This is a genomic window from Pseudomonas sp. LP_7_YM (assembly GCF_004364435.1).
Taxonomy (GTDB): domain Bacteria; phylum Pseudomonadota; class Gammaproteobacteria; order Pseudomonadales; family Pseudomonadaceae; genus Aquipseudomonas.
In genome coordinates, this window is sequence record NZ_SOCT01000002.1 from 283,344 (window position 1) to 341,014 (window position 57,671).

Below are 57,671 nucleotides of genomic sequence, written 5' to 3' on the forward strand. Positions count from 1 at the left end.
TCCAGAATCGGGATGCAGGTCATGAGCCGGGATTTCACCCTTGATATCAGCCGCGCCCAGTATCATCTGGATTACCAGCCAAAGGTCAGCATCTGGACCGCGCTGGACGAATTCTGCACCTGGTGGAAAGCGCAGCCCGGCGCCGGCTTGTAACGCGGTCCGCGATTCGGACGATCCTGACGTCCGCCGGTATACTCCCCGCCATCAAGATCCATTGGATTTCAAGGTACCCCCATGCACAAAGACCCTTATGACGACGTTGACAACATCCCCAGCCTCAGCGCCAAAGATGATGACGACGACTTCATCCCGACTGCCGGTGCCCGTGAGCGCACCATGGTGTATTCGCGGACCACGCCGGTGGTCAAGGTCAAAGCGCACGGCACCGGCGCGTTGTGGGCGTTTATCGGTGCGCTGTCCATCGCACTCTGTGGCTTGGGTTGGTGGAGTTTTCAGCAGGTAACGTTGATGGAGCAGCAACTGGTCGCCACTCAGGAAAGCTTCGCGCGCATCAGCGAGGAAGCGGCGGGGCGCCTGCAGGCTATATCCGGCAAGGTTGTCGCCACCGAGTCTGTCGCCAATAGCGGCGGCGAAGCGTTGAGGGCGCAGCTCAAGGAGCTGCAGGATCAACTGGCTGATCAGGGCAGGCAGCAGCAAGGCGTGGCCGGTGTGCAGGGCGGCCTGGACAAACGACTGGAGCAGATTGCCACGCAGGCGACGCAGCAGCAGGCGACGAATCAGCAGCTGCAGGATCAGCTCAAGGCTGTGACGGCAGAGTTGGCGACGTTGAAAGCGGCGATGCCGGATGGCAAGTCGGCGCAGGATCGTCTGGATTCGCAGCTCAAGAGTCTGAGTGCGGATGTTGCAAATCTGAAGAAGAACGACAGCAGTCAGGCCATCGAGCGGCTCGAGCAGGACATGATTGTGCTCAAGAGCGAGCAGGACAACCGTCCGGCGGCTGCATCTTCTGCGGCCAGTACACAGGAGTTTGATGCGTTTCGGGGGCAGATGACTCGCAATCTGAATACGTTGCAGAGTCAGATTCAGACGTTGTCGCAGCAGATCAATTTGCGTACGCAGTGAGGGTTGTCTGAGTCTGGTTGGCGCGGGGGGGGTGTGTTCATTTCCGCCGGCTTGGAGGCTCGAAATACGGTGGATTCGCACCCAAGTCGCGACGTGTAACGTCTGAGCCGTCGCGAGAGAAAAAGCCAAGGTAAGGCGCCCTGAGACTCAAGCGTGACACAGGGGATTGGCTGCAGGCGCAAATCCCCGGGCGTCGCAGAACCTTGTGGGAGGAGTCGGGGGCTACGGCCGCGAACGCGGTGGGTCCATGACAGGTAAGTTGCCTGATACCCCGCGTTCATCCGAGTGCGGCCCGCGCTGCTGCGTGTGTGCTCTTGCTGGCCAACACCCCAACCGTTAATTACAACGCCGGATAATCCACATACCCCACCGGCCCTTTCCCATAGAAAGTCTGCGGATTTGCGTCGTTCAACGGCGCATCTTTCGCCAGCCGCGCAGGCAGATCCGGATTGGCAATGAACGGCACGCCAAACGCAACGGCATCAGCCTTACCGCTGGCCAACCACGCATTAGCGCTGTCCTTGGTGAATTTTTCGTTAGCGATGAACACCCCGCCGAACGCCTCTTTCAACCGCGGCGCCAGGCTGTCGTCCAGCTCGCGTTCACGGGCGCAGATGAATGCGATGCCGCGCTGGCCCAGCGCTTTAGCCACGTAGGTAAAGGTTGCAGCAAGGCAGTCGTCACCCATGTCGTGAGCATCGGCGCGGGGTGCCAGGTGCACGCCGACGCGACCTGCGCCCCAAACCTCAACGACTGCGTCAGTCACCTCCAGCAGCAGACGCGCGCGGTTTTCAAGCGAGCCCCCATAGGCGTCGTTGCGCTGATTGGTACTGCTCTGCAAAAACTGATCGAGCAGGTAACCGTTGGCGCCATGAATCTCCACGCCGTCGAAACCGGCAGCCTTGGCGTTTTCGGCACCCACCCGGAAAGCCTCGATGACCTCTTCGATTTCAGCCAGCTCCAGCGCTCGGGGCGTCGGGTAGTCGGACAGCGGGCGCACGAGACTGACGTGACCTGCGGGACGAATGGCGCTCGGGGCCACCGGCGCTTCGCCATTGAGGTAGCTGGAGTGCGAGATACGGCCAACGTGCCACAGTTGCAGAACGATCTTGCCACCGGCTGCGTGCACAGCCCTGGTCACGTTGCTCCAGCCACGCACCTGATCGTTGGACCAGATGCCGGGGGTGTCTGGATAACCGACACCCATCGCAGTCACCGAGGTGGCTTCGGTGATGATCAGGCCAGCCGAGGCACGCTGCACGTAATACTCGGCCATCATCGCGTTGGGCACCCGGCCTTCGTCGGCGCGGCAGCGTGTCAGCGGGGCCATGATGATGCGATTGGCCAGGTCGAGTTCGCCGACCCTGATCGGGTCAAAAAGGGTAGTCATCGGGGGTGTCCTCAGTGCAGTCATAAATAAGTGAATTCGCAGGGTTTCAGCACTCGTTGAAACGCTGATGCTGAACGATCAGTTTGCAACGGCAGCCAGCCCGGCATCGCCGCGCTGACGAAAGTTGATCAAGGTCACCAGCAAAGCCAGCAGCGCCAGGCCACCGGCCGCCAACGGCACGCTGGTCAGGCCGAATCCGTGAGCGATGACGCTCCCGCCGACCCAGGCGCCAAGAGCGTTTCCGACGTTGAAGGCACCGATGTTCAGGGTCGAAACCAGGTTGGGTGCGTCCTTGCCGAAGGTCACCACGTTGATCTGCAAGGCAGGCACGGCGGCGAAGGCGGCGGTGGCCCAGAGAAACAACGTCACTTCAGCCGGGATCAGCGCAACGCTGGTCCATCTCAGGACGGTGGAGATCACGGCCATGGCGATGAACACGCCGATCAGCGTGGCGGCCAGCCGTCGATCAGCCAGTTTGCCGCCGATGATATTGCCGACGGTCAACCCCAGGCCGATCAACAGCAGCGTCCAGGTCACGCCCAGTGGCGACACGCCGGTAACGTCACCCAGCAGCGGAGCGACGTAGGTAAACAGGGCGAACATCGAGGCTGCGAACAGCGCAGTCATGCTCAGCGACAGCCATATGCCGATGCCTTTGAGTGCACGCAGCTCGGCGCGCATGTCGAGTTTTTCCTCATCGCGTCTGGCCGGCAGATAGCGGATCAGACCGATAAACGCGATCACACCAATGACCGTGACGGCGTAGAAGGTCGAGCGCCAGCCCGCCTGTTGTCCCAGGGCGGTACCCAGCGGCACGCCCAGCACATTGGCCAGGGTCAGGCCGGTGAACATCAGAGCCACCGCCGAGGCGCGACGGTTGGCCGGCACCAGGCCTGCAGCCACCACCGAACCGATACCGAAGAATGCGCCATGGCACAGGGCAGTGACCACGCGAGCGAACATCAAGATGTTGTAGTCGGCAGCGATGGCGCAGAGCAGATTGCCGACGATGAAGATGCCCATCAGCGTCACCAGTGCGCCCTTGCGCGGCAGCCTGGCGGTGGCCAGGGCCATGAACGGCGCGCCGATGGCGACACCCAGGGCATAGCCGGTGACCAGCCAACCGGCGCCGGGGATGCTGACGCCCAGATCGGTAGCGACATCGGGCAACAAGCCCATGATGACAAATTCGGTGGTGCCGATAGCGAAGGCGCTCAGGGCCAGAATGAGTAACGACAGAGGCACGGGGCATCTCCTGTGGATGGGGGTTAGATCTGTTGGGTCAGCGCCTGCAAAAACGCTTGAATGGCGTCTTCATTGCGTTTGAAAAAATGCCACTGGCCATATTTCTTGCTGGTGATCAGACCCGCGCGTTGCAGAGTGGCCAGATGTGCCGAAACGGTGGACTGCGACAGACCGGCGCGTTGGTCGATCTGACCTGCGCATACTCCGTTCTCCAGCGAGTGATCCTGATCGGGGAAGCAGGTGTAAGGGTCCTTGAGCCAGACCAGAATCTGGCGACGAACCGGGTGGGCCAGGGCTTTTATTATGTCGTCGAGGTCGATAGGCATGTCGTTCTCAATCTGCGAGCAGCGGTATATCGGAAGGGGTGAACTTTATATCGATAAATCGCGATATACAAATATAAATAGGTGCTAAGCATGGCCTAAATGGATATAACGAGTTGTATCAATAGATAGCGCGGACCCTGTGGGACGGATTTCTCCGCGATGGTGGCTTTACAGGCGCCACCAATGTGGTGAATGTACTGACGTCTCGCGGATAAATCCGCTCCCACAGGTTGCGCCATACGCTGATGAATTACCTTGCACACCTCCATCTGGGCGGTCAGACATCCGCGCAACTGCTGGGCAGCCTGTACGGCGATTTCGTCAAAGGGCTGTTGCCGGGGCGCTTTCCTGCGGACATTGAAGACGCCATCCGCCTGCATCGACGCATTGATGCGTTCACGGATGCTCATCCCCTCATCAAGCAGGCCGTGGCCCGCTTTCCAACCGAGCGTCGGCGTTACGCCGGCATCGTGATCGACGTGTTCTTCGATCACTGCCTGGCGCGGGATTGGGCGCGATACTCCGATATGCCGCTGCAGGCTTTCACTCAGAAGGTCTACCGAGTTCTGGCTCACGAACCGGCCTTGCCTGAACGCCTGGCGATGATCGCCCCGCGCATGGCCGCGCAGGACTGGCTGGGTTCGTATGTGGATTTCGACTCGGTGGGCGAGGCGCTTGCGGGTATTTCCCGACGCCTGTCACGCCCCGAGGGACTGGCAGGCGCCATGCAGGAATTGCGTGGGCTGTATCAGCCATTGAGCAAAGACTTTCGCGAGTTCTATCCACAGCTGCAGGCATTCGCCGTTGGCGAACAGCCGACGCAAGTGTGAGAGCAGGTCGTCGTCACCGCCCTTAAGCGTTGGTGATGCTTGCGTGACAGGGCGCTTAGATTCGTGCCGAACGTACTCATTTGCCCGCGGTCTGACAGCCGGACAGGTTGCCTATTCGCGCCGCTGGAGTTCTCATGCCCTCTTTCATCCGTCTATTGCTGGCTTCGCTCGCCGTCCTGGCATTGCCTGCTCAGGCGAATTGGTATCTGGATAATGAGTCGTCACGCCTGTCGTTCATCTCCACCAAAAATGCGGACGTCTGCGAGGTGCATCGCTTCCTCACCATGCACGGCAAGGTCGACCCCAAGGGCGTGGCCGAGGTAGCGGTCGAGCTGGATTCAGTGAGCACAGGCATCCCGCTGCGTGATGAGCGTTTGCGCAGGCAGCTGTTCGATATCAAGCAATTTCCCGAGGCGCGGATCACGGCGCAACTGGACATGCGTCCGATCAATGCCCTGGCACCGGGAGCGCAGCTGGAACTGCGTCTGCCGCTGAAAGTGCAACTGCACGGCCAGTCGCAGAGCTACAGCGCCGAGTTGTTGGCGACGCGGCTGGACGACAAACGCTTTCAGGTTGTCACGCTTGAGCCATTGGTGCTGCACGCCGAAGACTTCGGCCTGCTCCCGGGGCTTGAAGGTTTACGTCAGATGGCCGGTCTTAGCGCAATCAGTTTTTCAGTGCCTGTTGGCGCCGTGCTGATTTTCACGGCGCGCTGAGCATGAGAGGCGCGATCTTTCCGTGGCGTGGAGACAACCATTTCAATTTGCTGATCGACGGGCCGGCGTTCTTCCCGCGCATGATTGCCGCCATCGAGGCGGCGCAGCAGCAGGTGGAACTGGAGCTGTATCTGGTCGAGGCGGGCACTTGCGCCGAAGCGGTGGTGCAGGCGTTGGTGAATGCGGCCAGGCGCGGAATCATCGTGCGCTGCCTGTTCGATGATTTCGGCTCGCTGGCGTTCACCTTGAACCTGCGCACACGCTTGACGGAGGCGGGGGTGATTTTACGCTTCTACAACCGCGTGCATTGGCGGCGAGGCATCCGCAACTTCTATCGCGATCACCGCAAGCTGTTGTTGGTGGACAAACAGTTGGCGGTGGTCGGCGGCACGGGTGTGACCGACGAATTCTGGCAACCGGAACAAGAGCGCAGCCAATGGCACGAAGTTATGGTGGAAATTCGCGGCCCGCTGGTGCTCGACTGGCAAGCACTGTTCGACCGCCAGTTTCACGCCAACCCTCGCCGCCGTGCATGGCGCCCTGCGGAAAACTTCGGCCTGCCGCGATTACCGAGAACGCCGGTCAGCGGCAATGGACTGGGCCGGGTCGCCTACGCAGACTCACGCCAGCATCGCGACATCCTGCAATCGCTGGTGCGTTCCCTGAACACGGGCAGCAAGCGCATCTGGCTGGCGACCCCTTATTTTCTGCCGACCTGGAAAATTCGCCGCGCCTTGCGCAGGGCAGCCTCACGCGGGGTCGACGTGCGCCTGCTGTTGACCGGTCCGCGCACCGATCACCCTTCCGTGCGCTACGCCGGCCATCGGTATTACCCACGCCTGCTCAAGGCCGGGGTGAAAATCTTCGAATACCAGCCGTGTTTTCTGCATCTGAAGATGGTGCTGGTGGACGATTGGGTCAGCGTTGGCTCGTGCAACTTCGATCACTGGAACCTGCGCTTCAATCTCGAAGCGAACCTTGAAGCGATGGACCCTGCGTTGACCCTGGCCGTGCGCGACAGCTTCGAGCGCGACTTTCTGGTCAGCAGCGAGGTCAGCCTCGACAACTGGCGTTCGCGTCCGCTGTGGCGAAGGGTTCAGCAGCGCCTGTGGGGTTGGGTAGACCGGTTGGTGGTCAATCTGCTGGATCGTCGGGGCTGATTGTTACACTGCGGATCCGTAGCCCCAAGCCTGCAGGCCCCCGCATCGGTGAATCTTGATCTGCTGCGCGCTATGGATAGATGATCGGCCATCGAACGCGGACAATAAAAAGCCCGGCACGCGGGCCGGGCTTCGGTAACTGACAAGGAATGCTTACTGCACTTCCACCGCCAGGCTGTCACTGATCTTCTTCTGCCAGATGGCAGGACCGGTAATGTGAACCGACTCGCCTTTGCTGTCCACGGCGACGGTAACCGGCATGTCCTTGACTTCGAACTCGTAGATCGCTTCCATGCCCAATTCAGGGAATGCCAGGACCTGTGATTTCTTGATCGCTTGCGCCACGAGGTAAGCCGCGCCGCCGACGGCCATCAGGTAAACAGCCTTGCAGTCCTTGATCGCCTCTATGGCGGTAGGACCGCGCTCCGATTTGCCGATCATGCCCAACAGGCCGGTCTGCTCGAGGATCTGGCGGGTGAATTTGTCCATGCGGGTGGCGGTGGTCGGACCGGCAGGGCCTACCACTTCGTCACCGACCGGATCGACCGGGCCGACGTAATAAATGAAGCGACCTTTCAGATCGACAGGCAGGGTCTCGCCCTTGTTCAGCATCTCGACCATGCGCTTGTGCGCGGCGTCGCGGCCGGTGAGCATCTTGCCGTTGAGCAGGACGGTTTCGCCCGGCTTCCAGCTTTGCACGTCTTCCGGGGTCAGGGTGTCGAGGTTGACACGGCGAGCCGACGGACCTGCTTCCCAGACGATTTCCGGGTAGGCGTCCAGCGGCGGCGCTTCCAGCGAAGCCGGGCCGGAACCGTCGAGCACGAAATGCGCGTGACGGGTCGCGGCGCAATTGGGGATCATGCACACCGGCAGCGAGGCGGCGTGGGTCGGGTAATCCATGATCTTCACGTCGAGCACAGTGGTCAGGCCGCCCAGGCCCTGAGCACCGATGCCCAGCTGGTTGACCTTTTCGAACAGCTCCAGACGCATTTCTTCCAGACGGTTCGACGGGCCGCGCGCCTTGAGCTCGTGGATGTCGATGGAATCCATCAGGACTTCCTTGGCCATCACCGCAGCCTTCTCGGCGGTACCACCGATACCGATGCCGAGCATCCCTGGCGGGCACCAGCCAGCGCCCATGGTCGGAACGGTTTTCAGCACCCAGTCGACGATCGAATCGGACGGGTTGAGCATCGCCATCTTCGATTTGTTTTCCGAGCCGCCGCCTTTGGCCGCCACGTCCACCTCTACGGTATTACCCGGCACGATGGAGTAGTGGATGACCGCCGGGGTGTTGTCCTTGGTGTTTTTGCGAGCGCCCGCCGGGTCGGCGAGGATCGAGGCACGCAGAACGTTTTCCGGCAGATTGTAGGCGCGACGCACGCCTTCGTTGATCATGTCGTCCAGGCCCATGGTCGCACCATCCCAGCGTACGTCCATGCCCACGCGAACGAAAACGGTGACGATGCCGGTGTCCTGGCAGATCGGACGATGACCGGTGGCGCACATGCGCGAGTTGATGAGGATCTGAGCCATCGAGTCGCGCGCGGCGGGCGATTCTTCGCGCAGGTAGGCCTCGTGCATTGCCTGAATGAAATCGACGGGGTGGTAATAGGAGATGAACTGCAGGGCGTCGGCGACGCTCTGTATCAGGTCATCCTGCTTGATCACGGTCATGGACGTTCTCCTCTATCAGGCGGGAACATTTATAGGGCGGTTTGCGCAACAAGCGTCGGGCCTGGACGCAAACGGCCATCGGCTCGGCCACCGCTCAGGCGCAGCGGCAGGAAAAAGGCGCGGCAGTATACCGCGTGGTTGACGGCGCGACACCCTGGCGCGGGTAAACATTGGTCCAGGCGTGCCGAGCCGACCTCCAGTACGCGAGTGGTGCAAGGGTTTGTCCTGCACATTGGCGTCAGGCGGCCTCAAAAGTGTCCGAGGGACGGTTGTCGAGCCGATTTCTTTACCCCCACCATTGACACCACATGCGTTGGCGAATGGTCCCGTTTCCACTACATTGGGCACCTTGCCAGATGATTGAAGTGCTTCTCGTCGATATGTACGGGATGCAAGACCGGCCAGCGATGCGACGCAGATCCACCCCGCCGGACAGGACGACCTTTACCCGATGATGAACCAACTCCATATAGACGGATCTATCCAGCGCCTGCGGTTCAAGCGCTTCGCGCTGGCAGCGGGTACGTACATGCTGCTGATCGCCCTGGTCTGGGTGACTTACTGCGCCGGTTACTACTACACCAATTTTTTCGGATTGTGGCTGACCACCGTGCTGGTGCTGCTGTCTCAGGGCGTGCTGAGCCTGGTGTTCTTCGGCGAGCACAACAAGCGCTTCAAGGACCCGAGCCTCACCGAGTTCCAGGTGCTCCTGGGCCTTGGCTGGCAAACCTTTGTGCTCGCTCATCTGGAGTCGGCCAGAGGCATTTTCATGGTGCTGTATGTGCTGGTGCTGCTATTTGGACTGTTTCATCTGCCGCCGAAGGTGTTCACCCGCTGCGCCGGCCTCGCGTTGCTCGGTTTCACCGGGCTAAACCTGTGGGATGCATTTGAGGATCAACTGGCCGATCCAGGCCTGGCTGCCCTGCAGACGTGCGCGCTGTTTATCGTGCTGGGCTGGCTGTGCCTGTACGCACGCTTCGTGCAAAGTTCGCGTCAGCGCATGCACCAGCATCGCATCACCTTGCAGGCGCATCAGGAGACCTTGCGCGGGATGATGTTTCAGCTTGAAGAACTGGCTTCCACCGACGAGCTGACCAACCTCTATAACCGTCGTCACTTTTTGCGTCTGGCCACCCGCGAACTGGAAACCATGGACGGCTCTTACACCGAGGGCCTGGCCTTGATCGACATGGACCATTTCAAGCGGGTCAATGACCTGCTGGGGCATGCCGCGGGTGACCGGGTGTTGCAAGTGTTCGCCGCGACTGCGACCGAGTGCCTGCGCTCGGACGACATTCTTGCGCGTTATGGCGGCGAGGAGTTTGTCCTGCTGATCCCTCGCTGCACGCGAAGCCAGTTGATCGATTGCTGCGAACGTGTGCGGCTTGCCTTTGAGCAGGTGACGATTCCCGAGTTGCCAGGGCTGGCGCTGAGTCTGTCGGTTGGCATGACGCTTATCGAGCGCGGTGACGACATGGACCGTGCGCTGCAGCGGGCCGATCTGGCGCTGTACCGTGCCAAGCATCATGGGCGCAATTGCTGTCACGGGGCATGGGATTACGCCGATGCCTGACCTGCGCGCGGGCGAGCGGCAATGGTCCGTAACCCCCGGCTGCAATCTGCTCGATGCTTTAAACGACGCAGGACTGTCGGTGCCCTACAGTTGCAGGGCCGGCAGTTGCCATGCCTGTCTGGTGCGATGCACGCACGGCGAGCCCTTGGACCTGTTGCCTGAGGCGCTGAACGCCGTTCAGCGCGAGCAGGGCTGGCGCTTGGCTTGCCAGTGCCGGGTGATGGACAACTTGAGCGTGGAAGTCTTCGATCCACTGCGCGACGGTACTCCAGCCCGCGTCAGTGGTTGCGACTGGCTGAGCCCTTCGGTGTTGCGACTGCGTCTGGAGCCACAGCGTGGGCTGCGTTATCGCGCCGGGCAGCATCTGGTGCTGTGGACTGCAAATGGCGTGGCGCGTCCTTACTCATTGGCGAGTCTGCCGGGCGAGGACGGATTTCTGGAGTTTCACATCGACTGCATCAGGCCCGGCGCTTTCGCAGACGTGGCCCGCACCTTGAAGCCCGGTGACGCGATTGGCTTGGGAGAATTGCGTGGCGGCGCTCTTTACTACGATCCCGACTGGCAGGATCGACCGCTCTGGCTGTTTGCTTCTGGCACGGGTTTGGGACCTCTGTGGGGCGTGCTGCGTGAGGCCTTGCGGCAAGGGCACCAAGCGCCGATACGATTGATACACCTGGCCCGCGAGCATTACCTGGCCGCGCCCTTGCAGGCGCTGGCTGCCCGGCATGCACAGCTTCAAGTCGAGTTGATGGACCCTCAGGCCTTTCAAACCGCGCTTAGCGGCCTGCGTCTCACCTCTCGCCAGACCATCGCCCTCGTCTGTGGGGCTCCCGAGGCGGTCGAGGGCTTCTCCAGGCGGCTATTCATCGCCGGTTTGCCCCGTGGCCAGTTGCTGGCGGATGTGTTTCTGGAGAAAGCCTGAGCAACACACTGGCAGATACAAAAAAGCCCCGAACGCTTACGAGCCGGGGCTTTTTAATCGCTGCTAGGTGTTAAACGATCGGGTCGCCAACGTGCAGGATTTTCATGCCATTGGTGCCACCGATGGTGTGGTAGCTGTCGCCCTTGGTCAGAATGACCCAGTCACCTTGCTCGACCAGGCCGCGCTTGACCAATTCGTCCACAGCCGATTGGCTGACCTGACCCGCAGGCAAGGAAGCCGGATCGAACGGAATGGTGTAGACGCCACGGAACATGGCCGCGCGCGCTTGGGTCCCGCGGTGCGGAGAGAACGCGTAAATCGGCACCGAGGAGCGAATGCGCGACATGATCAGCGGGGTGTAACCGCTTTCGGTCAGTGCAATGATCGCTTTCACGCCAGGGAAGTGGTTGGCGGTGTACATGGCCGCCAAAGCGATGCTCTCGTCACAACGGGTGAACGAGTGGCCGATACGGTGGCTAGACGTCTTGCCGGTTGGATGACGTTCGGCACCGACGCAAATACGCGCCATGGCTTCGACCGCTTCAACCGGGTAGGAGCCGGCAGCACTTTCTGCAGACAGCATCACGGCGTCGGTGTAGTCGAGCACGGCGTTGGCCACGTCGGACACTTCGGCGCGGGTCGGCATTGGGCTTGAAATCATCGACTCCATCATCTGTGTGGCGACGATTACCGCTTTGTTGTGACGACGTGCGTGCAGGATGATTTTCTTCTGGATGCCCACCAGTTCAGCGTCGCCGATCTCCACACCCAAGTCACCACGGGCAACCATGACCGCGTCGCTGGCGCGAATCAGGGCGTCCAGCGTTTCATCGTTGGCAACGGCTTCGGCGCGTTCGATTTTCGCCACCAGCCATGCAGTGCTGCCTGCTTCGTCACGCAGTTGGCGAGCGTATTCCATGTCGGCAGCGTCGCGCGGGAAGGAAACGGCGAGGTAATCCAGGTCCATTTCGGCAGCGAGCTTGATGTCTTGCTTGTCTTTCTCGGTCAGGGCTGGCGCAGTCAGGCCACCACCGCGACGGTTGATGCCTTTGTGGTCCGAGAGCGGGCCACCGATGGTGACGGTGCAGTGCAGGGCGTCGGCGGTCTGCGTGTCTACGCGCATGACCACACGTCCGTCGTCGAGCAGCAGTTCGTCGCCTACGCCACAATCCTTGACCAGATCGGGATAGTCGATCCCGACGATTTCCTGGGTGCCTTCCGTCAGAGGATGACTGGTAGAGAAAGTGAACTTGTCACCGACTTTCAGTTCGATCTTCTTGTTGACGAACTTGGCAATACGAATTTTCGGGCCTTGCAGGTCACCCAGTAACGCAACGAAGCGGCCGTTTCTGGCAGCGATATCGCGGATCAGCTTCGCTCGAGCCTTGTGCTCGTCAGGCGTGCCGTGGGAGAAATTCAGGCGGGCAACGTCCAGGCCGGCAAGAATCAGCTTCTCGATGACTTCTGGCGAATTACTTGCTGGGCCTAGTGTGGCTACGATTTTGGTGCGGCGAACGGACATGCACAAACTCCTTAAATGAAGCGCAGCGAGAGGCTACTACTGTATTGCTCTGTAGTCATTGTTCCTTTGCACTACGTGTGGGCTCCCAAACCGGCAATCGGCCCGGTACAGGCGGACGGACGGCACCTCAATCGCGCTTGAAGAAATCCTGAAAACCGCCGATACAGAGCAGAGCACAGGAGACTCTCATGCGAATCGTGATGATATTAGTGGCGCTGGCAGCCTTGGGTGGCTGCACCCGCTGGGCAATGAACAGCCATCTGGACAATGCCAACCGCGCCTACGCCAAAGGCGACTGCGATGCGGTGATGTACAACCTGTCGAAAGTCGATCGCGAAAGCCGTGCGCGCCGCTATGTACAACCGGAAGTTTCGATGCTGCGTGGGCAGTGCCTCGAACGCCAGAAATTATATGTCGATGCCGCGCAGACCTACCAATTCATCATTTCCCAGTATCCGTACAGTGAATACGCATTCAGGGCACAGGCGCGCCTGGACACATTGCGTCAGTTGGGTCATGACAATGTTGCGCGTCCGGCGGTAACCAGGCCTGCCCCGCTTTGACTACCCTCGCTTGGATAGACGGTCTCTTTTTTGAGTGGTCTTTGTAAATGGTTGAGCTAATCTGCAATCGGTAGGGACCTAAATGTTTCCTCACAGACGTGGCGAAGGGTGCTCCGGTTTTCGAACGCAGTGATCATCGAGTTCGGATGATTAACCTGAGATCGAAACCGATTAGGTGACTTCGATTATGGATGGTGAGTCAGATGAGGGCCCTGTTGTAACCAACAAGCGGATTCGATCGTTCGGCGACTGTGTCTCACGCATCGAACCCCTTTGCATTAGCAAGGCCATGCTCAATGGTCATTCGAGGACCCATGTCCAATGCTCAACGAAAGACGAATCGAGCGTCATCAGCTCCCGTATTACCTTCAGGTATTCAACCGGTACACCGACAAGCCGCTGGCTTGCCTTGGAAATGTTTCCGAGCAGGGACTCATGTTGATCAGCAATTTGCCGATTTTGGTCGGCGCGGATTTTCAGCTCAGGCTCAAGGTGCCGGACGATAAGAACGGGCTCTATAACATCGACATCAATGCCAGTTGCCTGTGGTGCCAGGAAGATGAAACGCCGGGCGTATACGATTCTGGCTTCAAGCTACAAGCGGCACCGGCCGAGTACTTCCATCTGATTCAGGCGTTGCAGCGTTATTTCAGCTTCTATTCATTGGAGGCTTCTGCGTAAGCACGGCACCTTTTACAAGGTGCCCGCTTTTTTCCAGCTCAGATAACGGCTCACCAATTGAGGTCCCAACTCGGCAGGCCGAACATCCAGCACCGGTATGCCGTGCGCAGTAAGGCGCTCATGCAGACTGGCGCGGGCATTGAGAAAATCTACGGTGCCGCAGTAATCCAGCGCTTGCTGCCAGGTCTGTACAGGCGCTTGCCGCACCTCATCCAGCACTTCTTCACGAAGGCTGGCGACCAGCACCCTGTGGTGACGGCTCAAGCGTTTGACGGCGCCGAGCAGGTCTTCATCATCTTCGTCGCGAAGGTTGGTCACCAGCACGACCAGTGCCCGACGCTTTTGCCGGATCAGCAATTGACGGATTGCCCCGCTATAGTCGGCGGGCCGTTGCGTGCTGTTGAGGTCGTAGACGTGATTGAGCAACACATTGAGCTGGGCGGCGCCTTTGACCGGAGCGAGATGCCGGTCCTTTTGCGCAGCGAAAGTCGATACACCCACTGCGTCGCCTTGCCGAAGCGCGACGTAGCCCAGCAGCAGGCAGGCATTGAGGGCATGATCGAAGTGGGTCAGTTCGCCATCCTGACTGCGCATCCGGCGCCCGCAGTCGAGTGCGAACACGATCTGCTGATCACGTTCGTCCTGATACTCCCTGGCAATTGGCGTACGCTGGCGAGCGGTGGCTTTCCAGTCGATCTGTCGCAGGCTGTCGCCTTCTCGAAATTCACGCAGCTGGTTGAATTCCAGACCGAGACCGCGTCGCTGGCGCTGACGGATACCGATCCGACTGAGCCAGTTATCCACCGCAAGCAGTTGCCCATTGTGCAGCCTTGCGAAGTCCGGGTAGACCCTTGCTGAGCTGAACACGGGTAAGTACCGTCGCGACAGCCACAAGCGCAGCGGGCTGCGCAGCTGGATTTCGATCCGCTCGAACGTAAAGAGCCCTCGGCTTGTCGGACGCAGGCGGTAAGTCAACTGAGCATTGCGCTGGGGGCGCAGGACCGTGTCCTGAGTCAGGTATTCAACGTCGCAATGGTTGCCTGGGCCTTGAGGGCCATGATCGATGAGAGCCAGCGCCACACTGCGGCGCAAATCGTGTTCAAGCGTTAGGCGGACTTCGCACCAGCGTCCCAGGGCCAGGCTGCCGGGCAAGTGACGCTGCACACGAGGCGAGCGCAGGCGCCACAACCATAATGCGTCCAACAGGCCCAGAGCGCCGATCACGCAAACCAACGCCCAGAATACGCCGTCGAGTCTGGCGATTGGCCCGCGGTTCAGCGCCTGGAATATGCCAAGCACTGTGGCAAAGGCTGTCAGGGTAGCGAGCCACCATAGCAATCGTTTTGACGGCTTGAGCAGTTGTTTCATTGGCGTGGCGCCGGAACCTGATCAAGCAGTTGTTTGAGGACCTGGTCCACCGACCTGCCTTCGATATCAAGTTCCGGCGATAGCCTGACCCGATGGCGTAATACGGCCAGCGCACAATTTTTGATGTCGTCGGGGAGGACGAACTCGCCACCGCGCAGCAGAGCCCGGGCGCGACCGCCACGTACCAGGGCGATCGAAGCACGAGGCCCGGCGCCCAAGGTCAAACCTGGCCAGGTACGAGTGGCGCGAGACAGCCTCACGGCATAGTCAAGCACCTGTCCATCCACCGGCAGGTCGCTGGCAATGCGTTGCAGCGCCTGAACATCCTTGGCCTGCATCAGCGTGCGCAATGGGTGAACCTCGAGCATGTCCGAACGTGTGGAGCGGGTCACCTGACGCACCATCTCCAGCTCTTGCTCGGCGTCCGGATAATCCATGCGCAGCTTGAGCATGAAGCGATCCAGTTCAGCTTCAGGCAGCGGGTAGGTGCCTTCCTGTTCGATAGGGTTCTGCGTCGCCAGCACCATGAAGGGCTGCGGGACGGGCAGGGCGCGACCCTCGAGGGTGACTTGTCGCTCCTGCATGGCTTCCAGCAACGCCGCCTGGGTTTTTGCGGGCGCTCGGTTGATCTCGTCGGCCAGCAGGAGGTTGGTGAACAAGGGGCCTTTGCGCAGCTTGAACTGCTCGCTCTGCATGTCGTAGACGGCATGACCGGTGACATCGCTGGGCATCAGATCGGGGGTGAACTGGATGCGCGCGAACTCTCCGCCAAAGCAACGTGCCAGCGCCCGCACCAGCAATGTCTTGCCCAGACCTGGTACCCCTTCGAGAAGAACATGCCCGCCGCCGATCAAGGCCGTCAGCACATCGTCGATCACCGCATTCTGGCCGATCACTGCTTTTTGCAGTTCATGACGCACGGCCTGGGCCAAATGAATTGCGCGCTGCCGTTGCTGGGCCGGATTGTTGGCAGGGGCTGCAGCGGTATTGCTGATTTTAGGCTTGGTCTGGTCTGGTAGACCGGGCTGCCCGGTGTGCTCCTGATCATGATCCGAGCTGCTCGACTGTGGGGTCGGATGATCGCTCATAAGGCATTCCTGAGGGTTTGCAGGTAGGCAACCTGACGGGTGAATTCGGTACTGGACAGGCGCTCTTCAACACGCGGACGCAGTGCTTGCCCGATATGGGTGGTGGATTGGCGGGTGATACGTGCCAGTGTCTGCCATTGTTCGGCCACCGGCAGCGCATCGAAGCCCGGGTGACGCTGCCGGGCGCGCCGCAAAATGTCTTGCTGCAGCGCCCGCAGTAATGCGTGTTGCCCGCTGCGCCGCAGCATGAAATCCGCACTGGCACGCAGGTGTTCGCGCAACTGGCGTCGAGCACGCGTAGCCTCCGGCTGCAGCGGACCCTGCCGCATGCCGTGATGCCAGAGTCCGGCAGCGGTACACAGTGCAAGCGTCAGCAAGGCCTGAGGGAAATACTTCCACAGCCGGCTGAACAGATCGGTGTGATCGGTTCGCAGCTGCATGGTCACTACGCTGCCCTGGCTCAGGTACCACAGCAGCCACGCATTGTCGTACTTGTCGATGGCGTGTGTTTTCCACAGGTCGGCGTCGGTCACTATCGTCACCAAACCCTCACCGTAAACCATCTGCAGCAGGTGGGTGGCGTCGGCGCTGTTGGCCCATGACAGCGCATGGTCCTGCGGGTCGTCCAAGTGAAAATCCGTATCGAAGCTCATGTAGGCCGGATCGTTTTCGTTCTGCACGTAAAGGCGGGTCAGTTCCGGCCAGCGCGTTTGAGCCGCCTCGATCTCCGGCGCATTCATGGGAATGACTGGCTTGGTCTGCTCGCGCTCGCGCCGCCGGTCCTGTTCGCGCAGGTCGTGAGCCATGAACTGGTGGATCTGCAATTGATCGAGCAGCAGGTCGCCACTTTGCCCTTTTGTCTCATCCCACACCTGTTCTGCCACAAACAGGAGTCGCCCACCCTTACGGACCCAGCTCAACAGCTGCGACACTTCAGCTGGCGTCATGCGCTTGCGGGTGTCCAGCAGCATCAGAGTCTGGGTTTGCTGACTCGTGTCGGGCAGGGTGTCGAGCGCTTGAATAACCCTGACTGAGACCCCGCGCTGGCGCAGAAACGTCTCGGCTGCCAAATAAGGGTTGGCCCGCACTTCGGGAGACGGACCTTGATCGACCCTCTCTTCGTAACGCTCCAGATGCTTGATCAACGGCACGCCAGCCCCTGCGATGCCGAGCAATACCAGGGCGACAACCACGATCCAGACCCGGCGACTCAAGTCGACGCCCCGCTTGCGAGCAGCTGTCGCCAGCCTTCACACAGGTTTTTCTGCACGTCCCGGGCAGGCAGCTCATGACCGTAGGCCAGCCTCTGCCAGTGACGGGTGAGTTCCTGGGCGAAGTCATGCAGTGGTGGCTGGTTCAGCGCGGCAACCCGCTCCAGTACCTGTCCTTCGGTGTCAGCATTCCTCAGAGGCAACTGGTAGTCCGTGAGCAGGCGATTGAGCAATGCGCGATAGAGCAGGCTCAGCGCCTCTCGTGGTGATTCTGACCAAAGCCTTTCTGCTGCACTGGCGACGTCGTCCGGCAGACTCTTTGCGTCCACTTGCAGGCCGAAAAGCTGCCGGGGAGCGTCGTGCAGGGCCTGTGGCTTGTGTTTATCCCTGCTGACGAAGGTGCTGAACCAGGTCCGATAGCGGCAGGCGATCCAGCCCACAGCCAGGGTGATCAATCCCCAGAGGAAGGCTTCGAAGACCGTTGCCAGGGTCTTGCCGGTGTTCAGCAGACTGACCATCACTCTGGCGAGCCACTGAGGTGTAACGCCTGTTTTGTCCGTTTTCTTGTTTGCTTCGGGGGTCTGATCGGGCAAGCGCCATCCGGAAACGGCCTTGGGATTCTTGAACGGGGGGCTGGCCAGTACAGCCTTGATTGTGCTTCGCGAGGCCTCACTGGTTAGTGGTTGGGTCAGCAGCCGCGCAGCGTCAGGCGCTGCCAGGTGTTCTTCTGTCTGTGGCAAGTCCAGCGGCGGTAGGGGACAACTGTGATTCGACTCGTCAGCAGCAGTATCGTCGGCCATGACGGTCTGCGGCGCGAAGCCGAAAATAAGCGAAGTGCCTAGCAGCAGAGCATAAGCGCTGCCGATCACCCGCTGGCGAAGGCGCCGGAACGTCAGTTCGATGTCCCAGGCCTCAAGGGTCGTGCGACGGTTGAGGTACAGCGCGAACCCGCATGACACGTAGATCGGTCCCCACAGAATGAGGACCAGCGCGTAAAAGGCATTGTTCAGATGCTCCAGCCACTTCCAGCCGCCTCTGGTTTGCAGCAGGCTGCGCCACGACCAGTCGAGCTCGACCTGTTGCGGAATGAACGCATAGAACAGCAGTACAAGACTCATTCCGAAACATATCTCGAGGGTACTGCCCAACGAGGTCAGGCAGCGCGCCACCCTCAGGTTGTCCTGACCAAGATGCGCAATACGTTGCGCTCTGAGCGGTCCGTCCAGTCGCTCAAGTTGCTGGACAGGCAGAATGAAACTGCGGCTGAGGCTAAACCGACGCCAGGTGAGGCTGGCGAGCAATTGCGGTTTGAGGATACGAGGCCAGGCTTTCAACGCCCCCTTGAGCGAGGGTGGAGCACCGAATAGCGCCTGGGACAGGATCAAGAGCGGCAGTCTCTCGTAGGCCGGCTTCAGCCACCAGAACAGCAGGACTGCCAGGGGCGGGTGATCCCATAACACTACCGTGAGCAGTAGAAAAACAGGCAGCGTGACGAGCGCCCAGCTGGTCATCAGCAGGCGTCGATGCTGACGTGCCAGCAGAACGCCGAGGTCAACCGCCTCCCAGGGGTTGCGCGGGCGGATCTCTACTTGGGCTTCAGTCAGGCGCATGAGCGATACGTCCGGCGAAGATCAGGTAAGCGGCGACCAGCGCCCAGAGTGCGGCACCGACCAGGTATTTGGTGGTCGCGTGCGGCCAGGTCATGGACGACCAATAGGCTTCTATAAAGGCAGCGATCAGCAGAAACATCGTCACGCCGCCAACCAGACGCACGCTGGTTCTGGCAGCCACCCGCAGCGCTTCGCCGCGGCGTTGCGAGCCGGGCTTCAACAATGCCCAGCCAAGTTTCAGGCCAGCGGCGCCCGCCAGGTCGATGGCGGTCAGTTCGAAAGCACCATGGCCGACTACGAACGGCCAGAAGGTCTTGCCGAAGCCGATATCAGTCAAGTGGCCTGCCACGGCGCCGATCATCAGACCGTTGAACAGCAGGAAGAACAGGCTGCCCAGACCGTACAGCAGCCCGCTGGCGAAGGTCTGAAAGGCGATGCCGATGTTGTGCATGATGTAGTAGCCGAACATGAGCCAGTCGGTGCTCGCTCCACGTTCGGCCGCCTGGCCGATGCGGCTCGCAGCGGGGTCGTACATGCTTTCCATTTCGGCCACTTGAGCGGGGCTGACAATGCTGTAGATCAGGTCGGGATAGACATAGACCAGAAGTCCCATGACGATCAGGCTGCCGAAGAACAGCAGGCCCGCAAGCGCCACAAGACGCCACTCGGCGCGCACCAGCCGTGGAAAGTCCGCCAGCACGAAGCTGAGCAGTTGTGCCGCGAACGGGCTGCGATGGCGATACAACTGCTGATGACCGCGCATGGCCAACTGATGCAACGGTTCGATCAGGTAGCTGCTGTAGCCGCGCTCTTGTGCCAGCGCCAGGTGCTGGCAGATCTGCCGGTATGTCTGGGTAAAGCCTTCGCCCGCTTCATTCTTGCGTCGACTTCGTTCCAGCGTTTCCAGGCGCTCGGCGAATCGTTCCCACTCATCCTGATGGTGGAGTTCGAACTGGCTCTGCTTCATATGGACCACCGCTTCATGCCGAATCCGCCAATCCACAGGCGATGCCGTTCAGTTGACCCACCGCCTGTTCGGGCCGCGAGTGTGCCGACATCTGCAAAGGGGCGACAAGGATGCCTGCCAGTTCCTGCGCGCGTTCCGCTGAGAGCCTGCCCTGCCGCTCGGCGAAGGACAGTACTGCGTGCTGTTCCTCCAGCGTCAGCGCCAGCGCCACGGTCAGGGCAGGCACTTTTGGCAACACCGGGCGCGACGCCGGCTCATGGCGGTAGATCACCAGTGTACCGGCCGCCAGGTCTCCCAGTCGTTTGAATGATGGATGCTGAAGACAGGCGAATGCACCTGTGCTGTATCCGAAAGGCAACATGTCGACGAATCGCAGCAGGTTGCGCAGCAGCGACGCGGACCAGCCAACCGGCGTGCCATCGTCGTGGACCACGCGCAGTCCCATGATCTGCTTGCCTGGGGTGCGCCCTTGATGGAGCACCTCAAACAACACCGCGTACCACCAATTGATGAGAAACAGCGCCAACGCGAACAGGCCACTGCCGAATTCGCCAAGCGCATTGAGCAGGAAGGACAGCGCTAACAGCAATGCGCCGCGAATCATCAGGTCGATGGCGAACGCCAATGATCGTGACAGCAATCCCGCCGGGCGAAGCATCAAATTGATGCCTTCCGGGGTTTCCATACGGATGCGGGTGTCCAGGGGAGCAGGCTGCATAGCATTCCTTGGCCAGGCTTGCGAAGAGGACATTGTCGGGAGGGGACGCCGGAAAATAAAGCCTGATGCTAGCCACCGCAGCAATGCTAAGCAACCGGATGATTGAGATGGTTGATGTGGGAAACGTCTTGACACAGTTTTACAGCGCGAGCGAGCAATCGGGGCCGGGCATCCCATCTGTTAGACTGCGCCGGTCTTTTGTTCAGGATCAGCCCGTGACTTCCAGCATCTTCTGGTACGACTACGAAACCACCGGGATCAATCCGCGAAACGACCGACCGCTACAGGTGGCCGGGATTCGTACTGACGATCAGCTCAATGAGATCGCCGCCCCGGTCAATCTGTATTGCCAACCCAGCGATGACATACTGCCGCATCCCGCAGCGTGCCTCGTCACCGGGATCACGCCCGAGCGGCTGGCAGAAAAAGGCTTGTGTGAAGCGGACTTCATGACGCGTGTGCATGCCGAGCTGTCACAGCCCGGCACCTGCGGCGCTGGCTACAATACGCTGCGATTCGATGACGAGTTGACTCGCTACAGCCTTTATCGCAACTTTTTCGATCCATACGCAAGAGAATGGCAGGGAGGCAATAGCCGCTGGGATTTGATCGATGTCGTGCGTACCGCCTATGCGCTGCGGCCCGAAGGGATAGTCTGGCCCGAGGAGGAAGGGCGTGTCACGCTGAAACTCGAACGACTGACCGCCGCCAACGGTATTGATCACGGTCAGGCTCACGATGCGCTTTGCGATGTACGTGCAACCATTGCACTGGCACGTCTGGTCCGTGACAAACAACCCAAGCTTTACGACTATCTTTTTCAGCTACGCACTAAGCAGAAGGTCCAGGACCAGATTCGTCTACTGCAGCCACTGGTGCATATATCCGGTCGCTTTTCTGCCGCGCGTAGTTATTTGAGCGTTGTACTGCCACTGGCCTGGCATCCAACGAATCGCAATGCGCTGATTGTATACGACCTGTTTCACGATCACAGCCCGTTACTGGATGAGGATGCAGAGACCCTTCGACAGCGTTTATATACCCGACGTGAGGATTTGCTCGACGGCCAGTTGCCGATTCCGCTCAAACTCCTCCATATAAATAAATGTCCGGTGGTCGCGCCGTTGAGCGTATTGCGCGAGGAAGATTGTCAACGGCTGCAGTTGGACCTGCCGGTCTACAAAGAGCGCGTCATGCGTATGAATGAAGGACAGGCGATCTGGCAGGAGAAGTTGAAAAAGGTTTATACCAGCGATGCATTTGCTGCCAGCGAGGACCCGGAGCAACAGTTGTATGACGGGTTTATTAATGACCGGGATCGTGGTCTTTGTGAGCAGGTTCGAACTCTGGAGCCGCAACAATTAGCCAGCGGAGCGTGGGTATTCGATGATTCACGGCTTCCGGAACTGTTGTTTCGCTACCGGGCGCGTAACTTTGCCGAGACCCTTAGCGTCACCGAACAGCAGCGCTGGTTAAGTTTCTGTCAGCAACGGCTGACTGATCCGCAGATGGGCGCGCCCAACACGCTCAAATCCTTCACCACAGCGTTGATAGCTCTCTCCCTGAACGCTACGCCGGAGCAGCTCAAGGTGCTTTCCCAGTGGCAGGATTATTCGCAGTTACTGCAACAGCGACTTGGCTTGTGAGTGCAATCTTTGAGCAAGAGATGTCAATAAAAAACGCCAGCATCTGCTGGCGTTTTTTAGGTCGCACATCACTGTACAACGGCCGTGGCACTTACCGGGCTATTAGCCCAGCAGAGTTGCCCAGCTCTCAACGTCGTTGCTGCCCCACTTGGCTTTCCACTCTTTCAGAGTTTTGTGGTTGCCGCCTTTGGTTTCGATGATTTCACCGTTGTGCGGGTTTTTGTACTGCTTAACCTTGCGCGCACGTTTGGTGACAGCAGGTTTGGCTGCAACGCCGCCACGGGGGGGCTTTACTTTGGAATCCGGATCCAGCAATGCGATGATGTCGCGCAGGGATTTCTGGTACTCGCCCATCAAGGTGCGCAGTTTGCCTTCGAACTCAAGTTCCTTTTGCAGTTTGTCGTCTTGTTGCAGATTCTGCAGACGGGCTTGCAGTTCTTTGATGGCTTCTTCTGTAGCGCGGTATTCGTTGATCAGGGACATGAGGGATACCTGTGTCGTGATGGGCAGGGTGTAATGACGCAATAATAGTCACAGCGTTAGCGCAAGTAAACATTTAAGAAATGTTTTATTTGTAGCATTTCGAAATAGCGTGACCGACAGTCGCAGGTCATCAAACAACTGTCTTGGCTGTGACGCTTAAAAACACCGCACCTATTTAGTCCTTTTATCGGGGCCGTGTTTTTCGAAAGGTCGCGGCGCGAGCAACAACGAAGCGATGGCGGTGAACGGGTCCGTTTTTTTCACCTCGTCGAATCAGTGCGAACGCGATACTGCACAGTCGCCGGGTAATCGCTAGAATAGCCGCCTTTGCGAAGTTCTGGAGTTTCCCCTCATGCGCACTTTTCGTCTGGTGATAGCTTGCCCGGACCGTGTAGGTATCGTTGCTAAAGTCAGTAACTTTCTGGCGTCCTACAATGGCTGGATTACCGAAGCGAGTCATCACTCTGACAATCTCAGCGGCTGGTTTTTCATGCGTCATGAAATGCGCGCCGACACCTTGCCTTTCGATCTGGAGGGCTTTCGCGAGGCATTCGCACCGATCGCCGAAGAGTTTTCGATGGATTGGCGTGTCACTGACTCCGATCAGAAGAAGCGGGTGGTGCTCATGGCCAGCCGTGAATCGCATTGTCTGGCGGATCTGTTGCACCGCTGGCACAGCGATGAACTGGATTGCGAAATTGCCTGTGTGATTTCCAATCATCAGGACCTGCGCAGCATGGTCGAATGGCACAACATCCCTTATTACCATGTTCCGGTAGACCCCAAGGACAAGGAACCTGCATTCGCCGAGGTGTCGCGTCTGGTCAAACACCATGAGGCCGATGTCGTGGTGCTGGCGCGCTACATGCAAATCCTGCCACCGCAGCTGTGCCGCGAGTATGCGCATCAGGTCATCAACATCCACCACAGCTTTCTGCCATCGTTCGTCGGCGCCAAGCCTTATCACCAAGCATCACTGCGCGGTGTGAAACTGATCGGAGCGACGTGCCATTACGTGACGGAAGAACTGGATGCCGGTCCGATCATCGAGCAGGACGTGGTGCGCGTCAGCCATCGCGACAGCATCGAGAACATGGTGCGTTTCGGTCGTGACGTCGAAAAGATGGTCCTGGCCCGAGGCTTGCGCGCGCATCTGGAAGACCGTGTGCTGGTGCACGATAACAAGACGGTAGTGTTTGACTAAGTTGCTTTACACCTTCTTGAGGGGAGTTGCTCATGATGCTAAGCCGCAGCACGCTGGCGCATGCACAGGCCTGTTCTTGAGCAAGCTTCCTCTCCCAGGAGGGTGTGAGCCCATGATTGCTGACTCGGGCCTTATCGGATGCGAAGCACTCACATGACCGACCCCCTCGACAAAGCCACTTCCAGCCCCCCGCCAACTTTGGGTGAAGGTTGCCTCAGCCGCTACGACCCCGATGCGCTGTCTGCGGACGACGGCACTGAATTCGAGGGCGCCGCGCAGTTGTGGGAGCAGATGAAGCTCGAAGGTGAGCAAGGGTCAGACGGTCTTGATCCGCAGTAGTTTGATCAACAGCGGTTTGCCGACCATCATCAGGAACACTGGCCCACCCGCGACCAGATAGAAGTAGTAAGTCACGATTCGCCAGATCAGAATCGCCGCAGCAGCGGTCGATTTGCCAACCATCGGCGCCAGCAAGGCCGCGGAGGTCAATTCTGCAGCACCTGCGCCACCCGGCGACAGGCTGAACTGCCCGGCGCTCAGCGAAAGCATCTGCACCAGAAACGTCCAGGCCCATTCAATGTCCACGCCCAGTCCCAGCAACGCCAGATACAGCACGCTGTAGCGCAAACTCCAATGGATGCACGTCAAAACAAATACCTTGAACAGAATGCGATGGGGCATCTTCCAGGTTTCAGCCAGCGCATCTCTAAAGTGCAGCAGCTTGCGCGCCCAACGGATTCGCGTGCTGTTCTTGCGCTTCAGGCGCTTAAGCAACTTGCCGTTGAACAGGATGATACGGCGGTGGTACCGGGCAAATCCCGCGCAGGCGCACAGTCCCGCGCTGATCAGCAACGCACTGGCAGTCAGCATCCACTCAAGGTTTTCACTGAGTTTGTGGAACACCGCGTAAATCAGAATGCCGATCAGCGCGAGCAGAAAGAACACCAGGTCATTGAGCTGATCGGTGGCGAACGCTGCGGTGCTTTTCGCCGGACCGATGCCGTAACGTGACAGCAGAGCCACCAGCGTTAAAGGTGCACCGCCGCCGCCCGGAGTAGCGCTGTACGCGAACTCGGTTGCCATCACAACGCCAAGACTCTTGCGCATTTCCAGGCCATTGGCGCTCTCACCCAGCAGCAGGCGCAGGCGCATGGTGTTAGCGCACCAGCCCACCAGTACCATTGCGAACATGGACAGAAACAGCGACGGCGGGAAGTTGCGCAAACGATGAAACATATCCGTGCCGCCCATGAATAACGGGATCATCAGGGCGAGCAATAAAACGGCCGCCAACCATACGAGTCGCTTCACACGGCAATCCGTCCGGTATTCTTTCCCGGGCTGTATGCCTTTAAGCTGGCGCAGCGAAGGATGTGAACGGGGGCGATAGTCACCTGGATTGTGTCCTCAATTTTTTCGTCCTCGATTGACCGCTCTCAAGGGCAAATGTTCGGCCAGGGGCGGGAGTGCGCGTGGGCAGTACACGGGCTGCGCTAGAGTGAAGGGGTCAACCCCGGTTGGCAATATCGATGCAGGCAATGCGGGTTTATCGCGCTGGTCTTCCTGCAAACAATCAATGCGATCGGTAGGTGAGAAACATGCCGGACTCTCAACAAATTCTTATCGGCGCGGACCTGAACGGACAGTCGGTCAGGCGTTGCGTCTGGGTAATCGTCACGACCTGATTGCAGGTGCGACGGGAACCGGCAAGACCGTAACGCTGCAGCGCCTGGCCGAGGCTTTCAGCGATGCCGGTGTGGCGGTTTTCGCAGCGGACATCAAGGGTGATTTTTGTGGCCTTCGCGGCGGGAAATCCGCAAGGCAAGATTGCCGCATCCATTTGCTCGACGCCAGCACGGCTGGTGCACGAGGCGCCGACAGTCTACGCGACGTTTTTACTGTGGTTGCTGGCCGAGTTGTTCGAGCAGCTGCCGGAGCGTGGCGATGCCGACAAGCCGCTGTTGGCGCTGTTTTTCGACGAGGCACACCTGCTATTTGCCGATACGCCCAAAGCGTTGCAGGACAGAGGCACGCCTGAGAAGGTCCAGCGTGTGCTGGTGGCACCTCCGCAATCGAGAATCGGCCCATTGAGCGAGTCGGAGCGGGCGGCATTGATCGCGCAGTCACCGCTTGCAGGGCGCTATGACAAGCCGGTTGATCGTGAGTCTTCCTACGAAATGCTCCTTGCACGCAAGGGCGCTGAGCAGACCCAACGGCAGAAGAAAAACCGCAAGGCAGTTTCGCGGACGTGGCAGGAGGTTTTTTGGGTGGCCTGGCCGGTCAGGCGGTCAAGAGTGCGATGCGCCAGGCAGCGAATCAGCTTGGTCGCGAACTGGTACGGGCCCTGATGGGATCGTTGCTCGGCGGGGATAAAAAGCGACGCTAGGGTGGCGCGCCGATTCGGCCGTCGGTAGGCGATGGATAAAAAAATGCCCATTCAGTCAATGGGCATTTTCAGATCAGCGCAGTCAGCTCCGTCAGGCAAGCACCTTGGACGCCAGCCAGAATAAGCCCGCAGACAGCGCTACCGTGGCCGGCAGGGTCAGCACCCAGGCCAGCAAAATGTTGCGTACGGTGCCGCCTTGCAGGCCGCTCTTGTTCGCCACCATGGTCCCGGCCACACCCGAAGACAGGATGTGAGTGGTCGAAACCGGCAGGCTGAACACGTTGGCCAGTGCGATGGCGCTGGCGGTGGTGATCTGCGCGGACATGCCCTGGGCGTAGGTCATGCCCTGCTTGCCGATCTTCTCGCCGATGGTTAGAACCACGCGTTTCCAGCCAACCATGGTGCCGACACCCAAAGCCAGTGCCACCGCGAAGATCACCCAGAACGGCGCGTATTCAGTGGTAGTGGTCAGGTCCTTGCGCAGCTTCTCAAGATCGGATTTCTCGCGGGCATCAAGCGTCGGCAGTTTGCCAACCTTGCGCGCAGTATCGTCCAGACACAGCAGGTAGCGTCGGACTTCGACGCGGTGCTCTGGCGCCAGACTGTGATAGTCGGTCACGCCTTTGAGCGTGTTGAGCAAGGCGTCGATGGTTGGCTCGGTCTGTTCAGGGTTGCAGCTCATGCGCTCGGGCAAATCGCCCTTGGCCGATTTACCCAGCGCCAGGTATTCACCCAGCGTAGCGTTGTTGCGTTGATAGAACTGGCTCAGGTGCAACGTCGCGTCGCGGGTACGCTCGATCTGGTAAGTGGTGGTACTCAGATCCAGGACGAATTGCGCAGGTACGATGCCGATCAGCACCAGCATGATCAAGCCGATACCTTTCTGACCATCGTTGGAGCCGTGCACGAAACTGACTGCCATGGCCGAGATCACCAGCACCAGACGGTTCCAGAATGGCGGATGTTTCTTGTCGTCCAGCTTGCGGCGCTGCTCCGGGGTCTTGTGCATCTTTGACAGCGGACGCCAGGCTTTAAGCCCCAGCAGCACCAGTGCCGCGACAACGAAGCCCATCAGTGGAGAAAACACCAGCGAGGCACCGATATCGATCGCTTTCTGCCAGTTCACCCCATCAGCCAACGGTATATGGTTGATCAACGCGTTGGCCAGACCCACGCCCAGAATCGAGCCGATCAGGGTATGCGAACTGGACGCCGGAATCCCGAAATACCAGGTTCCCAGGTTCCACGTGATCGCGGCGGCCAATAGTGAGAACACCATCGCCAGTCCATGACCGGTATTGACGTTGATCAGCAGCTCGACAGGCAGAAGATGGACAATGGCATACGCCACGCCGACACCGCCCAGCAGCACCCCGAGAAAATTGAAAATACCCGAGAAGAACACGGCCAGATGTGGCGGCATCGCCTTGGTGTAAATGACTGTCGCCACCGCGTTGGCGGTGTCATGAAAGCCATTGATGAACTCGAAGGTGAGGACAAACGCCAGGGCGAGCAGCAAGCTCACAATTACCCAAGCATCCAGTCCGCTGAATAAATCGATCATGGAAGGTTTTCTGACCCGGTATTAAGGGGGCGGGATTATGACAGAAAAAAAACTAATCGATAGGCAAGCCGCCAATTGGTCGTGACTCACTGTGAAAAATCTTCTGACATGCATGAGGGGCTTTTGTAGTTATAGGCGATTTATTTGGAACCTTCCTACAACACGGCGCCACCCATTCTGACTTTTCGCACAGGTCAGGTGACCCGAAATGATACATAACCATACGCCCCTTCGCCCGCTGCCCAATACCGCCGGCGCCGCAGGTGCTCAACAAGCTCAACACGCTGGCGCCGTGACCACCGTATCGCCTCAGGCGACCCACCAGCAACAAATCGCAGATTTTCTGCGCGACCATGTATTCCAGGATTTGCCGGTAGCGAATCGCGCCGAGCTGGTGCGTACTCGATCGGAACGACTTGCAGCAAAGGGTAAAACGGCTGCGAACGTCATGGACGTGATGGCAAAGGGTAAAAAAGCCGATGAGCACTCGGCGATGCTCGTCGGGGGTATCAGGTCGTTACCTTTCACAGCAGCTGGCGCAATGTTGACCGCGTTGCCTCAAATTACGACGTTGAATGGCCAAGACACTCGTGTGAATACTCAGAATATTCTGGGCGCAGCATTATTCGTAGCCGCCAATTCGGTTCTAGGGACCATGCTGCAACGCTCGACGAGCGATACCGGATGGCTGACCTCTGAGGGAAAGGAGCTCGAAGCACCCCTGGCTGAACTGGCGCAGAGTCGTAAAGCCTCCAACTTGCAGAAAGGCTTGGCAAGTGCAGTCACGGTCCAGTCATTCACCGGCAAAAATATTGGGTCTTCATTGATGGGCGCGGGTGTTAAAGGCGCGGCAAAGGCGGCCGGCAATGAAGACCCGGCAAAAGTAGGCGCGACTTTCAAAGGTTCCATTTCCTCCGGCGGATCCGCTGCTGCAGGCGCGATGATGTCGCTGATGCAACTCGTCTGGGACAAGAAAAAAGGACGCAACGGACCTGAGTATTTACTGGGAAGCCAGAATTGGGAACAGCAGTTCGACAGCCTTGAGGCTTATGACTTCAAGCAGAAGGCCAGCAACGTATTTTCTCGAGCCTTGCATCTGCCGCTGGATGTTGCCCAGGACTTCAGCAAATCTGTTCAGTCGTTGTTTACCCCAACAGGCATCGTTTCCGACCTGCTCGTGCTGGGTGGTGGTATTGCGGCGAATGAATCGCTGCGCACCATGGGGAAAAATGTAGCTTTGGCCAGTGGCCTAACAGACATTCAGGCTGCACTGGCGGGCGACCTGGCAGCGGCCGGAGGTGAAATGGCCTATTTCGGTGCCTGGGCATTAACGGCTGCGGTCACGCCGGACGTTGCCGCCTTTGCCGACAAGATGATTAACAAGCTTCGCACTCGGGGGGCGCTCGAAGAGGGCGACATGGCTGAAGGCCAGCGACTACTGGAGAACCCTGCCAACAGAGTTTCTGACTCAAGCCAGCCCAACATGCATGGTCAGATGCTTGAGCAAGCCAACGTAGCCACCGCGACAGACGCTGCACCCAGCAGCTCAGGCGCGCGTGCACGAACCTCCCTGACGCGGGCGGAGTTGAGCGTTTAAGTCAATCATCAACGGGGCGACGTGCTACTGACCCACGTAGCGCGGCACGCCCTATCAGCAAGCACTGCATGATCGTCACCTTTCAAGCTCCCGCAGGATTGAAAGGGCGTTGCGCACGAGTCGAACAAAGCATCGTCTCGCATGAGTCACGCAGTAGCGCAAACCTGTAACGGGAGGTTCACTGCTCCTCGTTCAGCTCGCTTTCCATCTTTTGAAGTTCTTGCTTGAAAGCCTGATCGAGCAGGCTTGCACGTTTACGCCAAGGTTTGCGTTCCGGCTCCGGTTGAGCTGCATAAGTGGTCACTTCGCCGCCATATACTTCCTTGTAACGTTGTTCCTGGCGCTCTAGTTCTGCGCGCAGTTCATCTTTGGTCACGTTATTACCTGATTGTGTCAAGTTTGATTCTGGCGATTGCGCCGGGCCTTGAAATGCTACACATCATTGACTGATCGGCTAAGCAAAACGTTTGCGATGAGTCTCGGATGATCTATAGAACACTTCTGCCACATGCGGCTACGCGCACCAGAACGACAAAGCTGTCGTAGCTACACTCTGTATTCTGTTCGGTTTCGCAGTCTGCTGGTAATTGACCAGGCTTTTGCCCTGGCTACCGCCGGCGGTGCACTCGGGTAGTGCATGCGGCGTGTTGATTGGATCCCGGCCCGGTCGAACCTGGATATCACCCACGCTTCAGCGTTATAGCGCATCAATTGCCGGGTACTATCTCCAAGACGGTCAAAAGAGTCAACTGTGGAGCGCTATTCATTTCAATGGCCAAGACAAATACTGTTTTCTTGTACGAAGGTTCCGAAAGTTTTAATAACCAGCATTATCCTGGAACTTTCTTAATCATATACAGATTTGTCCGGACAGAAATTCAGCTGATCAGATCCCATGGAAATCAAGGACAGCTGATGAACGTGAATGTACTCGGATGCCTGCAGTGAGTGGGATATGTAGCAGAGATAAAAACGGCCTTGCGGGTAGCAAGGCCGTGCCTGGGACTTCTCAGTGGGTACCTGACCAGTATTTCCAAGAAGCCACCGGGTGGCGTGTGAAAGGTATAAGCAACTGAGCCATGGGTCAATTGCGATTATCGGCCAGTCGTTCGATAATCGCCCAAAGAGCCCTTGCCGCAGTCTTGAAAAGAGACGAGAGCGGCGCTACAGACGGCCTCCATGGCCACGACGAACGGTGTCGGTATGAACGATCAACTGCGCAATTCCTTTGCCTCACTTGCTCCGCCTATCGTGGCGTCCCCCGCAAAGCGAATCCAGGCCCTGACGGGTGATCCGGATTTCATGACATCACTGGCCCGCGGGCTAGCGGTCATTCACGCCTTTCAGGAGCGCAAGCGTCATCTGACCATCGCGCAGATCAGCCACCGAACCGAAATCCCTCGCGCTGCTGTCAGGCGTTGCTTGCATACACTGATCAAACTTGGCTATGCGACCACTGATGGCCGCACGTATTCGCTGCTGCCAAAGGTCCTGACCCTCGGCCATGCCTACCTGTCTTCGACGCCGCTGGCGGTTTCTTCACAGCCGTATCTGGATCGTATGAGCAATCAGTTGCACGAGGCCTGCAACATGGCGACCCTGGAAGGCGATGACATTCTTTACATTGCCCGCTCGGCGACAACTCAGCGACTCATCTCCGTAGACCTGGCCGTGGGCGGGCGTTTGCCGGCTTATTGCACGTCGATGGGACGAATTCTTCTGGCCGCGCTGGACGACGTGTCCTTGCAGGAGTACCTCGATCACGTGGACCTGCAACCCAAGACCAGCCGTACCTTACGCACCGTCGAGGCGCTGCTTGAATGCCTGCAACAGGTGCGTCAGCAGGGCTGGTGCGTCGTTGATCAGGAACTCGAGCAAGGCCTGCGCTCGATTGCCGTGCCGGTTTACGATGCTTCAGGGCAGGTGCTGGCGGCGCTGAACGTCAGCACCAGTGCGGCGCGGGTTAGCCGGAACGAACTGGAGCAGAAAGTGCTGCCAATCATGCTCGACGCCAGCCGCGATCTGAGCACGCAATTATTTACCTGACGTTCGTCCTGAAACTCTTTGTTCGGTTATCGCACACATAGTCGATTATCGGATTGTTCCGTTGCACGCTCAGGCATAACCTCAATTTCATCACGGCGCAGATCGACTTAGTGCGCCATTCGCGATTGAGATGTTGAACCTGGAGCACCCCATGGCTGAAATTCTTTCCCTGCACGATGCCGTGAAGCAATTCGTCAATGATGGCGACAGCGTTGCGCTGGAAGGCTTCACTCATCTGATTCCAACAGCTGCAGGCCATGAAATCATCCGTCAGAAGAAGAAAAATCTGACGCTGGTCCGCATGACTCCCGATCTGATCTATGACCAGTTGATCGGTGCAGGCTGTGCGAAAAAGCTGATTTTCTCGTGGGGCGGTAATCCCGGTGTCGGCTCGCTGCACCGCTTGCGCGATGCCGTTGAAAAACAATGGCCGCAGCCTATGGAAATCGAAGAACACAGCCATGCCGATCTGGCTAACGCTTACGTCGCCGGGGCTTCGGGACTGCCCTTCGCAGTGCTGCGTGCGTATGCCGGTTCCGACCTTCCTAAGGTCAATCCGCTGATCAAATCCGTCACGTGCCCGTTCACCGGCGAGGTGCTGGCTGCCGTGCCTGCGGTGCGTCCCGACGTGACCGTGATTCACGCGCAGAAGGCCGACCGCAAAGGCAATGTATTGCTGTGGGGCATTCTCGGTGTACAGAAAGAAGCGGCGCTTTCTGCCAAGCGTTGCATCGTCACCGTTGAAGAAATCGTCGATGAGCTGAACGCGCCGATGAACGCGTGTGTGCTGCCAACCTGGGCGTTGACTGCAGTGTGCGTCGTGCCGGGCGGCGCACATCCATCCTACGCCCACGGTTATTACGAACGAGATAATCGCTTCTATCAGGCGTGGGATCCGATCGCTAGGGATCGTGAGGTATTTACCGCATGGATCGACGAGTTCATCCATGGCACTCGTGATTTCAGTGAGTTCCAGAGCAAGCTGACCCGCGCTTCGGAGGCAAAATAATGACGTACACCACCAGTGAAATGATGACCGTGGCCGCCGCCCGCCGCTTGAAGAATGGCTCGGTCTGCTTCGTTGGCATCGGGCTGCCATCCAAGGCGGCCAATCTTGCCCGCTTGACGTCGTCACCCGACGTGGTGTTGATCTATGAGTCAGGCCCCATTGGTGCCAGGCCCAATGTACTGCCGCTGTCCATTGGTGATGGTGAACTGGCCGAAACCGCTGACACCGTGGTGTCCACCAGCGAGATTTTCCGTTACTGGTTGCAGGGTGGTCGGGTGGACGTCGGTTTTCTGGGCGCAGCGCAGGTGGACCGTTTCGGCAACATCAACACCACCGTGGTAGGCGATTATCACAACCCGAAAGTGCGCTTGCCGGGTGCAGGCGGCGCGCCTGAAATAGCAGGCTCGGCCAAGGAGGTGCTGATCATTTTGAAGCAATCCTCCCGCGCCTTCGTCAACAAACTGGATTTTGTCACCTCTGTTGGCCATGGCGAAGGCGGTGATTCGCGTAAACGGCTGGGGCTGCCTGGCGCGGGCCCGGTGGGCATCATCACTGACCTGTGCATCATGGAGCCGGAAATAGGCAGCAATGAGTTCGTCGTGACCACGCTGCATCCGGGTGTTACCCGCGAACAAGTGATCGCCGCCACCGGTTGGGAGCTGCGTTTCGCCGAAAACGTGGTGTATTCCAGAGAGCCCGACGAGCTGGAATTGACCGCTTTGCGTGATCTGGAAGCCCGTACAGCTGCCGCTCATGGTCAGGCCCCGGGAGATGCATGATGCGTGAAGTATTTATCTGCGATGCAATCCGTACGCCCATCGGTCGTTTTGGTGGAGCGCTGGCGACGGTTCGAGCGGACGATCTGGCGGCGCTGCCGATCAAGGCGCTGATGGAGCGCAACCCTGGCGTGAACTGGCAGGAAATCGACGAGGTGTTCCTCGGTTGTGCCAACCAGGCCGGCGAGGACAATCGCAACGTTGCGCGCATGGCCGCATTGCTGGCGGGGCTTCCTGAGACCGTGCCGGGCGTAACGTTGAATCGCCTGTGCGCATCGGGTCTGGATGCTGTGGGCACGGCCTTCCGGGCCATTGCCTCGGGCGAGATGGAGCTGGCTATTGCCGGTGGCGTTGAGTCCATGTCCCGCGCGCCGTTCGTCATGGGCAAGGCCGACACGGCCTTTGGCCGCGGCCAGAAGCTGGAAGACACCACATTGGGCTGGCGCTTCGTCAATCCGCAGATGAAAGAGCAGTATGGCGTGGAGACCATGCCGCAGACCGGTGATAACGTCGCTGAAGACTTCAAGGTCTCTCGCGAACACCAGGATGCTTTCGCCTTGCGCAGTCAGCAACGTGCTGCGGCAGCCCAAGCCAATGGTTTTTTCGCTGAAGAGATCGTGCCTGTGCGCATTGCCCACAAGAAGGGTGAAACCATTGTCGACAAGGACGAGCACCCGCGCGCTGATACCAGTCTGGAGGCATTGAGCAGACTCAAGCCTGTGAACGGCCCCGGCAAGACGGTGACAGCCGGTAATGCGGCGGGACTGAACGACGGCGCCGTGGCGCTCATCGTGGCCTCCGCCGAAGCGGTCAAGAAACATGGCCTGACCCCTCGCGCCCGGGTGTTGGGCATGGCCAGTGCTGGCGTTGAGCCGCGAGTCATGGGGATCGGGCCGGTCCCTGCCGTACGCAAGTTGATCGCGCGTCTCGGTTTAGCCGTTGAGGATTTCGATGTCATCGAACTGAACGAAGCTTTCGCCAGCCAGGGCTTGGCGGTTCTGCGTGAATTGGGTATCGCTGATGATTCACCCAAGGTCAATCCGAACGGCGGCGCCATTTCCCTTGGCCATCCGTTGGGCATGAGCGGGGCGCGTCTGGTGCTGACAGCACTGCATCAATTGGAGAAAACCGGCGGTAACACAGGGTTGGTGACCATGTGCGTCGGTGTAGGACAAGGCCTTGCCTTGGTAATAGAAAGATAAGCGACACACGCCTGAAACCAACCACCCGAATCATCGCTTGCCTCCACGAAAAGGCAACCGATGGCTCGGGTGGTTGTCTTTGTGATGGCTGAGTGTTACTGCTTAAGTCTAACTGTTTCAGGTTATGTCGTAGACTCGACCGTTGTGACTGACCTTTATAAAAATGGGGAAAAAAATAATGACAACGACTCACTACACTGGGGAAGAAAGGAGCAAACGGATTTTTGCGATTGTGGGTGCCTCCTCAGGCAACCTTGTGGAATGGTTCGATTTCTACGTCTACGCCTTCTGCGCCATCTACTTCGCACCGGCCTTCTTTCCGTCCGATGACCCAACCGTTCAGTTGCTCAATACAGCGGGCGTTTTTGCAGCAGGCTTCCTGATGCGTCCAATTGGTGGCTGGTTGTTTGGCCGTGTGGCCGACAAACATGGCCGCAAGAATTCAATGATGATCTCGGTGCTGATGATGTGCGGTGGCTCATTGGTCATCGCGTGCTTGCCGACTTACGCGGCGATTGGTGCCTGGGCGCCGTTTCTGCTCTTGATCGCGCGTCTGTTTCAGGGGCTGTCGGTGGGCGGCGAGTACGGCACCACGGCAACCTACATGAGCGAGGTCGCGTTGCGGGGGCAGCGCGGTTTCTTCGCCTCGTTCCAGTACGTCACCCTGATCGGTGGTCAGCTGCTGGCCGTGCTGACCGTGGTTATTCTCCAGCAATTTCTCAATGCCGATGAGTTGAAAGCCTACGGCTGGCGGATTCCCTTCGTGGTGGGCGCTATTGCTGCGGTGATCTCGCTGCTGCTGCGCCGCTCTCTCAAGGAAACCACCACTGCCCAAGTGCGTCAGGACAAGGACGCCGGCAGCATCGCGGCGCTGTTCCGTGACCATAAAGGCGCGTTCCTTACCGTGCTGGGCTACACCGCCGGTGGCTCGCTGATTTTTTATACCTTCACCACTTACATGCAGAAATACCTGGTGAACACCGTGCACATGGACGCCAAGGTCGCCAGCTACATCATGACCGGCGCGCTGTTCCTTTATATGTGCATGCAGCCGGTGTTCGGCATGCTGGCGGACAAGATCGGTCGCCGCAACTCGATGCTCTGGTTCGGTGGACTTGGCACCCTTTGTACTGTGCCATTGCTCATGACGCTCAAAACCACGACCAGTCCGGTCATGGCGTTCATCCTGATCACCCTGGCCCTGGCAATTGTCAGCTTCTATACCTCCATTAGCGGTCTAGTAAAAGCCGAGATGTTCCCGGTGCATGTTCGTGCATTGGGTGTCGGCCTGGCGTACGCGGTGGCCAACGCGATCTTCGGTGGTTCAGCAGAGTTCGTCGCGCTGAGTTTCAAGAACATGGGTTCGGAGAACATCTTTTACTGGTACGTGACCGGCATGATGGCAATTGCCTTCCTCTTCAGCCTGCGGTTGCCGAAAAAACCGGAATACCTTCACGAAGATCATTGATCCCTCCGCGCGCGTTCGGACTCGGGCGCGCGCTTACCATGATCTTCACTGACATTCATGAAAGTGCTCGATTAGAAGGGAGCTGATATGGCATTCGTACAACTTCAAGACGGTGAAATGTATTACGAGATCGACGGATCAGCGGATGATCAGGTCCTTGTCCTATCCAACTCGCTGGGTACCGATTTGTATATGTGGGATTCGCAAATCGCGTCATTGAGCAAATCGTTCCGGGTCGTGCGTTACGACACCCGTGGTCACGGCAAGTCGCTGGTCACTCCAGGCCCTTACACCATCGAGCAGTTGGGGCAGGATGTTCTGGCATTGCTCGATGCATTGAAGGTTGAGCGGGCGCATTTCTGCGGGCTGTCGATGGGCGGCCTGATCGGCCAGTGGCTGGGCATTCACGCCAGCGAGCGATTGCATAAGCTGGTGTTGTGCAATACCGCAGCGAAGATTGGCGGCGCTGAGATGTGGGGGCCGCGGATCGAAACGGTGGAGCAGGGCGGTGAGCAGGCCATGCGCGAGTTGCAAGCTGGCGCCCTAGGACGTTGGTTTACGCCAGAGTTTGCTCGGGATCATGCCGATAAGGTCAAGGCGGTTACCGATGCATTGGCCGCGACGTCACCAGTGGGCTATGCGGCGTGCTGCGCTGCCGTGCGTGATGCGGACTTCAGCAAGCAGGTGAGTTCGATTGCGGTGGATACCTTGATCATCTGTGGCAGCCGCGACTTGGTTACGACCGTTGAGGATGCCCACTATCTGCAGAATCATATTCACGGTCCGGAGCTTTCGGAGTATTACGCGGCGCATTTGTCCGCCGTTGAGTTGGGTGAGATCTTTGCCCTGCGTGTCAAGGCGTTTTTTTTGAGCTGAGTTGGTGTAGGTCACGACGGCAGCGAAGGCGGCGTGTCATCTAAAGCTTATTTGCCTGACCCAATCGCCTTCGCCACTGTCGCACGGCTCCAGCAGCTCCCACGGGCATGGAGTCAGTCTTGAAATCCTGATCCTGATCCTGATCCTGCTTTTGCTCTTCGTGCGCGCAAGTCCGTACGACACAAATCGCGATCTGGGTGCAGGCCGAATCCACTCGGGTCAAACCGGACACAGGCCTTTTTGGTTACTTTTTCGTGGTCCCCTCCATGTCAGGATAGTTGTCGCTTCTTCATAGATGGAGGGCGTAGGACTGTCACATGAAACAACGCCGCTATTCGGCAGATGAGAAAGCTTGGGTGCTGGAGCAAATGGCTCCTCCCATCAGCCGTACTGTGGTTGAGATGGCCAAGCAGACGGGGATTACTGAGGTCACATTGAGGTATTGGCGTAAAGAGGCCAAGGCCCAAGGAGTGCAGATGCCGGGGACAGGTAAGCGTAATGGGCGCTGGAACAGTGCCGATAAATTCAAGGCAGTGCTGCAAACCGCTACGATGAGCGAAGCAGAGGTCTCCGAATATTGCCGCAGCTCAGGTATTTTGCCCGCCGACCTGGTCTTGTGGCGCCTAGCCTGCGAGAAGGCCAATACTCCCGCGCAGCAGGAGCCTGCCAAAGATATTCCATCGATCCAGCGGATCAAGGAGCTGGAACGCGAGCTACGACGCAAGGACGCGGCGCTGGCAGAAACGGCAGCACTATTGGTGTTGAGAAAAAAGGCCAATGCGATCTGGGGCACGGGCGAGGACGAATGACCAGCGCCTCAGATCGCAGAAGTATTCTTGCGTTGATTGATACTGCGGTGCGAGCAGGCGCACGTCAGAGTGCTGCTTGTAACGAGTTGGGCGTCTGCATTCGTACGATCCAGCGCTGGCATCACCAGTTGCAGGATGGCAGGCCCGGTGCATGCCGTTCAAAACCTGCCAACAAACTCAGCGACAGTGAGCGTTTGGCCGTGCTGCAAGCTGCCAACCGACCGGACTGCGCAGGACTGACCCCGCATGAGATCGTCCCTAAATTGGCAGACGAAGGCGTGTACCTGGCTTCAGAATCGACGTTCTATCGTGTGCTCAAGTCTGCCGGGCAAGCCCATCGTCGAGGACGCTCGCGCAAGCCAAAAGCTCGACCGTTGACGACTCATCGTGCAGACGGCCCTAACCAAATCTGGTGTTGGGATATCACTTGGCTGCCGAGCAACATCAAAGGCCGCTTCTTCTACTGGTACATGGTCAAGGATATCTACAGCCGCAAACTGGTCATGAACGACGTCCATGAAGCTGAGAGCGCTGATCACGCGGGCGTGTTGATGGAGCGCGCCTGTCTGCGTGAAAAGATCCTCCCGGACAAGTTGATACTGCATTCGGATAACGGCAGCTCTATGAAAGGCGCAACGATGCTCGCTGCGCTGCACGACCTTGGGGTGTTGCCCTCATTTAGTCGCCCACGAGTCAGCAACGACAATGCTTATGCTGAAGCGCTGTTTCGTACAGCCAAGTATTGCTCTCGCTGGCCACAGCGACCGTTTGAATCACTGGATGAGGCGCGTCGGTGGGTGATGGAGTTTGTTGCCTGGTACAACGATGAGCACCTTCACAGCGCTCTAAAATACGTCACACCTTCGCAACGTCATAAAGGGCACGACCGCTTATCACTGGAGAACCGAGCGCACCTGTACCTTGAAGCTCGTCGTCGTAAACCAGAGCGGTGGGCCGGGAGTGTTCGTAACTGGAAGCTACCTGACCATGTCTACTTGAATCGGGAACGTGAGCCTATAAACAGACAAACTGCTTGAGACTGACGCGACAACTACATTGACACACACCGGGTCCGACAATTCGGCTTTTACAAAAAGTGATCCGCTCTAAAAGCGCAACCGAGATAAGCCCCAACGCAAACACGGATATACACGCACCAGCGTCCACACCCAGCATCCATAAAAAACCCACCATAAGGTGGGTTTTTTCAGCAAATGCCAATCAGAACATCCGCATCGCTGGAACATCACCGGAGGTTGCCTTTTTCTCGGCTGTCTGGTTTTGCTCGTACCAGCCGCCGCCCAGCGCCCGGTACAGGTTCACCTCACTGTTCAACTGTGAAAGACGGTCGGTGATCAACGACTGCTGCGCACTGAACAACTGACGCTGAGCGTCGAGAAAGGTCAGGTTGCTGTCGATCCCGATGCGATAGCGACGCTCAGCCAGGCGGTAGTAATCCTGGTTGGCATTGACAAAGTCGTTCTGTGCTTTGAGCTGATCGGTGAAGGTCTTGCGAGCAGCCAGACCGTCGGAGACTTCCTGGAAGCCCGTCTGAATCGCCTTCTCATAGTTGGCGACACCGATATCCTTCTGGATCCTGGAATAGTCCAGACTCGCACGCAGGCTGCCGGCATTGAAGATCGGCAGGTTGATCTTCGGCTCGAACAGCCAGGTGCCAGAACCGCCCTTGAACAGGCCGCTCAAATCACCGCTGGCAGTCCCGGCACTGGCGGTCAGGCTGATGCTCGGGAAGAACGCTGCACGTGCTGCACCGATGTTGGCGTTGGCAGCTTTCAGGCTGTGTTCGGCCTGAAGGATGTCAGGGCGGCGTTGCAGCAGTTCCGACGGCAGCCCGGCAGGCATCTCGTTGAGCATGTCCGCGCTCAGCGGTTGCGAGGCTGGCAGGTTGGCGGGCAGCCCGGTACCCAACAGCAGGACCAGGTTGTTTTCATCCTGCGCGACCAGACGCTGGTACTGGGCCAGTTTGACGCGGGCGCTTTCCACCGAGGTACGCGACTGCGCCAGCTCCAGCGCAGAGGAGACGCCAACTTCGCTGCTGCGCGAGGTCAGACGCAAGCTTTCTTCAAAGGCACCGAGGGTGTCCTGAGTCAGCTTCAACAGCTCCTTGTCCGCCTCCCAGTTCAGATAAGCGTTAGCGACGTTGGCCACCAGGCTGATCTGTGTACTGCGGCGGGCCTCTTCGCTGGCGAAGTAGGTCTCCAGAGCCTGTTCGCTCAGGCTGCGCACGCGACCGAAAAGGTCCAGTTCATAGGCGCTGACGCCCAGGCCCACCGAGTACTGGCTGGTGATACCGGAACGGCCAGTCTGGGACAGGTCGGCCGGCACCCGCTGACGGGTGCCTGTGGCATCGGCGGCGACGCCCGGGAACAGGTCCGCGCGCTGGATGCGGTACTGCGCCCGATAGGCGTCGATGTTCAGCGCGGATACACGCAGATCACGATTGTTCGCCAGAGCGGTCTGGATCAACTGCTGCAGCGCCGGATCGCGGAAGAACTGCCGCCAGCCTTGTTCGACCGCTGCCTGGTTTGGCGCGTCGGCCGGCGAATACGCCGGCCCCTGCGGGTACTGGGCAGCCACAGGCGCTGCCGGTTGCTTGTAATCAGGGATCAACGAGCAGCCGCTCAAAACGATAGCGGTCACTGCCAGAGAGATCAGGGACTTGCTCATTGGCCAGCCTCATCGTTTGGGATGTGTTTCTGTTTGCCTTTAAACAGCGCGGATACCGTAACGAAGAACAGCGGCACCCAGAAGATTGCCAGGATCACAGCAGTGATCATACCGCCGATTACCCCGGTACCAATCGAATGCTGACTGCCTGCACCGGCGCCCGACGAGATGGCCAGCGGGACCACACCCAGGATGAACGCCATGGACGTCATCACAATTGGACGAAGACGCATGCGGCATGCCTCGATGGTCGCCTCGACCAGGTCTTTGCCTTGTTCGTGCAGTTCCTTGGCGAACTCGACGATCAGAATGGCGTTTTTCGCTGCCAGACCCACCGTGACCAACAGACCCACCTGGAAGAACACGTCGTTGGACAGACCGCGCAGGCTCGTCGCCATCAGCGCACCGATAACACCCAGTGGAATGACCAGCAAGACTGCGATCGGGATGGACCAGCTCTCATACAGTGCGGCCAGGCAGAGGAAGACCACCAGAACCGACAGCGCATACAGAGCCGGGGCCTGGGAGCCGGACAAGCGCTCCTCATAGGACAGACCGGTCCAGGAAAGACCAACGCCTGCGGGCAGTTTCTTGGCCAGTTGCTCGATCTCGGCCATCGCCTGACCGGTACTGTAACCCGGCGCCGGCGTACCCAGGACTTCCTCGGCCGGCACACCGTTGTAACGGGACAGCTTCGGTGAGCCGAACACCCACTCGCCACTGGCGAACGAAGCGAACGGCACCATTTCGCCTGCGGTGTTGCGCACGTACCATTTCTTCAGGTCTTCCGGCGACATCCGTGCGTTGGCTTCACCTTGCACGTACACCTTTTTCACCCGACCGCGGTCGATGAAGTCGTTGACGTAGTTACCACCCATCGCGATGGAGAGTGTGGTGTTGATGTCCGAAAGGCTGACGCCCAGTGCCTGAGCACGTTCATCGTCGATTACCAGTTGGTACTGCGGTTCATCGCTCAGGCCGTTGGGGCGAACGCCCGCCAGCACTTTGCTCTGCGCCGCCATGCCAAGCAGCTGGTTACGGGCTTCCATGAGTTTGGCGTGACCCACACCACCCTGATCCTGCAGGTAGACGTCGAAACCGGTGGCGTTACCCAATTCCAGTACCGCCGGAGGAACAACTGCAAAAGTCATCGCATCGCGGAAACCGAAGAAGTGTTTTTGGGCACGACTGGCCAGACCGAACACGCTGTTGGACGAATCACGGTCTTCCCAAGGCTTGAGCATGATGAACGCAAGACCGGAACTCTGGCCACGACCGGCGAAGTTGAAGCCGTTGACCGTGAACACTGAGTTCACCGCACTGGATTCTTCCTCAAGCAGGTACTTACGCATGTTGTCGATGACGACCTGTGTACGTTCGGCCGAGGAACCCGGCGGCGTCTGGACCTGAGCGAAGATCACGCCCTGGTCTTCTTCTGGCAGAAACGCACTCGGGATGCGGGTGAACATCCAGATGGTGCCGCAGATGATCAGGAAGTAGCCCAGATAGGCCGGAATCTTGTGCTTGATCATGTTGCCAACACCGCGTTCGTAGCTGAGTACGCTGCGGTCGAAGGTGCGGTTGAACCAGCCAAAGAAGCCACGTCTTGGTTGACCGTGTTTTTCGTGATCGATGGGCTTGAGCAGGGTGGAACACAGTGCCGGGGTGAAGACCAGCGCCACCACGACCGACAGCGCCATGGCCGAAACGATGGTGATGGAGAACTGCCGGTAGATCACACCGGTGGAGCCGCCAAAGAATGCCATTGGCAGGAGAACCGCCGACAACACCAGGGCAATACCGACCAAGGCTCCCTGGATCTGCTCCATGGACTTGATCGTAGCGTCGCGAGGCGAGAGTTTCTCCTCGGCCATGACCCTCTCGACGTTTTCCACCACGACGATGGCATCGTCCACCAACAAGCCGATGGCCAGAATCATGCCGAACATGGTCAGGGTGTTGATGGTGAAACCGGCCGCGGCCAGGATGCCGAACGTACCGAGCAATACAACCGGCACGGTCATCGTGGTGATGATGGTGGCGCGGAAGTTCTGCAGGAACAGGTACATCACCAGGAACACCAGCACAATTGCCTCACCCAGGGTGTGAACAACCCCCGAGATCGACTCTTGAACCACTGGCGTGGTGTCGTACGGGTAAACCACTTTCATGCCGGGCGGGAAGAAGGGCTCCAGCTGCGAGATAGTGGTGCGGATCGCTTTTGCCGTGTCCAGCGCGTTGGCGCCGGTGGCCAGCTTGATCGCCAGACCCGATGCAGGCTTGCCGTTGAACTGGGCGTCGATGCTGTAGTTCTCACCACCCAGACCGACTTCTGCCACATCTTTCAAGCGAACCTGAGAACCGTCCTGATTGACCTTGAGCAGGATATTGCCGAACTGCTCGGCAGTCTGCAGACGGGTCTTGCCGATGATGGTGGCGTTCAGCTGCTGGCCTTTGAGCGCAGGCAGACCGCCGATCTGACCGGAGGACACCTGAACGTTCTGCGCGGTGATCGCGGTTTTGACATCTACCGGAGTTAGCTGAAAGTTATTCAGCTTGGCCGGGTCCAGCCAGATACGCATCGCGTACTGAGCACCGAAAACCTGGAAGTCACCCACACCGGAAGTACGCGAGATCGGGTCCTGCATGTTCGACACGATGTAGTTGGACAAGTCTTCCTTGCCCATGCTGCCATCTTCGGACACCAGACCGACCACCATCAGGAAGTTCTTCACCGCCTTGGTCACGCGAATACCCTGTTGCTGCACTTCTTGCGGCAGCAGCGGGGTCGCCAGGTTGAGTTTGTTCTGCACCTGAACCTGCGCGATGTCCGGGTTGGTACCCTGGTTGAACGTCGCGGTGATGGTCATGCTGCCGTCGGAGTTACTTTCCGAGGCGACGTAGCGCAGGTTGTCGATACCGTTGAGTTGTTGCTCGATCACCTGAACCACGGTGTCCTGTACGGTCTGCGCGTTCGCACCTGGGTAGGTGACCTGAATCGCGATGGCCGGTGGAGCAATGGCCGGGTACTGGTTGATCGGCAATTTGAGGATCGAGAGCGTCCCCACCAGCATGATCACGAGGGCGATCACCCACGCGAAAATAGGCCGGTCGATAAAAAATTTCGACATGAATTACTCCCCTTTGCTGCCTGCGGCTTCATCAGTTGCCGGGGCAGGGGCCGGGTTAGCTGCATTGACGTTCGTCGCCTCGGTGACTTTCACTTCGGCACCGGGTTTGACGTACTGCAGGCCTTCGGTGATCACGCGATCGCCTGCGCTGAGGCCTTTCTCGACCAGCCAGTCGCTGCCGATGGTGCGATTGGCGACCAGCGTACGGGTTTCAACCTTGTTGTCCTTGTTGACCACCATCGCACTCGGTGTGCCTTTGAGATCGCGGGTTACGCCCTGTTGCGGCACCAGAATCGCATTGGCTGCGACACCGGTCTGCAGACGTGCATGGACAAACATTCCAGGCAGCAGCGTGTGGTCTGGGTTGGGGAAAACCGCACGCAGGGTCACAGAGCCTGTGGTCTGATCGACCGAAACTTCCGAGAACTCCAGCTTGCCGTCAACGCCGTAGACGCTGCCGTCTTCGAGCACCAGTTTGACCTTGGCGGCGTTCTCGCCCGCCTTCTGCAACTGACCGCTTTCCAGTTCGCGACGCAGCCTGAGCATGTCCGACGATGACTGGGTCACGTCGACATAGATCGGATCGAGTTGCTGAATGGTTGCCATGGCATCGGCCTGGGCACTGCTCACCAGCGCACCTTCCGTTACCGAGGAGCGGCCGATACGACCGGAAATCGGCGCATACACCTTGGTATAGCGCACATTGATTTCGGCAGTCTGGACAGCGGATTGTGCTTCGCGGGCACTGCCCACAGCGGTGTCGTACTCCTGACGGCTAACGGCCTGCTCGTTGATGAGCTGCTTATAGCGTCCCGCCAGCGAGTTGGATGACTGGAAGGTGGCCTTTGCGCTGTCGAGGGTCGCTTGATACAGCGCCGGGTCAATCTGATAGAGCTGCTGCCCAGCCTTAACGTCAGCCCCTTCGGTAAACAAACGCTTCAGGATGATCCCGTTGACCTGCGGGCGCACTTCAGCAATGCGGAACGCAGTGGTTCTGCCTGGAAGTTCGGAGGTCAGGGTGTAGGCCTGGGTTTTCAGAGTGACGACGCCGACCTGAGGGGGCGGTGGTGCAGCGGCCGCTTCTTCCTTTTTACTGCATCCGCTGAGCAGCGATGCCAGGGCGACGGCAGTGACCAGTACGGTAACAGCTGGCTTGAATTGCATGAAGATCCTCGGGTCAGGAGCCTGCGCTCATGAGAAGTGGAAAGGGCGTTAGAAAAGTTCCGGCTGGATAAGTAGCAAGCTAATGAATATACTTACGTTCACGGTTGTTTGTAAACACCCAAGGCTGCGACACTCGTACGCACTGTGGGCATTGATTGTAAATCCGGGACAAGGCAATACAAAGGCCGCCCGACATGCTGTGCAGGCGACTCGACCGGAGAGCCTGAAGCATTTTCATTGAGGTTTTACTGCCATGGTTCGTCGTACGAAAGAAGAAGCTCAGGAAACACGCAGGCAAATTCTGGAAGCTGCCGAGCAGGCTTTTTACGATCGCGGCGTTGCCCGTACGACTCTGGCAGACATCGCCGCGCTTGCGGGGGTGACGCGAGGGGCCATTTATTGGCACTTCAGCAACAAGGCCGATTTGGTCCAGGCGATGCTCGACAGCCTCCATGAGCCCCTGGAAGAAATGGCACGCGCCAGTGAAAGTGCCGAGGAAACCGACCCGCTTGGATGGACGCGAAAGCTTCTGATTCATTTGTTTCAACAAGTTGCTACGGACCCGAAAACCCGACGCATCAATGAAATTCTTTTTCATAAATTCGAATTCACCGATGAAATGTGTGACATGCGGCGTCAGCGTCAATACGTCTGGCTCGACGCCAATGAACGTATCGCCCTAGGGCTGGGCAATGCGGTGCGCCAAGGGCAATTACCCGCTGACCTGAACCCCCGCCATGGTGCCGTCTGTCTGCATGCCTATGTGCATGGCATACTCGGTCAGTGGCTGTTGGTTCCAGAAAGCTTTCAGCTCTCCCAAGACGCCGAGCGCCTGGTGGACACTGGTCTGGATATGCTCCGCTACAGCCCCGCCCTGCGAGATCCTGCTCCCGTAACGAATACCTGAACCGTCTGAGAATATCGCGTAGATACCAAAGTAGGTGTCAGGCATTTGCGCTTTGCACTTCAGACAGCCGACTATAACCGTGTGGCGCTTAGCCTGCATCTATACATTTGTTGCAGCAGCCTGAACAGGGTATTTACTTAGCCTTTACTCAAATCCTGATGCGTGGTCGGGACATGACAGCCTGATGCGCGAGCCTGCTCATTTCTCTCATTTCTCTCATTTCCCTCATTTGACCCGCGAAAACTTCCCCTTTGCTGCCTCCCGGCTAAGCTTGCTCGCAAATCAACAAGAACGAGGGATACGCGATGTCGGTGGTTTCGAAGTGTGAAAGGTGGAAAATCCTGTTAGTCGCCGCTCTAGCCTGCATCTGCGCAGGTCAGGTGCAGGGGGCGCAAGAGGCTCAGGAAGCGGCGGCGGCCAAAGGTCTGCTGGAAAAGGCCGTCGCCCATTACCGGCAAGTGGGCGACACGGCGCTGGCCGAGTTCAGCCGCCAGGGTGAGTTCGTCGATGGCGAACGCTATGTCTTCGTCACCGATACCAAGGGGATGATGCTCGCCAGTGGCGGGCCATCTGCGGCGCTGATCGGGCGCGACATCTCTTCGGTGCTTGACCCCGCGCTGCAGCAAGCCTTCAAGAATGCGCTGCAGACCCCGGAGGCTGCCGGTATCCAACAGGCCGAGTACCGCTGGCAGAACCGGAACGACGGTAAGGTCGAGCGCAAGCGCGTCTATTTCCAGCGCGTGGGCGATCGCATCGTCGCCGTGGGCTACTACCTGCCACGGGCGACGCCTGAGCAGGCCAGGGCTTTGCTGGACAAAGCGGCAAACGCGCTGCAACAGGATGAGAGGGGCACCCTTGAGGCGATCAACAGCCTTAAAGGTGGATTCCTGCAGGATGACCTGTATGTGTTCGTCGTTGATATCGACAGTAAACGCTACGTCGCCCACGGTACCAACCTGCGTCTGGTCGACACCGACTTCAGTCAGGTCAAAGACCCTGAAGGCAAGCCGGTGGGAAGTCCGATGCTGGAAATGGTCGGGAAACAACCGCAAGGCGAACACGAATACCGCTGGCGCAATCCGGTGACCGGGAAGATCGAGCAGAAGCATGCGTACATGCGCAAAGTCGGACATTTCCTGGTGGCAGTGGGGTATTACAGCGGCTGACTCTCGGACTACTAACGCAGATGAGGCCGGTTCACCGATCCTTGTCTTCGCGTCCGCGCAGCAAATGATTCGGCATCGACAGTGCCGCAGCCAGCCCCAACAACGAAACCGCGGCGCTGATCATGAGCAGGTGCTGGAAGGTTAACGACAACTTTTCCCGCAACTGCTCAAGCGCTGGGCCGCTTATCGAGTGCAGACTGTCCATCAACAGGTTGCCGGAACTGCCATCGGCGCCCGTGGGATTACCATCGATCTGGCCAAGACCAGAGCCTGCGAGCATGGCCAACAACAAGGCCGACATGCTGGCGACACCTACCGCGCCGCCCAGCGAACGAAACAGGTTGGTGGTGCTGGTCGCCACCCCCATGTCTTTCATCTCGACAGAGTTCTGCGTGCCTACCAGCGATGTCGGGAACTGCAAACCGCTGGCGATACCCGTAAGTATCATGAACAACCCGGTCAGAAACACTGACTGGGGCGGGGTAACGGCAATTCCCATGATGGCCATCGGCATCAGCAGCGCGCCCGTCAGGATCATGGGTTTGTAGCGACCGGTGAGCGAGGTGCGTCGGCCACCGAAGTACGCGCCCATCGGCATGCCGATCGCCAATGGCATCAGGTGCAATGCCGCGCTGTCTGCGCCGCCGCCGGTTACGGTCTGGAAGCGCAATGGCAGCAGCACAATCAACGAAATTGCCTGAAAACTGGTGAAGAAAATCGTGCACCAGCACAACACCGCGCTGCGGTTGGCGAACAGGTGCATCGGCAGCAGTGGTTCGCGGCTGCGTCGTTCGTACACCACGAACACCACCAGCGTCAGCAGCGCTACGCCCAATTGAGTCAGTACAGACTCATCGCGCCAGCTGTGGCCTTGACCTATTTGCGTAATGCCAAGCAGCAAAGCGGTAAGGCCAACGATCATCAAGACAGTGCCCAGGTAATCAATGACCGGTTTGCGTTGTGGCACCGGCAGACCGACGAGTGTCTGACGAGCGACCCGCCAGGCAAGCAGCCCCAAGGGGAGATTGATGATGAAAACCCAGCGCCATGACAGGTACTCGGTCATGAATCCGCCGAGTACCGGGCCGGCCACGCTGGCGGCGGCATACATCCCGCTGAAATAGCCCTGATAGCGACCCCGTTCGCGCGGCGGCACGATGTCACCGATGATCGCCTGACTGACCGAGACCATTCCCCCTGCGCCGATGCCTTGAAGCACCCGCGCCAGTACCAGTTGCTCCATGCTTTGTGCGATCGCGCAGAACAGCGAAGCAAGGGTGAATATACCCAGCCCGAACAGCATAAGACGTCGACGCCCATACAGATCGCCCAACTTGCCATAGATCGGCACGGCGACGGTCAGCGCCACCATGTAGGCAGAAATGACCCACGCCAGCAGGTCGAAGTCTTTGAACTGGGCTGAGATGGCCGGCATTGAGACCGCAACGATGGTCTGATCCAGCGCACTGAGGAAAACGGCCATCATCAGCGCAAACAGGATGCTGCGAATGTCCGGGCGGGTCTGGCTGAGGCTGGTCAAAAAAGGGGACTCGAACTGGCAGGTTGACCCGCCGAAAACGTCGCGGGAAAAGTGCGTTCAGTCTAATCCGTTAGCACGCTAATCGATAGCGGCCTAAACCGGTTGACTCAGGTTGCAGTCACGAAGGTCATCATCGCAATGCGCTGAAGCTGGCGTCCGTCGGCAGGCAGTGGCCGAACGTGCAGACTACCGCATTGCGCGGCGACTGGCGCAGTTGCTCGATTCTGTAGACGCCAACGCCATAGACACTGAGTACGGTTACTACAGCGACGACATAAACGCATTGTCTTTTTATTGTGGTTTTCATGACACGTACCTCGGTCCGGTTGGAAATCGTTTCGACGGACAAGAGGAGTGTAGGTCGCTATAGCAACAGTGCCTGGGCGATAGGGATTAAATGTTTTTATCGATGACCGGAGACGGACACCATTCTACTGATGGAACCACAAGCGAAACCGCGAGCTAGCGGCTACGCCTTGCCGCCTTTGCCAATAGCCAGTCGAGCAGCTCGCGCAGCTGTGGCGCGGGCTGCGCGTGGTTCGGGAAGACGAAGTAATACGCCGCGCCGGTGTTTACTTTGAGCTCGAACGGGGTGACCAGTCGACCCGCACTCAGGTCCTCGCCGATCAGCGACCAGTCACCCATGGCAATTCCCGCCCCCTGGGAGGCAACGGTCATGGCCAGATCCATTGTGTCGAAGTGCTGCCCTTTGCTGACATTACCCAGCCGGGTGCCCGCTGCCTTCAACCAGCGGGCCCAATCCTGCTCATCGAGTGTGGGATGCAGCAGCATGTGGGTTTCCAGGTCGCTGAATTGCTCAAGTGCCTGCGAACCGGCGAGCAGCGAGGGGGCGCAGACCGGGGTGAGCTGCTCGTTGAACAGGTGATGAACACCGTTGGAATCAACGGGCGGTCCTCCATAGATGACTGCAGCGTCAAATCGCTCGCGACGAAAGTCCACATCGTGGGCAATGGTCGTGGTCAGTTCGACCGGGATGTCGGGACGTTCTTTTTGCCATTGCAGCAGCCGGGGCAGCAGCCAGCGTGTAATGCAGGTCGGCGCCTTGAGTTGCAGCGCCCGTTGCTCGGTGTCCAGCTGATCAACTGCCTCCTCGATCAAGCCAAAAACCTGCTCGATGCGCGGGAAAAACTCGCGACCTTGCGGGGTCAGGCTCAGCCCACGGGCTTGACGATAGAACAGGCGATACCCGAGATGGTTCTCCAGACCGGCAATCTGGCGGCTGACCGCCCCTTGGGTGATGTGCAGCAACTCTGCAGCCCGCGTGAAATTGCAGCATCGCGCGGTGATCAGGAAGGTGTGCAGAGCGGGCAGGGGTGGCAGACGTTTCATGGGTAGACGCAGGCATGATCAGAGAACATGGCTAAGCATGACATTTTTTGCATTGTCACGGGTATGACCAGCCGGTCCAATGACTGCCATGCAGCGCTTCAGGCGCAAGCCTTTTGAGCCGCTGCGAAACGCATCCAGGATTGAATGAAGGTCCAGACATGGCAACGTGCGGCGAAGTATTGGTCAAATTACTTGAGGGCTATGGAGTAGAACAGGTGTTCGGTATTCCAGGCGTGCATACCGTGGAACTTTACCGGGGGCTGGCCGGTTCTTCGATCAACCACATCACCCCGCGTCACGAGCAGGGCGCCGGTTTCATGGCCGACGGTTACGCGCGCACGCGCGGCAAGCCAGGCGTGTGCTTCATCATCACCGGCCCCGGCATGACCAACATCACAACTGCCATGGGGCAGGCCTATGCCGACTCTATCCCGATGCTGGTGATTTCCAGCGTGCAGTCGCGCAGCCAACTGGGTGGCGGTCGCGGCAAACTGCATGAGTTGCCCGCACAAGGGGCATTGGTCGCAGGGGTGGCCGCATTTTCCCATACCTTGATGTCGGCCACCGAGCTGCCTTCGGTGTTGGCGCGCGCCTTCGCACTGTTCCAGGCTGGCCGTCCGCGCCCGGTGCACATCGAAATCCCGCTGGACGTGCTGGTAGAAAATGCCGACCACCTGCTTGATAGCCCACCGGTATCAATTAGCCGTGCCGGCCCTGCGCCTTGTGCGATCAAACAGATGGCCGATCTGCTAGCCAGCGCCAAACGCCCGTTGATCCTGGCGGGTGGCGGCGCAATCGATGCCGGCGTAGCGCTAACGGCACTGGCGGAGAAACTGGACGCGCCCGTCGCATTGACCATCAACGCCAAAGGTTTGCTGCCCTCCAGCCACCCTTTGCTGATCGGCTCGACGCAGTCCCTGGACCCGACCCGCGAGATCATTGAAGCCGCCGATGTGGTGTTGGCGATGGGCACCGAACTGGCAGAAACCGATTACGACATTACGTTCCAGGGGCTCTTCAAGATACCCGGTACGCTGTTGCGCATTGATATCGACCCCGATCAGACGGTGCGCAATTTCCCGCCCAAGGTGGCGCTGGTGTCTGATGCGCGCACAGCTGCCGAAGCGTTGGTTGCCGCCTTAAGTGAGCGCGATCTGGACACGCGTAGCGATGACTGGGGCTACAAACGCGCTGCGACGCTGAAAACCACGCTGGCTGCCTCCTGGGATGAGCCCACCCGTGGGCAAACGTTGTTCCTGCAAACCGTGCTGGACGTCCTGCCGGGTATCGTCATCGTTGGCGACTCCACCCAACCGGTCTACACCGGCAATCTGACCGTGGACATGGACAAGCCGCGACGCTGGTTCAACTCCTCTACCGGCTACGGCACGCTTGGTTATGCGCTGCCTGCTGCCATCGGTGCGTGGCTGGGCAGTCGGGATGCCGGCGAGCGCAGCCCCGTGGCCTGCCTGATCGGTGATGGCGGTCTGCAGTTCACCTTGGCGGAACTGGCCAGTGCGGTCGAGGCGCGCACGCCAATCATCGTGCTGCTGTGGAATAACCAGGGTTACGAAGAGATCAAGAAATACATGGTCAACCGTGCTATCGAACCGGTTGGCGTGGACATTTACACCCCGGACTTCATTGGGATAGCCAAGGCAATGGGCTGTGCGGCCGAGGCGGTCAGCGGTATCGAGCCATTGAAAGCGGCGCTTGATGCGGCGAAGGGTCGTCAGGGGCCGAGCGTCATTGAAATCGACCAGCGCAGCTGGATGAACGGGTTGAAGCCATTATCAGAGGAGCAGGTATGTTGAGTCCGGTTTTGCCAGGGCTGTACATCGACGGGCAGTGGCGCGCCGGTGGTGAGCAACTGACGGTGATCAATCCGTCCACCGAGGAGCGGCTGGCGATCGTCAGTGGGGGCGACGCTCAGGCGGTCAATGAGGCAGTGCAGGCCGCGCAACGCGCATTCGGTGCATGGTCAAAAACCACCGGTGCCGCACGCGCGGTGATTCTGCGCACGATTGCCAGAGCAGTTGCTGCCCGGCGAGAGCGTCTGATGACGCTGCAGTCGAGCAACAGCGGCAAACCCGGATTCGAGGCGGCCATTGACGTTGATGATGTGATCGCCACATTCGACTACTACGCCGATCTGGCTGAAGCATCCGACGGCCAGCAAAACCAGACGGTCGGGTTGCCCAGCGAGGATTTCAGCGCGCGGCTGCGTCGTGAACCGTGCGGGATCGTGGGCTTGATTGTGCCGTGGAATTTCCCGATGGTCACCACGGCCTGGAAGCTCGCGCCGGCGTTGGCTGCCGGTTGTTGCGTGCTGCTCAAGCCTTCGGAGGTCACGCCGTTGGCCGAGCTGGAACTGGCGCGGATCATTGCCGACAGCGGGCTGCCAACCGGGGTGTTCAATGTGGTCTGTGGCACCGGGCAGCAGGTTGGCGCGCCAGTGTCCGGGCACCCTGGTATCGCCAAGGTTTCGTTCACCGGTAGCAACGCGGTCGGTGTGCAGGTCATGCAGCGCGGGGCGGAAACCGTGAAGGGTGTGAGTCTGGAGCTTGGCGGCAAGTCCGCGTTGCTGGTCATGGACGATGCCGACCTGGATCTGGCAGTAGAGCTGGCCAGTGGTGGCGGTTATTTCAACGCCGGGCAGATGTGCTCGGCCACCAATCGGGTGCTGGTAGCTCAGGAGCTGCTGGAGCCATTTCTGCAACGTATCGTCGCCAAGGCGCAGTCGATCAAGGTTGCAGGTCCTCTGGACGACGCCGCAGAAATGGGGCCTTTGATTAATCAGGCACAGTATCAGCGGGTGCTCAACCACATCGAGGCCGGGAAAGCGGCAGGCGCACAGTTGCTCTGCGGAGGCGGACGCCCTGCGGCGCTTCCTCGTGGTTACTTTCTTGAGCCTGCGGTATTCAGCCAGGTCCCTTTGGACAGCGCCTTGTGGCGCGACGAGATTTTCGGCCCTGTGCTATGCGTGCGCGGATTCAGCAGCGAAGCCGAGGCTATTGCGCTGGCCAACGATAGCCAGTTCGGGCTGGTGGCCAGTGTGGTCAGTGGCAATGCCGAAACAGCCGATCGTGTCGCCAATGCGTTGCAGGCGGGGATGGTGTGGATCAACGCGCCTCAGGTGATCTTTGCGCAGACGGCTTGGGGCGGGTATAAGCAGAGCAGTGTGGGGCGCGAACTAGGGCCTTGGGGCATGCAGGCGTTTCAGGAGATCAAACACGTCGTGCGTGCAATCTGACCAGTGCCGCGAAGCAGTTGTGTGGTGAGTTATTTCGTATGCCTTTGCATGACCGACGGTTTAAAATCCTCGCCTTTCCCTCATCAGGCAGGACATTCCTTACATGGCGCGCAAAGAGTTCCAACGTTACGAAGCCGTTTCCGCTGCGGTTCCCGTTGATGGCGGCTACAGCGCCGCGATTGCGGTCAAGGGCCACGGGGCGGGCGGAGCACCTGCTTTTCACCGAGTTTTGCTCGATCAGAAATTCGATACCGCACTGAGCGCCGATCAAGCTGCTGTCGAAGAACTGGAGCGCTTGATCGACGTGAACACCGAAGGCGAACTGATGTTCGCCCAGGATTGATCAGGCTTTGGGGCGGTACATTTTGAATAGCGATTCAGGGCTCACCTGGAAATAATCGGCCTGGCCACCACCGCGCAGAATCGGTTCTCCGGCAGCCGTGTCGTAGATGCCGTCCTTGAGCAGTCTTTTGGCGATATGTACTGCCACTACCTCTCCCAGAATCAGCCAGCTCGGCACGACTTCTCTGTCGGCGCGCTGCAGCTGGATGATTTGCGTCACCCTGCATTCGAATGCCACTGGCGTTTCCTTCACCCGCGGGACCGACACAATGCGCGACGGCTCGGCGGTGAGGTTGGCCAGTTCGAACTCATTGACGCTGGCGGGCACCGAGGCGCAACTCATGTTCATTTGTTCAGCGAGCGGGCGTGTGGCCAGGTTCCAGACGAACTCTCTGGTTTGCTCGATATTATTCAGGCTGTCTTTGCGCCCGACGCTGCAAAAACCAATGATTGGTGGGGTGTAATTGAAGGCGTTAAAGAAGCTGTAGGGGGACAGGTTGAGGGTGCCCTTGGCGTCCTGTGACGAGATCCAGCCGATAGGGCGCGGGCCGACGATGGCGTTGAACGGATCGTGAGGCAGCCCGTGGCCTTTGGCGGGTTCGTAGAAATGAATATCGTCAGACATGGCGCTTTTCCTGATGGTGAGGTCGGCAGGGGCGAGGTCAATGATCTGCCGAAAGTCGAAGCGCTCATATTGCAAGGCATTGGAAACGGATACCAGACCCTGAACGGACTCGATGGAAGTGCGAGCCTCAGTCAGGCTTCCCATGCAGACTAATGAAGGTGCTGTGTCGCTGGTGCGCATCCATGCACATCCTTCTCTAACGCCAACAGCCCAAAAAAAGCCCGACATCAGTCGGGCTACAAGGGGAGTTGCGGGAGGTGGAACGTAAAGAGGGAAATCAGCTAGCGCGGTTGTTACCAACACGATCAGCGCCGTCAGCAGCCAGACGGTTGGCACCCACGTGGTCGGACCCATCGGCAGCCTGACGATTATTGCCTACACGGTCAGCGCCGTCGGCAGCCAGACGGTTGGCACCCACGTGATCGGAGCCATCGGAGGCCTGACGGTAGCTGCCGGTGTGCGAGGCGTTGGTGTGAGAAGAACCGCCCTCGGCGACAACATTGCCGTTCAATACAGTATGAGTGCCCGATACCGGCAGAGCGAATGCGCTCGATGCAAGAATCGACAGACTAAAGGCAAAAACAAGGTTTGAAGTTTTCATGATGTAAGCTCCACAGAAGTTCAATAATTTCTTCACTTGGGTATGGAGCGAGTTTACGCTCGCGTGTATTAAGTAGAAGTTAACAACATTGCTAATCATCATCGCTAAAAATGATAGTGAGTGGCGATGCCCGGTTTTAAAGCGCTCCAGCGGGTTTTGAGCGGGAACAGGGCACTTGCTGTCAAAACGGTGAGACTTCAATCTTGACAAAATTATTGTCTTGTGAATTTTATTTTTTCTGGGGTAAGTGCTGGTCGCGGCGTTACTGGACAAAAAACACGCACGGGAGCGCAATTGCTGAGCGATGAAAAGGCCAGCGATGACACAAAGTGCAGCAAAATCTAGGCTTTTAACAAGGAATAGACAGCTCCAAAAATTAAGCCCGGCACAAGCCGGGCTGCAAGCACAGCGCAAGACGATCAGCTCACGCGATTTGCACCCACATGATCCGCACCATCAGCGGCGAGACGATTTGCACCAACATGGTCGGCACCATCAGCTGCGAGGCGACCGACATTGGTATGGGAGGCACCGTTTTCGGCAACTACGGGTGCGTTAATGTGTTGTTGCGCGTTAGTGGCCGGAAGTGCGAAAGCGCTGGAAGCCAGGATAGAGAGCGCAAGGCCGACGATCAGTTTGTGAATTTTCATGTTCGTTACTCCATCGATCAATTAGTTGTTGACTCGGTATGGAACTAACTTTACTCGGCTCTCATGTTTTAAGAAGTCAATCGCATCAGTAGCAGTCATCGTTGAAATTGATAGTGCCCAAATGCCCTGATCACTCAGCGACTTAGCTGCGATGGCAGCGAAAAACAGGGGCAGCCACGTGCGTGATCGCCCCTGTTTTTTATGCTCGAACGCGTGGCCAGGCTAACCGCCCCTGTCAGTCAGTCTCGATTCGCGAATACTTGCCGGTGTCCTTCATAAACAGGTAGACCAGCAGCGAGCAGGCAATGCAGGCCGTGACGTACCAGTAGTAACCAGTCTCCATGCCAATGCTCTTGAACCACAGCGCAATGTATTCGGCGGTACCGCCGAAAATCGAAACGGTCAGGGCGTAAGGCAGGCCAACGCCCAATGCACGGATTTCGGTCGGGAAGAGTTCCGCCTTCACCACGGCGTTGATCGAAGTATAGCCACTGACGATGATCAGTGCCGCCATGATCAGAAAGAACGCACCCCACCACGACTGGATCGTGTGCAGCGTGGTCAGGATCGGCACGGTAAACAGCGTACCCAGCACGCCAAAGGCGATGAGGATAGGACGACGACCAACCTTGTCGGACAGCGCCCCCACCACCGGCTGCAGCACCATGAACAGAAACAGCGTGGCGGCGGAAATGGTGGTGGAGTCAGTGATGCTCATGCCGACCGTATTCACCAGGTATTTCTGCATGTACGTGGTGTAGGTGTAGAAGGCCAGGGTGCCGCCCATGGTCAGGCCAACCACGGTCATCAGTTCCTTGGGGTGACGCATCAAAGTGCGCATCAGGCTTTCTTTTGGCGCTTCTTTCTTTTTGGTGAAGGATTCGGTTTCTTCCATACCGCGACGCAGAAACAGCGCGACGACTGCGCACAACGCGCCGATGGCGAACGGAACACGCCAGCCCCACGCGTTCAGTTGCTCGGTGGTGAGGGTCTGTTGCAGCACGATCAGTACACCCAGCGCGATGAGCTGACCGGAAATCAGGGTCACATATTGAAAGCTGGAGTAGAAACCCCGGCTCTTCTTGGTCGCCATTTCGCTGAGATAGGTGGCCGAAGTGCCGTATTCGCCGCCTACGGACAGCCCTTGCAGCAGGCGCGCAAGCACCAGCAGGATGGGGGCGCCGACGCCGATGGTTTCATAGCCGGGTGTCAGGGCGATGATCAGGGAGCCGAAGCACATCAGCAGAACGGATGCCATCAGCGCGGCCTTGCGGCCTTTGCGGTCCGCGTACAAGCCCATCAGCCAGCCGCCGATTGGACGCATCAGAAAGCCCACGGCGAAAATCGCGGCAGTGTTGAGCAACTGAGCTGTGGTGTCGCCCTTGGGAAAGAAGGCTTTAGCGAAATAGAGCGAGAAGGCAGCGTAGACGTACCAGTCATACCACTCGACCATGTTACCGACCGAACCGCTGAAAATGGATTTGAGGCGACTTCCGGTGGTTTTTTCGGCGACGGGCACGGCAGCCGATCCGTTGGACACAGAGTTGGGGATAGCCATTGGTTTTCCTGCAGGTCATTGTTGTTAGAGGGACCGCCGATGCGGTCTGCCGACAGTGATAGCAGGAGCTGTGCCAAAGTCTGATAGGCCCGGTTTAGAGGGGGTTTCCTGGCACCTATAAGCGGAAATCCGCTTATAGGTGCCAGGGCGGTGAGCGGAAAATTGCTGATGGAGGTTGCGGAACTGATGTTTCACCTGGCCCTGCGCAAGGACGGTGCTCCCCGGCAAGCCACCGATTTACAGTGGACGCATAACCTGTAGCAGAGGTCCGAAGTTACGAAGGCCGAGAATGCGTATATCTGGTTACGATGTTTCGGGTCACCAGCAAGGCGCCTATTGTTGGTGTGTGCTGTTCTCGGAAACGAAATCCTCGCGCACCAACCCATGGCGCTGCATCTTTTCGTTCAGGGTGCGACGCGGCAATTGCAGTTCGTTCAACACAGCCTTGATATCACCTTTGTGTCGGGCCAATGCCGAACGCAGGCAGTGCGCTTCGAATGCTTCCTGCTGCGCCACCAGTGACTGTCCTGCAGGCAGCTCGACAGAAACAGGGTTCTCCAGCCCAAGCACCTGCCGCTCCGCAGCATTGGCCAGTTCGCGGACGTTGCCGGGCCAGTCCTGGCTCAATAGGTGACTCAATTGGCCACCGCTGAGAATAGGTGCGGCGCGCCCCAAACGTTCTGCAGATTGGCGCGAGAAATGCGCGAACAACAGTGGAATGTCTTCACGACGTTCACGCAAGGGCGGCAGGCGCAGTTCAGCGATGTTCAAGCGATAGGCAAGGTCTTCGCGAAAACGGCCTGCCCGGGCTTGCTCTAGCAGATCGGGTTTGGTGGCGGCGATGATGCGCAAGTCGACATCGATGCTTTGGTTCGAACCCAGCCGCTCCAGTCGCCGCTCTTGAATCACCCGCAGCAGCTTCACTTGCTGGGCCAGCGGCATACTTTCGATTTCGTCGAGAAACAGCGTGCCACCGTCAG

50 protein-coding genes and 2 pseudogenes (2 of these 52 cut by a window edge) are annotated in these 57,671 nt (G+C 58.6%); 26 read left to right on the plus strand and 26 right to left on the minus strand.

Translation table 11 applies throughout. The annotated features are described in order from the left end of the window. Positions 1–153: the final stretch of an NAD(P)-dependent oxidoreductase gene (locus tag EC915_RS06330; RefSeq protein ID WP_133749679.1), read on the plus strand. The gene continues 846 nt to the left of window position 1, outside the view; only the last 153 of its 999 coding nucleotides appear in the window; its start codon lies off the left edge, out of view; the stop codon is at positions 151–153. 81 nt (positions 154–234) lie between these two features. Next, a complete protein-coding gene (locus EC915_RS06335; RefSeq protein WP_133749680.1) occupies positions 235–1,083 on the plus strand; it encodes an ATPase in 849 nt (282 codons plus the stop codon). 340 nt (positions 1,084–1,423) lie between these two features. On the opposite strand, the gene EC915_RS06340 is transcribed toward EC915_RS06335, so the two are convergent. The 3 genes from EC915_RS06340 to EC915_RS06350 form a co-directional block, all read right to left on the minus strand. Beyond that, the gene (locus EC915_RS06340; RefSeq protein WP_133749681.1) at positions 1,424–2,473 is read right to left on the minus strand and encodes an alkene reductase; all 1,050 of its coding nucleotides are present in this window, start codon (positions 2,471–2,473) and stop codon (positions 1,424–1,426) included. Between the two features lie 78 nt (positions 2,474–2,551). After that, a complete protein-coding gene (locus EC915_RS06345; protein ID WP_133749682.1) occupies positions 2,552–3,718 on the minus strand; it encodes an MFS transporter in 1,167 nt (388 codons plus the stop codon). A 23-nt stretch (positions 3,719–3,741) separates the two neighbouring features. Beyond that, entirely contained in the window at positions 3,742–4,044 is a 303-nt protein-coding gene (locus EC915_RS06350) for a helix-turn-helix transcriptional regulator (protein ID WP_133749683.1), read from the minus strand. A 245-nt stretch (positions 4,045–4,289) separates the two neighbouring features. Between EC915_RS06350 and EC915_RS06355 the strand changes: the two genes are divergently transcribed. From EC915_RS06355 to EC915_RS06365, 3 genes are all read left to right on the plus strand, one after another. Further along, positions 4,290–4,874 carry an ACP phosphodiesterase gene (locus EC915_RS06355; protein WP_133749684.1) on the plus strand — a complete coding sequence of 195 codons (585 nt, stop codon included), beginning with the start codon at positions 4,290–4,292 and terminating at the stop codon, positions 4,872–4,874. Positions 4,875–5,008: 134 nt separating this feature from the next. After that, a complete protein-coding gene (locus tag EC915_RS06360) occupies positions 5,009–5,590 on the plus strand; it encodes a YceI family protein (RefSeq protein ID WP_133749685.1) in 582 nt (193 codons plus the stop codon). 2 nt (positions 5,591–5,592) lie between these two features. Beyond that, positions 5,593–6,750 (plus strand): phosphatidylserine/phosphatidylglycerophosphate/cardiolipin synthase family protein, encoded by a 1,158-nt coding sequence (locus EC915_RS06365; protein WP_133749686.1) that lies wholly within the window; start codon positions 5,593–5,595, stop codon positions 6,748–6,750. A gap of 153 nt (positions 6,751–6,903) precedes the next feature. Here EC915_RS06365 and EC915_RS06370 read toward each other — a convergent pair whose 3' ends face one another. Continuing rightward, positions 6,904–8,427: a fumarate hydratase gene (locus EC915_RS06370; RefSeq protein ID WP_133749687.1), complete on the minus strand. Its 1,524-nt coding sequence runs from the start codon at positions 8,425–8,427 to the stop codon at positions 6,904–6,906. A gap of 451 nt (positions 8,428–8,878) precedes the next feature. Here EC915_RS06370 and EC915_RS06375 point away from each other — a divergent pair, with 451 nt between their 5' ends. Both EC915_RS06375 and EC915_RS06380 read left to right on the plus strand, forming a co-directional pair. Further along, positions 8,879–10,000, plus strand: coding sequence for a diguanylate cyclase (locus tag EC915_RS06375; protein ID WP_133749688.1), 1,122 nt, complete (start codon positions 8,879–8,881; stop codon positions 9,998–10,000). Continuing rightward, the gene (locus EC915_RS06380) at positions 9,993–10,922 is read left to right on the plus strand and encodes an iron-sulfur-binding ferredoxin reductase (protein WP_133749689.1); all 930 of its coding nucleotides are present in this window, start codon (positions 9,993–9,995) and stop codon (positions 10,920–10,922) included. Before EC915_RS06375 ends, EC915_RS06380 begins: the two co-directional genes overlap by 8 nt. 70 nt (positions 10,923–10,992) lie before the next feature. Here EC915_RS06380 and pyk read toward each other — a convergent pair whose 3' ends face one another. Next, on the minus strand, positions 10,993–12,444 hold the full coding sequence (pyk, locus tag EC915_RS06385) for a pyruvate kinase (protein ID WP_133749690.1): 1,452 nt from the start codon (positions 12,442–12,444) through the stop codon (positions 10,993–10,995). A 188-nt stretch (positions 12,445–12,632) separates the two neighbouring features. On the opposite strand from pyk, the gene EC915_RS06390 reads away from it, so the two are divergent. Further along, positions 12,633–13,007 carry a tol-pal system YbgF family protein gene (locus EC915_RS06390; RefSeq protein WP_133749691.1) on the plus strand — a complete coding sequence of 125 codons (375 nt, stop codon included), beginning with the start codon at positions 12,633–12,635 and terminating at the stop codon, positions 13,005–13,007. 321 nt (positions 13,008–13,328) lie between these two features. Continuing rightward, on the plus strand, positions 13,329–13,688 hold the full coding sequence (locus EC915_RS06395) for a PilZ domain-containing protein (protein ID WP_133749692.1): 360 nt from the start codon (positions 13,329–13,331) through the stop codon (positions 13,686–13,688). Between the two features lie 12 nt (positions 13,689–13,700). Here EC915_RS06395 and EC915_RS06400 read toward each other — a convergent pair whose 3' ends face one another. The 6 genes from EC915_RS06400 to EC915_RS06425 are packed head-to-tail and all read right to left on the minus strand — an operon-like array spanning position 13,701 to position 20,683. Then, positions 13,701–15,056 (minus strand): DUF58 domain-containing protein, encoded by a 1,356-nt coding sequence (locus tag EC915_RS06400; RefSeq protein ID WP_133749693.1) that lies wholly within the window; start codon positions 15,054–15,056, stop codon positions 13,701–13,703. After that, a complete protein-coding gene (locus EC915_RS06405) occupies positions 15,053–16,144 on the minus strand; it encodes a MoxR family ATPase (RefSeq protein WP_256658670.1) in 1,092 nt (363 codons plus the stop codon). The genes EC915_RS06400 and EC915_RS06405 overlap by 4 nt, the downstream gene beginning before the upstream one ends. Next, complete coding sequence (locus EC915_RS06410; RefSeq protein WP_133749694.1) at positions 16,141–17,358, minus strand: DUF4350 domain-containing protein; 1,218 nt, start codon at positions 17,356–17,358, stop codon at positions 16,141–16,143. The genes EC915_RS06405 and EC915_RS06410 overlap by 4 nt, the downstream gene beginning before the upstream one ends. Beyond that, positions 17,355–18,965, minus strand: coding sequence for a DUF4129 domain-containing protein (locus EC915_RS06415; RefSeq protein ID WP_133749695.1), 1,611 nt, complete (start codon positions 18,963–18,965; stop codon positions 17,355–17,357). Before EC915_RS06415 ends, EC915_RS06410 begins: the two co-directional genes overlap by 4 nt. Further along, positions 18,952–19,932: a stage II sporulation protein M gene (locus tag EC915_RS06420; RefSeq protein ID WP_133749696.1), complete on the minus strand. Its 981-nt coding sequence runs from the start codon at positions 19,930–19,932 to the stop codon at positions 18,952–18,954. Before EC915_RS06420 ends, EC915_RS06415 begins: the two co-directional genes overlap by 14 nt. Before the next feature lie 13 nt (positions 19,933–19,945). Then, positions 19,946–20,683, minus strand: coding sequence for an RDD family protein (locus EC915_RS06425; RefSeq protein WP_133749697.1), 738 nt, complete (start codon positions 20,681–20,683; stop codon positions 19,946–19,948). Between the two features lie 182 nt (positions 20,684–20,865). On the opposite strand from EC915_RS06425, the gene sbcB reads away from it, so the two are divergent. Then, positions 20,866–22,296 carry an exodeoxyribonuclease I gene (gene sbcB, locus EC915_RS06430; RefSeq protein WP_133749698.1) on the plus strand — a complete coding sequence of 477 codons (1,431 nt, stop codon included), beginning with the start codon at positions 20,866–20,868 and terminating at the stop codon, positions 22,294–22,296. Between the two features lie 102 nt (positions 22,297–22,398). On the opposite strand, the gene mvaT is transcribed toward sbcB, so the two are convergent. Then, the gene (gene mvaT, locus EC915_RS06435) at positions 22,399–22,779 is read right to left on the minus strand and encodes a histone-like nucleoid-structuring protein MvaT (protein WP_133749699.1); all 381 of its coding nucleotides are present in this window, start codon (positions 22,777–22,779) and stop codon (positions 22,399–22,401) included. 352 nt (positions 22,780–23,131) lie between these two features. Between mvaT and purU the strand changes: the two genes are divergently transcribed. Next, on the plus strand, positions 23,132–23,983 hold the full coding sequence (purU, locus tag EC915_RS06440; protein WP_133749700.1) for a formyltetrahydrofolate deformylase: 852 nt from the start codon (positions 23,132–23,134) through the stop codon (positions 23,981–23,983). Positions 23,984–24,136: 153 nt separating this feature from the next. Continuing rightward, entirely contained in the window at positions 24,137–24,322 is a 186-nt protein-coding gene (locus EC915_RS06445; protein WP_133749701.1) for a hypothetical protein, read from the plus strand. Here the strand turns inward: EC915_RS06445 and EC915_RS06450 are convergent. Then, positions 24,299–25,294 (minus strand): lysylphosphatidylglycerol synthase transmembrane domain-containing protein, encoded by a 996-nt coding sequence (locus EC915_RS06450; protein WP_133749702.1) that lies wholly within the window; start codon positions 25,292–25,294, stop codon positions 24,299–24,301. The two genes, EC915_RS06445 and EC915_RS06450, sit on opposite strands and share 24 nt — an antisense overlap. Positions 25,295–25,581: 287 nt before the next feature. Here EC915_RS06450 and EC915_RS06455 point away from each other — a divergent pair. After that, a pseudogene (locus EC915_RS06455) lies at positions 25,582–26,369 on the plus strand (helicase HerA-like domain-containing protein). Between the two features lie 91 nt (positions 26,370–26,460). On the opposite strand, the gene EC915_RS06460 reads toward EC915_RS06455, so the two are convergent. Next, a complete protein-coding gene (locus EC915_RS06460; protein ID WP_133749703.1) occupies positions 26,461–27,933 on the minus strand; it encodes an inorganic phosphate transporter in 1,473 nt (490 codons plus the stop codon). 208 nt (positions 27,934–28,141) lie between these two features. Here EC915_RS06460 and EC915_RS06465 point away from each other — a divergent pair, with 208 nt between their 5' ends. Continuing rightward, positions 28,142–29,530: a hypothetical protein gene (locus EC915_RS06465; protein WP_133749704.1), complete on the plus strand. Its 1,389-nt coding sequence runs from the start codon at positions 28,142–28,144 to the stop codon at positions 29,528–29,530. 178 nt (positions 29,531–29,708) lie between these two features. Here the strand turns inward: EC915_RS06465 and EC915_RS06470 are convergent, their stop codons facing one another. After that, positions 29,709–29,906, minus strand: coding sequence for a hypothetical protein (locus EC915_RS06470; RefSeq protein WP_133749705.1), 198 nt, complete (start codon positions 29,904–29,906; stop codon positions 29,709–29,711). Positions 29,907–30,733: 827 nt separating this feature from the next. On the opposite strand from EC915_RS06470, the gene pcaR reads away from it, so the two are divergent. The 7 genes and pseudogenes from pcaR (at position 30,734) to EC915_RS06505 (ending at position 38,753) form a co-directional block, all read left to right on the plus strand. After that, entirely contained in the window at positions 30,734–31,576 is an 843-nt protein-coding gene (pcaR, locus tag EC915_RS06475) for a pca regulon transcriptional regulator PcaR (protein WP_133750157.1), read from the plus strand. 151 nt (positions 31,577–31,727) lie between these two features. Beyond that, a complete protein-coding gene (locus tag EC915_RS06480; RefSeq protein ID WP_133749706.1) occupies positions 31,728–32,585 on the plus strand; it encodes a CoA transferase subunit A in 858 nt (285 codons plus the stop codon). Further along, positions 32,585–33,364, plus strand: coding sequence for a CoA-transferase subunit beta (locus EC915_RS06485; protein ID WP_133749707.1), 780 nt, complete (start codon positions 32,585–32,587; stop codon positions 33,362–33,364). Before EC915_RS06480 ends, EC915_RS06485 begins: the two co-directional genes overlap by 1 nt. Next, positions 33,361–34,563 (plus strand): 3-oxoadipyl-CoA thiolase, encoded by a 1,203-nt coding sequence (gene pcaF, locus EC915_RS06490; RefSeq protein ID WP_177413354.1) that lies wholly within the window; start codon positions 33,361–33,363, stop codon positions 34,561–34,563. Before EC915_RS06485 ends, pcaF begins: the two co-directional genes overlap by 4 nt. A 178-nt stretch (positions 34,564–34,741) precedes the next feature. Then, the gene (locus EC915_RS06495) at positions 34,742–36,031 is read left to right on the plus strand and encodes an MFS family transporter (RefSeq protein ID WP_133749709.1); all 1,290 of its coding nucleotides are present in this window, start codon (positions 34,742–34,744) and stop codon (positions 36,029–36,031) included. An 87-nt stretch (positions 36,032–36,118) separates the two neighbouring features. Then, the gene (gene pcaD / locus EC915_RS06500) at positions 36,119–36,907 is read left to right on the plus strand and encodes a 3-oxoadipate enol-lactonase (RefSeq protein WP_133749710.1); all 789 of its coding nucleotides are present in this window, start codon (positions 36,119–36,121) and stop codon (positions 36,905–36,907) included. A gap of 317 nt (positions 36,908–37,224) precedes the next feature. Further along, positions 37,225–38,753 (plus strand): annotated as a pseudogene (locus EC915_RS06505) (IS3 family transposase). A 184-nt stretch (positions 38,754–38,937) separates the two neighbouring features. Here EC915_RS06505 and EC915_RS06510 read toward each other — a convergent pair. Genes EC915_RS06510 through EC915_RS06520 form a run of 3 tightly spaced genes read right to left on the minus strand, consistent with a single transcriptional unit; the run spans position 38,938 to position 44,699 of the window. Next, entirely contained in the window at positions 38,938–40,404 is a 1,467-nt protein-coding gene (locus EC915_RS06510) for an AdeC/AdeK/OprM family multidrug efflux complex outer membrane factor (protein ID WP_133749711.1), read from the minus strand. Then, positions 40,401–43,535, minus strand: a complete 3,135-nt coding sequence (locus EC915_RS06515) for an efflux RND transporter permease subunit (RefSeq protein WP_133749712.1) — start codon at positions 43,533–43,535, stop codon at positions 40,401–40,403. The genes EC915_RS06510 and EC915_RS06515 overlap by 4 nt, the downstream gene beginning before the upstream one ends. Positions 43,536–43,538: 3 nt before the next feature. Then, on the minus strand, positions 43,539–44,699 hold the full coding sequence (locus EC915_RS06520; RefSeq protein ID WP_133749713.1) for an efflux RND transporter periplasmic adaptor subunit: 1,161 nt from the start codon (positions 44,697–44,699) through the stop codon (positions 43,539–43,541). A 253-nt stretch (positions 44,700–44,952) separates the two neighbouring features. On the opposite strand from EC915_RS06520, the gene EC915_RS06525 reads away from it, so the two are divergent. Both EC915_RS06525 and EC915_RS06530 read left to right on the plus strand, forming a co-directional pair. Then, positions 44,953–45,606, plus strand: coding sequence for a TetR family transcriptional regulator (locus tag EC915_RS06525; protein WP_133749714.1), 654 nt, complete (start codon positions 44,953–44,955; stop codon positions 45,604–45,606). A 305-nt stretch (positions 45,607–45,911) separates the two neighbouring features. Next, positions 45,912–46,772: a cache domain-containing protein gene (locus EC915_RS06530; protein WP_133749715.1), complete on the plus strand. Its 861-nt coding sequence runs from the start codon at positions 45,912–45,914 to the stop codon at positions 46,770–46,772. A 31-nt stretch (positions 46,773–46,803) separates the two neighbouring features. Here the strand turns inward: EC915_RS06530 and EC915_RS06535 are convergent, their stop codons facing one another. The 3 genes from EC915_RS06535 to EC915_RS06540 all read right to left on the minus strand — a co-directional run bounded on the left by EC915_RS06535 (position 46,804) and on the right by EC915_RS06540 (position 49,662). Next, positions 46,804–48,312, minus strand: coding sequence for an MDR family MFS transporter (locus tag EC915_RS06535; protein WP_133749716.1), 1,509 nt, complete (start codon positions 48,310–48,312; stop codon positions 46,804–46,806). 130 nt (positions 48,313–48,442) lie between these two features. Continuing rightward, entirely contained in the window at positions 48,443–48,619 is a 177-nt protein-coding gene (locus EC915_RS24780) for a hypothetical protein (protein WP_166650933.1), read from the minus strand. A 155-nt stretch (positions 48,620–48,774) separates the two neighbouring features. Next, on the minus strand, positions 48,775–49,662 hold the full coding sequence (locus EC915_RS06540) for a LysR substrate-binding domain-containing protein (RefSeq protein ID WP_133749717.1): 888 nt from the start codon (positions 49,660–49,662) through the stop codon (positions 48,775–48,777). 158 nt (positions 49,663–49,820) lie between these two features. Here EC915_RS06540 and EC915_RS06545 point away from each other — a divergent pair, with 158 nt between their 5' ends. The 3 genes from EC915_RS06545 (at position 49,821) to EC915_RS06555 (ending at position 53,258) form a co-directional block, all read left to right on the plus strand. Then, the gene (locus EC915_RS06545; RefSeq protein WP_133749718.1) at positions 49,821–51,476 is read left to right on the plus strand and encodes a 5-guanidino-2-oxopentanoate decarboxylase; all 1,656 of its coding nucleotides are present in this window, start codon (positions 49,821–49,823) and stop codon (positions 51,474–51,476) included. Beyond that, positions 51,470–52,915, plus strand: a complete 1,446-nt coding sequence (locus EC915_RS06550; protein WP_133749719.1) for an aldehyde dehydrogenase family protein — start codon at positions 51,470–51,472, stop codon at positions 52,913–52,915. Before EC915_RS06545 ends, EC915_RS06550 begins: the two co-directional genes overlap by 7 nt. 103 nt (positions 52,916–53,018) lie before the next feature. Next, a complete protein-coding gene (locus EC915_RS06555) occupies positions 53,019–53,258 on the plus strand; it encodes a hypothetical protein (protein WP_133749720.1) in 240 nt (79 codons plus the stop codon). Here EC915_RS06555 and EC915_RS06560 read toward each other — a convergent pair whose 3' ends face one another. From EC915_RS06560 to EC915_RS06580, 5 genes are all read right to left on the minus strand, one after another. Beyond that, positions 53,259–53,882, minus strand: a complete 624-nt coding sequence (locus tag EC915_RS06560) for a flavin reductase family protein (protein ID WP_133750158.1) — start codon at positions 53,880–53,882, stop codon at positions 53,259–53,261. A gap of 277 nt (positions 53,883–54,159) precedes the next feature. Next, positions 54,160–54,483 carry a hypothetical protein gene (locus EC915_RS06565; protein WP_133749721.1) on the minus strand — a complete coding sequence of 108 codons (324 nt, stop codon included), beginning with the start codon at positions 54,481–54,483 and terminating at the stop codon, positions 54,160–54,162. Between the two features lie 419 nt (positions 54,484–54,902). After that, positions 54,903–55,133: a hypothetical protein gene (locus tag EC915_RS06570; RefSeq protein WP_133749722.1), complete on the minus strand. Its 231-nt coding sequence runs from the start codon at positions 55,131–55,133 to the stop codon at positions 54,903–54,905. A 235-nt stretch (positions 55,134–55,368) separates the two neighbouring features. Next, on the minus strand, positions 55,369–56,691 hold the full coding sequence (locus EC915_RS06575) for an MFS transporter (RefSeq protein WP_133749723.1): 1,323 nt from the start codon (positions 56,689–56,691) through the stop codon (positions 55,369–55,371). Positions 56,692–57,024: 333 nt separating this feature from the next. Next, a protein-coding gene (locus EC915_RS06580; RefSeq protein ID WP_133749724.1) for a sigma-54 dependent transcriptional regulator crosses the window boundary here: on the minus strand, positions 57,025–57,671 show its 3' end. The gene runs 703 nt beyond the window's last position; the window shows 647 of its 1,350 coding nt (coding positions 704–1,350); the start codon falls outside the window, past its right edge; its stop codon occupies positions 57,025–57,027.

What these genes read in the sequence shown, in the direction of transcription:
- EC915_RS06335 (WP_133749680.1), top strand. Translation starts at nt 235, where the DNA reads ATGCACAAAGACCCTTATGACGACGTTGACAACATCCCCAGCCTCAGC.
- EC915_RS06340 (WP_133749681.1), bottom strand. Translation starts at nt 2,473, where the DNA reads ATGACTACCCTTTTTGACCCGATCAGGGTCGGCGAACTCGACCTGGCC.
- EC915_RS06350 (WP_133749683.1), bottom strand. Translation starts at nt 4,044, where the DNA reads ATGCCTATCGACCTCGACGACATAATAAAAGCCCTGGCCCACCCGGTT.
- EC915_RS06355 (WP_133749684.1), top strand. Translation starts at nt 4,290, where the DNA reads ATGAATTACCTTGCACACCTCCATCTGGGCGGTCAGACATCCGCGCAA.
- EC915_RS06360 (WP_133749685.1), top strand. Translation starts at nt 5,009, where the DNA reads ATGCCCTCTTTCATCCGTCTATTGCTGGCTTCGCTCGCCGTCCTGGCA.
- EC915_RS06365 (WP_133749686.1), top strand. Translation starts at nt 5,593, where the DNA reads ATGAGAGGCGCGATCTTTCCGTGGCGTGGAGACAACCATTTCAATTTG.
- EC915_RS06370 (WP_133749687.1), bottom strand. Translation starts at nt 8,427, where the DNA reads ATGACCGTGATCAAGCAGGATGACCTGATACAGAGCGTCGCCGACGCC.
- EC915_RS06375 (WP_133749688.1), top strand. Translation starts at nt 8,879, where the DNA reads ATGATGAACCAACTCCATATAGACGGATCTATCCAGCGCCTGCGGTTC.
- EC915_RS06380 (WP_133749689.1), top strand. Translation starts at nt 9,993, where the DNA reads ATGCCTGACCTGCGCGCGGGCGAGCGGCAATGGTCCGTAACCCCCGGC.
- pyk (WP_133749690.1), bottom strand. Translation starts at nt 12,444, where the DNA reads ATGTCCGTTCGCCGCACCAAAATCGTAGCCACACTAGGCCCAGCAAGT.
- EC915_RS06390 (WP_133749691.1), top strand. Translation starts at nt 12,633, where the DNA reads ATGCGAATCGTGATGATATTAGTGGCGCTGGCAGCCTTGGGTGGCTGC.
- EC915_RS06395 (WP_133749692.1), top strand. Translation starts at nt 13,329, where the DNA reads ATGCTCAACGAAAGACGAATCGAGCGTCATCAGCTCCCGTATTACCTT.
- EC915_RS06400 (WP_133749693.1), bottom strand. Translation starts at nt 15,056, where the DNA reads ATGAAACAACTGCTCAAGCCGTCAAAACGATTGCTATGGTGGCTCGCT.
- EC915_RS06405 (WP_256658670.1), bottom strand. Translation starts at nt 16,144, where the DNA reads ATGAGCGATCATCCGACCCCACAGTCGAGCAGCTCGGATCATGATCAG.
- EC915_RS06415 (WP_133749695.1), bottom strand. Translation starts at nt 18,965, where the DNA reads ATGCGCCTGACTGAAGCCCAAGTAGAGATCCGCCCGCGCAACCCCTGG.
- EC915_RS06420 (WP_133749696.1), bottom strand. Translation starts at nt 19,932, where the DNA reads ATGAAGCAGAGCCAGTTCGAACTCCACCATCAGGATGAGTGGGAACGA.
- EC915_RS06425 (WP_133749697.1), bottom strand. Translation starts at nt 20,683, where the DNA reads ATGTCCTCTTCGCAAGCCTGGCCAAGGAATGCTATGCAGCCTGCTCCC.
- mvaT (WP_133749699.1), bottom strand. Translation starts at nt 22,779, where the DNA reads ATGTCCCTGATCAACGAATACCGCGCTACAGAAGAAGCCATCAAAGAA.
- purU (WP_133749700.1), top strand. Translation starts at nt 23,132, where the DNA reads ATGCGCACTTTTCGTCTGGTGATAGCTTGCCCGGACCGTGTAGGTATC.
- EC915_RS06445 (WP_133749701.1), top strand. Translation starts at nt 24,137, where the DNA reads ATGACCGACCCCCTCGACAAAGCCACTTCCAGCCCCCCGCCAACTTTG.
- EC915_RS06460 (WP_133749703.1), bottom strand. Translation starts at nt 27,933, where the DNA reads ATGATCGATTTATTCAGCGGACTGGATGCTTGGGTAATTGTGAGCTTG.
- EC915_RS06465 (WP_133749704.1), top strand. Translation starts at nt 28,142, where the DNA reads ATGATACATAACCATACGCCCCTTCGCCCGCTGCCCAATACCGCCGGC.
- pcaR (WP_133750157.1), top strand. Translation starts at nt 30,734, where the DNA reads ATGAACGATCAACTGCGCAATTCCTTTGCCTCACTTGCTCCGCCTATC.
- EC915_RS06480 (WP_133749706.1), top strand. Translation starts at nt 31,728, where the DNA reads ATGGCTGAAATTCTTTCCCTGCACGATGCCGTGAAGCAATTCGTCAAT.
- EC915_RS06485 (WP_133749707.1), top strand. Translation starts at nt 32,585, where the DNA reads ATGACGTACACCACCAGTGAAATGATGACCGTGGCCGCCGCCCGCCGC.
- pcaF (WP_177413354.1), top strand. Translation starts at nt 33,361, where the DNA reads ATGATGCGTGAAGTATTTATCTGCGATGCAATCCGTACGCCCATCGGT.
- EC915_RS06495 (WP_133749709.1), top strand. Translation starts at nt 34,742, where the DNA reads ATGACAACGACTCACTACACTGGGGAAGAAAGGAGCAAACGGATTTTT.
- pcaD (WP_133749710.1), top strand. Translation starts at nt 36,119, where the DNA reads ATGGCATTCGTACAACTTCAAGACGGTGAAATGTATTACGAGATCGAC.
- EC915_RS06510 (WP_133749711.1), bottom strand. Translation starts at nt 40,404, where the DNA reads ATGAGCAAGTCCCTGATCTCTCTGGCAGTGACCGCTATCGTTTTGAGC.
- EC915_RS06515 (WP_133749712.1), bottom strand. Translation starts at nt 43,535, where the DNA reads ATGTCGAAATTTTTTATCGACCGGCCTATTTTCGCGTGGGTGATCGCC.
- EC915_RS06520 (WP_133749713.1), bottom strand. Translation starts at nt 44,699, where the DNA reads ATGCAATTCAAGCCAGCTGTTACCGTACTGGTCACTGCCGTCGCCCTG.
- EC915_RS06525 (WP_133749714.1), top strand. Translation starts at nt 44,953, where the DNA reads ATGGTTCGTCGTACGAAAGAAGAAGCTCAGGAAACACGCAGGCAAATT.
- EC915_RS06530 (WP_133749715.1), top strand. Translation starts at nt 45,912, where the DNA reads ATGTCGGTGGTTTCGAAGTGTGAAAGGTGGAAAATCCTGTTAGTCGCC.
- EC915_RS24780 (WP_166650933.1), bottom strand. Translation starts at nt 48,619, where the DNA reads ATGAAAACCACAATAAAAAGACAATGCGTTTATGTCGTCGCTGTAGTA.
- EC915_RS06540 (WP_133749717.1), bottom strand. Translation starts at nt 49,662, where the DNA reads ATGAAACGTCTGCCACCCCTGCCCGCTCTGCACACCTTCCTGATCACC.
- EC915_RS06545 (WP_133749718.1), top strand. Translation starts at nt 49,821, where the DNA reads ATGGCAACGTGCGGCGAAGTATTGGTCAAATTACTTGAGGGCTATGGA.
- EC915_RS06550 (WP_133749719.1), top strand. Translation starts at nt 51,470, where the DNA reads ATGTTGAGTCCGGTTTTGCCAGGGCTGTACATCGACGGGCAGTGGCGC.
- EC915_RS06555 (WP_133749720.1), top strand. Translation starts at nt 53,019, where the DNA reads ATGGCGCGCAAAGAGTTCCAACGTTACGAAGCCGTTTCCGCTGCGGTT.
- EC915_RS06560 (WP_133750158.1), bottom strand. Translation starts at nt 53,882, where the DNA reads ATGTCTGACGATATTCATTTCTACGAACCCGCCAAAGGCCACGGGCTG.
- EC915_RS06565 (WP_133749721.1), bottom strand. Translation starts at nt 54,483, where the DNA reads ATGAAAACTTCAAACCTTGTTTTTGCCTTTAGTCTGTCGATTCTTGCA.
- EC915_RS06570 (WP_133749722.1), bottom strand. Translation starts at nt 55,133, where the DNA reads ATGAAAATTCACAAACTGATCGTCGGCCTTGCGCTCTCTATCCTGGCT.
- EC915_RS06575 (WP_133749723.1), bottom strand. Translation starts at nt 56,691, where the DNA reads ATGGCTATCCCCAACTCTGTGTCCAACGGATCGGCTGCCGTGCCCGTC.